This window comes from Streptantibioticus parmotrematis (assembly GCF_019890615.1).
Lineage (GTDB): Bacteria > Actinomycetota > Actinomycetes > Streptomycetales > Streptomycetaceae > Streptantibioticus_D > Streptantibioticus_D parmotrematis.
In genome coordinates this window covers 55,119-112,789 of record NZ_JAINVZ010000020.1, presented here as the reverse complement: position 1 = coordinate 112,789, position 57,671 = coordinate 55,119, and the positions used below count along the sequence as shown (strand labels likewise).

Annotated in this window: 35 protein-coding genes, 1 tRNA gene, 1 other RNA gene and 1 pseudogene (2 of these 38 cut by a window edge); 30 read left to right on the top strand and 8 right to left on the bottom strand. The window is 72.0% G+C overall.

Annotated features, from left to right (window positions below; translation table 11 throughout):
• Positions 1–3,476, top strand: partial view of an NAD-glutamate dehydrogenase gene (locus K7472_RS24720; protein WP_222980748.1) — the 3' portion only. It extends 1,495 nt beyond the left edge of the window; the window shows 3,476 of its 4,971 coding nt (coding positions 1,496–4,971); its start codon lies beyond the left edge, outside the window; its stop codon occupies positions 3,474–3,476.
• Positions 3,477–3,556: 80 nt separating this feature from the next.
• Here the strand turns inward: K7472_RS24720 and K7472_RS24715 are convergent, their stop codons facing one another.
• Positions 3,557–5,146 carry a hypothetical protein gene (locus K7472_RS24715; protein WP_252396169.1) on the bottom strand — a complete coding sequence of 530 codons (1,590 nt, stop codon included), beginning with the start codon at positions 5,144–5,146 and terminating at the stop codon, positions 3,557–3,559.
• Positions 5,147–5,395: 249 nt separating this feature from the next.
• On the opposite strand from K7472_RS24715, the gene K7472_RS24710 reads away from it, so the two are divergent.
• The gene (locus K7472_RS24710) at positions 5,396–6,484 is read left to right on the top strand and encodes an acyltransferase family protein (protein WP_222980747.1); all 1,089 of its coding nucleotides are present in this window, start codon (positions 5,396–5,398) and stop codon (positions 6,482–6,484) included.
• Between the two features lie 150 nt (positions 6,485–6,634).
• Here the strand turns inward: K7472_RS24710 and K7472_RS24705 are convergent, their stop codons facing one another.
• Complete coding sequence (locus K7472_RS24705; RefSeq protein ID WP_222980746.1) at positions 6,635–9,913, bottom strand: FtsK/SpoIIIE domain-containing protein; 3,279 nt, start codon at positions 9,911–9,913, stop codon at positions 6,635–6,637.
• Between the two features lie 572 nt (positions 9,914–10,485).
• Here K7472_RS24705 and K7472_RS24700 point away from each other — a divergent pair.
• The 5 genes and pseudogenes from K7472_RS24700 to K7472_RS24685 all read left to right on the top strand — a co-directional run bounded on the left by K7472_RS24700 (position 10,486) and on the right by K7472_RS24685 (position 17,326).
• Positions 10,486–12,249, top strand: coding sequence for a serine/threonine-protein kinase (locus tag K7472_RS24700; protein ID WP_222980745.1), 1,764 nt, complete (start codon positions 10,486–10,488; stop codon positions 12,247–12,249).
• A 310-nt stretch (positions 12,250–12,559) separates the two neighbouring features.
• A pseudogene (locus tag K7472_RS32945) lies at positions 12,560–13,843 on the top strand (serine/threonine-protein kinase); the annotation flags it as partial.
• Positions 13,844–13,891: 48 nt separating this feature from the next.
• Entirely contained in the window at positions 13,892–14,737 is an 846-nt protein-coding gene (locus K7472_RS33855; RefSeq protein ID WP_504740136.1) for a DUF8189 domain-containing protein, read from the top strand.
• 155 nt (positions 14,738–14,892) lie between these two features.
• A complete protein-coding gene (prfB, locus tag K7472_RS24690; RefSeq protein WP_222980743.1) occupies positions 14,893–15,999 on the top strand; it encodes a peptide chain release factor 2 in 1,107 nt (368 codons plus the stop codon).
• Positions 16,000–16,345: 346 nt separating this feature from the next.
• On the top strand, positions 16,346–17,326 hold the full coding sequence (locus tag K7472_RS24685; RefSeq protein ID WP_252396168.1) for a hypothetical protein: 981 nt from the start codon (positions 16,346–16,348) through the stop codon (positions 17,324–17,326).
• Between the two features lie 101 nt (positions 17,327–17,427).
• Here K7472_RS24685 and K7472_RS24680 read toward each other — a convergent pair whose 3' ends face one another.
• A complete protein-coding gene (locus tag K7472_RS24680; RefSeq protein WP_252396167.1) occupies positions 17,428–22,374 on the bottom strand; it encodes a LamG-like jellyroll fold domain-containing protein in 4,947 nt (1,648 codons plus the stop codon).
• Positions 22,375–22,799: 425 nt separating this feature from the next.
• On the opposite strand from K7472_RS24680, the gene K7472_RS33535 reads away from it, so the two are divergent.
• The 3 genes from K7472_RS33535 (at position 22,800) to K7472_RS24665 (ending at position 30,885) form a co-directional block, all read left to right on the top strand.
• A complete protein-coding gene (locus K7472_RS33535; protein ID WP_222980741.1) occupies positions 22,800–29,747 on the top strand; it encodes an RHS repeat-associated core domain-containing protein in 6,948 nt (2,315 codons plus the stop codon).
• On the top strand, positions 29,744–30,004 hold the full coding sequence (locus K7472_RS24670) for a DUF7660 family protein (RefSeq protein WP_222980740.1): 261 nt from the start codon (positions 29,744–29,746) through the stop codon (positions 30,002–30,004). Before K7472_RS33535 ends, K7472_RS24670 begins: the two co-directional genes overlap by 4 nt.
• A gap of 317 nt (positions 30,005–30,321) precedes the next feature.
• Positions 30,322–30,885 carry a Uma2 family endonuclease gene (locus tag K7472_RS24665; RefSeq protein WP_222980739.1) on the top strand — a complete coding sequence of 188 codons (564 nt, stop codon included), beginning with the start codon at positions 30,322–30,324 and terminating at the stop codon, positions 30,883–30,885.
• A gap of 172 nt (positions 30,886–31,057) precedes the next feature.
• Here K7472_RS24665 and K7472_RS24660 read toward each other — a convergent pair whose 3' ends face one another.
• On the bottom strand, positions 31,058–31,246 hold the full coding sequence (locus K7472_RS24660) for a hypothetical protein (RefSeq protein ID WP_222980738.1): 189 nt from the start codon (positions 31,244–31,246) through the stop codon (positions 31,058–31,060).
• A gap of 299 nt (positions 31,247–31,545) precedes the next feature.
• Here K7472_RS24660 and ftsE point away from each other — a divergent pair, with 299 nt between their 5' ends.
• The 5 genes from ftsE (at position 31,546) to ssrA (ending at position 35,637) form a co-directional block, all read left to right on the top strand.
• Positions 31,546–32,235 (top strand): cell division ATP-binding protein FtsE, encoded by a 690-nt coding sequence (ftsE, locus tag K7472_RS24655; protein WP_109446871.1) that lies wholly within the window; start codon positions 31,546–31,548, stop codon positions 32,233–32,235.
• Between the two features lie 143 nt (positions 32,236–32,378).
• On the top strand, positions 32,379–33,296 hold the full coding sequence (gene ftsX / locus K7472_RS24650) for a permease-like cell division protein FtsX (RefSeq protein ID WP_109446873.1): 918 nt from the start codon (positions 32,379–32,381) through the stop codon (positions 33,294–33,296).
• 57 nt (positions 33,297–33,353) lie between these two features.
• Positions 33,354–34,613, top strand: coding sequence for a S41 family peptidase (locus tag K7472_RS24645; RefSeq protein WP_222980737.1), 1,260 nt, complete (start codon positions 33,354–33,356; stop codon positions 34,611–34,613).
• An 18-nt stretch (positions 34,614–34,631) separates the two neighbouring features.
• Positions 34,632–35,111: an SsrA-binding protein SmpB gene (gene smpB / locus K7472_RS24640; RefSeq protein WP_222980736.1), complete on the top strand. Its 480-nt coding sequence runs from the start codon at positions 34,632–34,634 to the stop codon at positions 35,109–35,111.
• A 145-nt stretch (positions 35,112–35,256) separates the two neighbouring features.
• Positions 35,257–35,637: a transfer-messenger RNA gene (gene ssrA, locus K7472_RS24635) on the top strand.
• A gap of 222 nt (positions 35,638–35,859) precedes the next feature.
• Here ssrA and K7472_RS24630 read toward each other — a convergent pair.
• Positions 35,860–36,075, bottom strand: coding sequence for a KTSC domain-containing protein (locus tag K7472_RS24630; RefSeq protein WP_222980735.1), 216 nt, complete (start codon positions 36,073–36,075; stop codon positions 35,860–35,862).
• Positions 36,076–36,247: 172 nt separating this feature from the next.
• Here K7472_RS24630 and K7472_RS24625 point away from each other — a divergent pair, with 172 nt between their 5' ends.
• The 3 genes from K7472_RS24625 (at position 36,248) to K7472_RS24615 (ending at position 41,112) form a co-directional block, all read left to right on the top strand.
• Positions 36,248–38,554 (top strand): HelD family protein, encoded by a 2,307-nt coding sequence (locus K7472_RS24625; protein ID WP_222980734.1) that lies wholly within the window; start codon positions 36,248–36,250, stop codon positions 38,552–38,554.
• Between the two features lie 494 nt (positions 38,555–39,048).
• Complete coding sequence (locus K7472_RS24620) at positions 39,049–40,491, top strand: NAD-dependent malic enzyme (protein WP_222980733.1); 1,443 nt, start codon at positions 39,049–39,051, stop codon at positions 40,489–40,491.
• 339 nt (positions 40,492–40,830) lie between these two features.
• Positions 40,831–41,112 carry an HU family DNA-binding protein gene (locus K7472_RS24615; protein ID WP_109446887.1) on the top strand — a complete coding sequence of 94 codons (282 nt, stop codon included), beginning with the start codon at positions 40,831–40,833 and terminating at the stop codon, positions 41,110–41,112.
• A 120-nt stretch (positions 41,113–41,232) separates the two neighbouring features.
• On the opposite strand, the gene murA is transcribed toward K7472_RS24615, so the two are convergent.
• A complete protein-coding gene (gene murA / locus K7472_RS24610; RefSeq protein ID WP_222980732.1) occupies positions 41,233–42,573 on the bottom strand; it encodes a UDP-N-acetylglucosamine 1-carboxyvinyltransferase in 1,341 nt (446 codons plus the stop codon).
• Between the two features lie 375 nt (positions 42,574–42,948).
• Between murA and K7472_RS24605 the strand changes: the two genes are divergently transcribed.
• The 8 genes from K7472_RS24605 to K7472_RS24570 all read left to right on the top strand — a co-directional run bounded on the left by K7472_RS24605 (position 42,949) and on the right by K7472_RS24570 (position 52,783).
• Positions 42,949–43,527, top strand: coding sequence for a YqgE/AlgH family protein (locus K7472_RS24605; RefSeq protein WP_222980731.1), 579 nt, complete (start codon positions 42,949–42,951; stop codon positions 43,525–43,527).
• Between the two features lie 69 nt (positions 43,528–43,596).
• Positions 43,597–43,884 (top strand): DUF3039 domain-containing protein, encoded by a 288-nt coding sequence (locus K7472_RS24600; RefSeq protein WP_109446893.1) that lies wholly within the window; start codon positions 43,597–43,599, stop codon positions 43,882–43,884.
• 98 nt (positions 43,885–43,982) lie between these two features.
• Positions 43,983–45,614 carry a beta-N-acetylhexosaminidase gene (locus K7472_RS24595; RefSeq protein ID WP_222980730.1) on the top strand — a complete coding sequence of 544 codons (1,632 nt, stop codon included), beginning with the start codon at positions 43,983–43,985 and terminating at the stop codon, positions 45,612–45,614.
• A gap of 296 nt (positions 45,615–45,910) precedes the next feature.
• Positions 45,911–46,810, top strand: a complete 900-nt coding sequence (locus tag K7472_RS24590; protein WP_222980729.1) for an FAD binding domain-containing protein — start codon at positions 45,911–45,913, stop codon at positions 46,808–46,810.
• Positions 46,807–48,312 carry a 2Fe-2S iron-sulfur cluster-binding protein gene (locus K7472_RS24585; RefSeq protein WP_308014071.1) on the top strand — a complete coding sequence of 502 codons (1,506 nt, stop codon included), beginning with the start codon at positions 46,807–46,809 and terminating at the stop codon, positions 48,310–48,312. Before K7472_RS24590 ends, K7472_RS24585 begins: the two co-directional genes overlap by 4 nt.
• A 55-nt stretch (positions 48,313–48,367) precedes the next feature.
• The gene (locus tag K7472_RS24580; RefSeq protein WP_222980728.1) at positions 48,368–50,701 is read left to right on the top strand and encodes a xanthine dehydrogenase family protein molybdopterin-binding subunit; all 2,334 of its coding nucleotides are present in this window, start codon (positions 48,368–48,370) and stop codon (positions 50,699–50,701) included.
• 172 nt (positions 50,702–50,873) lie between these two features.
• Complete coding sequence (locus K7472_RS24575; RefSeq protein WP_222980727.1) at positions 50,874–51,368, top strand: DUF1269 domain-containing protein; 495 nt, start codon at positions 50,874–50,876, stop codon at positions 51,366–51,368.
• 617 nt (positions 51,369–51,985) lie between these two features.
• Complete coding sequence (locus K7472_RS24570) at positions 51,986–52,783, top strand: transglycosylase SLT domain-containing protein (RefSeq protein ID WP_222980726.1); 798 nt, start codon at positions 51,986–51,988, stop codon at positions 52,781–52,783.
• 113 nt (positions 52,784–52,896) lie between these two features.
• Here the strand turns inward: K7472_RS24570 and K7472_RS24565 are convergent.
• A tRNA-Cys gene (locus K7472_RS24565) sits at positions 52,897–52,968 on the bottom strand.
• A 265-nt stretch (positions 52,969–53,233) separates the two neighbouring features.
• Between K7472_RS24565 and K7472_RS24560 the strand changes: the two genes are divergently transcribed.
• The 3 genes from K7472_RS24560 to K7472_RS24550 all read left to right on the top strand — a co-directional run bounded on the left by K7472_RS24560 (position 53,234) and on the right by K7472_RS24550 (position 56,870).
• The gene (locus K7472_RS24560; RefSeq protein ID WP_222980725.1) at positions 53,234–55,015 is read left to right on the top strand and encodes a DEAD/DEAH box helicase; all 1,782 of its coding nucleotides are present in this window, start codon (positions 53,234–53,236) and stop codon (positions 55,013–55,015) included.
• Between the two features lie 322 nt (positions 55,016–55,337).
• The gene (locus tag K7472_RS24555; protein ID WP_222980724.1) at positions 55,338–56,027 is read left to right on the top strand and encodes an IclR family transcriptional regulator; all 690 of its coding nucleotides are present in this window, start codon (positions 55,338–55,340) and stop codon (positions 56,025–56,027) included.
• A gap of 60 nt (positions 56,028–56,087) precedes the next feature.
• On the top strand, positions 56,088–56,870 hold the full coding sequence (locus K7472_RS24550; RefSeq protein WP_222980723.1) for a S16 family serine protease: 783 nt from the start codon (positions 56,088–56,090) through the stop codon (positions 56,868–56,870).
• An 83-nt stretch (positions 56,871–56,953) separates the two neighbouring features.
• On the opposite strand, the gene K7472_RS24545 is transcribed toward K7472_RS24550, so the two are convergent.
• Complete coding sequence (locus tag K7472_RS24545; protein ID WP_222980722.1) at positions 56,954–57,427, bottom strand: Lrp/AsnC family transcriptional regulator; 474 nt, start codon at positions 57,425–57,427, stop codon at positions 56,954–56,956.
• A 121-nt stretch (positions 57,428–57,548) separates the two neighbouring features.
• Between K7472_RS24545 and hppD the strand changes: the two genes are divergently transcribed.
• Positions 57,549–57,671, top strand: the beginning of a protein-coding gene (gene hppD / locus K7472_RS24540; RefSeq protein ID WP_222980721.1) for a 4-hydroxyphenylpyruvate dioxygenase. Its footprint extends 990 nt past the window's final position; the window shows 123 of its 1,113 coding nt (coding positions 1–123); its start codon is at positions 57,549–57,551; its stop codon lies off the right edge, out of view.

Below are 57,671 nucleotides of genomic sequence, written 5' to 3'. Positions count from 1 at the left end.
TCGTCATCCGCGTCGCCCCCGGCACCCGCCTGCCGGAACTGACCGACAGCGAGATCGACCGCATCGAGGCCCGCCTGGTGGAGGCCGCCCGCTCCTGGCAGGACGGCTTCACCGAGGCGCTCGGCGCCGAGTGCGGCGAGGAGCGCGCCGCCGAACTCGCCCGCCGCTACACACACGCCTTCCCCGAGGGCTACAAGGCCGACTTCTCCGCCCGCACCGCGGTCGCCGACCTCCAGCACCTCGAACAGCTCGCCCCTGAGGGCGACTTCACCCTCAGCCTCTACGAGCCGGTCGGCGCCGGACCGGGCGAGCGCCGCTTCAAGATCTACCGCACCGGCGCCCCGGTCCTGCTCACCGAGGTACTGCCGGTCCTGGAGCGCCTCGGCGTCGAGGTCGTCGACGAGCGGCCGTACGAGCTCAAGCGCGCCGACCACTCCAAGGCGTGGATCTACGACTTCGGCCTGCGCCTGGACCGTTCGCTCGGCGACCTGGGCGACGACGCCCGCGAGCGCTTCCAGGAGGCGTTCTCCGCCACCTGGACCGGCGAGGCGGAGAACGACGGCTTCAACGCGCTGGTGCTGCGCGCCGGGCTGACCTGGCGCGAGGCGATGGTGCTGCGCGCGTACGCCAAGTACCTGCGGCAGGCCGGCGCCACCTTCAGCCAGGAGTACATGGAGGAGACCCTCCGCACCAACGTCCACACCACCCGGCTGCTGGTCAACCTCTTCCAGGCCCGCATGTCGCCCGACCACCAGCGGGCCGGTGCCGAGCTGACCGACGGGCTGCTGGAGGAGCTGGACGGCGCGCTGGACCAGGTCGCCTCGCTCGACGAGGACCGCATCCTGCGCGCGTTCCTCACCCTGATCAAGGCGACGCTGCGCACCAACTACTTCCAGCTGGACGGCGACGGCCACGCCCGCCCGTACCTGTCGATGAAGTTCGACCCGCAGGCCATCCCGGAGCTGCCCGCGCCGCGCCCGGCCTACGAGATCTGGGTCTACTCGCCGCGCGTCGAGGGCGTCCACCTGCGGTTCGGCAAGGTCGCCCGCGGTGGCCTGCGCTGGTCGGACCGCCGGGAGGACTTCCGCACCGAGGTCCTGGGCCTGGTCAAGGCGCAGATGGTCAAGAACACCGTCATCGTGCCGGTCGGCGCCAAGGGCGGCTTCGTCGGCAAGCGGCTGCCGGACCCGGCGGCCGACCGTGACGCGTGGCTGGCCGAGGGCATCGCCTCGTACAAGACGTTCATCTCGGGTCTGCTCGACATCACCGACAACCTGGTCGGCGGCGAGGTCGTGCCGCCCAAGGACGTCGTGCGGCACGACGGCGACGACACCTACCTGGTGGTCGCCGCCGACAAGGGCACCGCGGCCTTCTCCGACATCGCCAACGAGGTCGCGATCTCCTACGGCTTCTGGCTCGGCGACGCCTTCGCCTCCGGCGGCTCGGTCGGCTACGACCACAAGAAGATGGGCATCACCGCCAAGGGCGCCTGGGAGTCGGTCGAGCGGCACTTCCGCGAGATGGGCCACGACACCCAGGAAGAGGACTTCACGGTCGTCGGCGTCGGCGACATGTCCGGCGACGTGTTCGGCAACGGCATGCTGCTGAGCGAGCACATCCGCCTGGTCGCGGCCTTCGACCACCGGCACATCTTCCTCGACCCGGAGCCCGACGCGGCGTCCTCGTACGCCGAGCGGCGCCGGATGTTCGAACTGCCGCGCAGCAGCTGGGCCGATTACGACACCAAGCTGATCTCGGCCGGCGGCGGCGTGCACCCGCGCACCGCCAAGTCCATCGTGATCACCTCGCAGGTGCGCAGGGCGCTGGGCATCGAGTCCGGCGTCGCGAAGATGACGCCCGCGGAACTGATGAAGGCCATCCTCCAGGCCCCGGTGGACCTGCTGTGGAACGGCGGCATCGGCACGTACGTGAAGGCGTCCACCGAGTCGCACGCCGACGTCGGCGACAAGGCCAACGACGCGATCCGCGTCAACGGCGACGAGCTGCGCGTCAAGGTGGTCGGCGAGGGCGGCAACCTGGGCCTGACCCAGCTGGGCCGCATCGAGTTCGCCCGCAGCGGCGGCCCCGGCGGCAACGGCGGCCGGATCAACACCGACGCCATCGACAACAGCGCGGGCGTGGACGCCTCGGACCACGAGGTCAACATCAAGATCCTGCTCAACTCGGTCGTCGCGGACGGCGACATGACCGTCAAGCAGCGCAACTCGCTGCTGGCGGAGATGACCGACGAGGTCGGCTCGCTGGTGCTGCGCAACAACTACGCGCAGAACGTGGCGCTCGCCAACTCCATGGCCCAGGCGCACAGCCTGCTCCCCGCCCAGCAGCGCTTCATGCGCCGCCTGGTGCGCGACGGCCACCTGGACCGGGCGCTGGAGTTCCTGCCCACCGACCGCCAGATCCGCGAGCGGCTCAGCGCGGGGCAGGGGCTGACCGACCCCGAGACCAGCGTGCTGCTCGCCTACACCAAGATCACGGCGGCCGACGAGCTGATCGCCACCGACCTGCCGGACGACCCGTACCTGCGCTCGCTGCTGCACGCGTACTTCCCGCACGCGCTGCGTGAACGGTTCGCCACCCAGGTCGACGGGCACGCGCTGCACCGCGAGATCATCACCACGCTGCTGGTCAACGACACCGTCAACACCGGTGGCACGACGTTCCTGCACCGGCTGCGCGAGGAGACCGGCGCGTCCACCGAGGAGATCGTGCGGGCGCACACCGCCGCCCGGGCCATCTTCGACCTGGCCCGGATCTGGGACGACGTCGAGGCGCTGGACAACGTGGTGGCGGCCGACGCGCTGACCCGCATCCGGCTGCACTCGCGGCGGCTGGTCGAACGCGGCACCCGCTGGCTGCTCAACAACCGCCCGCAGCCGCTCCAGATCGCCGAGACCATCGAGTTCTTCGGCGAGCGCGTCGCGGCGGTCTGGGCGCAGCTGCCCAAGCTGATGCGCGGCGCCGACCTGGACTGGTACCAGGGCATCCACGACGAGCTGACCGGCGCCGGGGTCCCGGAGGAACTGGCGAATCGGGTCGCGGGCTTCTCCTCGATCTTCCCCGCGCTCGACATCGTCGCGGTCGCCGACCGGGTCGAGAAGGACGCGCTGGACGTCGCCGAGGTCTACTACGACCTGGCCGACCGGCTGTCCATCACGAAGCTGCTCGACCGCATCATCGAGCTGCCGCGGGCCGACCGCTGGCAGTCGATGGCGCGGGCGGCGATCCGCGAGGACCTGTTCGCGGCGCACGCGGCGCTGACCCAGGACGTGCTGTCGGCCGGCAACGACGCCTCCACGCCGGAGCAGCGCTTCGAGGAGTGGGAGCGCAAGAACGCGGCGCTGCTGGGCCGTGCCCGCACCACGCTGGAGGAGATCCAGGGCTCGGAGTCCTTCGACCTGGCGAACCTCTCGGTGGCGATGCGGACCATGCGCACCCTGCTGCGCACGCACAGCTGACCCGCTGAAGCAGCTGTCCCGCTGAAACGACGAGGGGCCCGCGGCACACGCCGCGGGCCCCTTCGCCGTCGCCGGGCGCCCTACGGCGTGAGGCTCACCAGCCGTTCGCCGGTGGCGTGATGGACCGCGACGACCCTGCCCCCGTACGGCACGGGCTGGCCGCGGTCGAGGAACGCCCAGCGCGCGTGGTAGCGGGTGGCGATCAGCCGCTGCACGGACGCGGTGGCGTGCGGCGAGAAGTAGACGCGCACGTCGTGGGCGCGGCGGTCGCGCACCTGGGGCGTGAGCGAGGGGTCCGGCCAGGTGTCGGAGACCAGGAACATCCCGTACGCGGGCAGCACGTGGGTGGCGTGGAAGTCGTCGGTGAGCACCGTGTCGCCCACCGGCACGCGGTCCGCCACCCACGCGTAGCTCGGCCACGTCACCAGGTGCGTCAGCCGCACCGGCCCGATCGGCGGCAGCCTCACGATCGCGGCGGTCTGCACCAGCAGCCCCAGGCACGCGGCGGCCGCCGCCACCGCGGCCAGCACCTTGCGCGCGACCGGCCACGGCCGGGCCCGGGTCAGCTCGACCGCCAGCGCGAACTGCGGCGGGAACAGCAGCAGTCCGAAGATCCGCCCGTAGGTGTAGTGCCCGCTGAACCAGCCGTACGCGGCGATGGCGATGTCGGCGAGCCACAGCAGCGGCAGCGGATCCATCCGGTGCCGCCGCCAGCGCATCACCAACGCCGGGATGCCGACGGCGCTCAGGCCGTACCAGGTGACCAACCGCCGCCCGTACAGCGCCTTGTGGAACTTGTCGACGGTGGTGTCGCCGGCCAGCCCGAAGACGTCGTAGTACGGCCACAGCACCGCGATCGCCACCGCGACGCCCACCGTCAGCAGCCAGCGCGCCACCACCCGGCGGTCCCAGCCGCGCTGCCAGCCCGCGACGATCGCCGCGATGCCGGCCGCCGCGCCGATCGAGGTGATCGGGTGGATCAGCAGGATCAGGCCCATGCTCACGCCCACCACCGCATGCGTCAGCGGCGAGCAGCGGCGGCGCGCGGCGCGGGCGGTCAGCGCCCAGGTGTGCAGGGTCAGTCCGATGGCGAACGCGGACGGGAAGGTCAGATTGCGCGTCATCGCGCTGACGTTGAGGAACCCGCTCCAGGCGGCCGGGCGGATCCCCCACAGCAGCATCATCGCGGCGAGCGCCAGCACCGGCACCCAGCGGTTGCGGCTGAGGGTGCGGGAGAACGCGGCGACGCCCGTCAGCAGCACCGCGAGGTTCACCGCGCCCCAGCCGCGCAGCACCTGCCAGCCCGCCAGCCCGGTCGCCTTGGCGATGACGCCCAACACCACGATCAGCGGCGAGTAGTAGGGGCTGTCGGTGCCCGGCAGGTCGACCAGCGGATTGGCCGGATGCAGCGGGTGCGCCTTGACACGTTCGACGGCGGAGGCGTGCTGGCCGAAGTCGGAGATGATGTTGTTGCGCCACGCCAGCACGTTCACCAGCACGAAGAAGACGCCCGCCACGACGACGTACGGGCTCGGCCGCCGCGGCCTCAAGTACCGCTCGCGCCAGCCCGGTTGGGGCCCGCGGTCGGCCGTGTCCGGGTCTCGCGCGTGGTCCGCGTCCCGCGCGTGGTCCGCGCCGATCGTGCGGGTGTCCGTCGTGGCGTCTGTCATGGGTCTCCCACCCTCTCGCCCAGCACCGAGAAGGATGACCGCGCCAGGGTTACGGGCAGGGGGCGCGCGGGCTGCGGGCGTCCGACGCCCGGCGGTATGTTTTGTGACGTGCGGGAAGCTTTGGGGCGCGGCCATGTGTCCGATTGGCGCTGGTTCGTGGGCTTCATCCTGTGAATCAGGTCACCCGTCGGGGTTGCGCGGCCCCTCGCACTTGCGTACCCCCGGTGGGTTCTGACTAGCGTCGAGCCGATGACTACAGCGGACACCTTGCGCAAGAGCGACCCCGTCGCGGGAGAACCACCGGCGGAAGCAGCGGTGCCGCCAAGACCTCGCCCCGCCCGTGACCCGTTCTTCGACAACGCGAAGTTCCTGCTGGTCGTCCTGGTCGTCATCGGCCACAACTGGTATCCGCTCATCGGCGAGTCACGCGCGGTCAAGGCCGCGTACATGGTCGTCTACGCGTTCCACATGCCCGCGTTCATCCTGCTCAGCGGCTACTTCTCCCGGAACTTCGAGGCCCGCCCCGACCAGGTGCGCAGGCTCGTCAAGTCCGTGCTCCTGCCCTACCTGATCTTCCAGGCCATCTACCTGGCCGTCATAGACCGGATCAACGGCACCCACTTCACGATGAACTGGAACTACCCCAGCTATCTGTGCTGGTTCCTGGTCGCGTTGTTCGCCTGGCGGCTGACCACGCCGCTGTGGAAGGCGCTGCCGCAGCCCATCGTGATCGCGGTGCTCGTCTCCATCGTCGCCGGTCTGATGAACGTAGGCGTGGACTTCGCCTCCGCCCGCATCCTGGAGTTCCTGCCCTGGTTCGTGGCCGGGCTGTCCATGAAGCCGGAACACTTCCAGTGGCTGCGGCGCTCGTCGGTGCGCCGCTGGAGCGCCGCCGCCGTGCTGGTCGCGCTGCCCGTCGCCTACCTGCTGGCCCCCGCCGCGAACGTCAAGTGGCTGGACAACGAGTGGGGCACCGAGACCCTCGGCGTCGGCGACGCGGAGTACGTCGGCATACGGCTCGCGCTGCTGCTGGCCAGCACGGTCATGGTGATCTCGGTGCTGGCGCTGGTCCCGCGCCGCAAGCTGTGGTTCACCGCGCTCGGCGCGGTCACCATGTACCCGTACCTGCTGCACGGGCTGGTGGTGCAGGCCGGCGAGTGGGCGGGCGTGCACAACGCGGTCGCCAAGGACGGGCCGCTCGCCATCGTCTCGCTGACCGCGGGCGCGGTACTGCTGGCACTGGTGCTGGCCTCCCCGCCGGTGCGGAAGCTGGCGCACTGGGCGGTCGAGCCGTCGGTGCCGCGCCCGCCGAGCCCCAGGGCGCTGCTGGGCCGCTGAGCCCTCGCGAGGGCCGCTGAGTCCGGAAGTCTCGAAGGGGCGCGGACGTCGATGACGTCCGCGCCCCTTCGCATTGCCGGGACCGTCCCCTTCGCGTTGCCGGGCCTTCGCGTTGCCGGGCCGCCTCGCGCGGCCGGTCGCTCCCGCGCGCTACGACGACTCCGCCGCGCGGACCAGCGCGCTCGCCAGCAGGGCCAGGTCGGTCGGGCCGTTGCCCAGCTCGCGCGGCGTCCTGCGGGTCGGCGGGTCGCCCATCCGCTCCCACTCCAGCGGCACGACCGTGGGCCGCAGCGTCGCCGTACGCGGGATGCGGCCGCTGACCCGGCCCGCCTGGAACGGCGTCACCCCGCCGTCCGGCCTGCGCAGATAGCCCCGCCCCGGGACCGCCTCGTCCAGCCCGGCCGGGTCCTCGACGTGCACCAGCAGCGCCGCCGACTCCGGGTCCTCGGTGCGCAGCGCGATCCGCAGCCGCGACAGCTCGTCCGCCTCGGTGCCCGCGGTGCGCTCCGGGCGCCCGGTGGACAGCACCAGGTGGACCCCGAGGCGGGCACCCGCCCGGGCCGCCGCCTCCACCGCGCGGACCACGGAACCCGCCGCGGGCCGCCCAGGACTGCCCAGCGCGGGCGCGGTCAGCGCGTCGAAGTCGTCGACCACGACCACCAGCCGGGGCAGCTCTTCACCCGTACGGGTGCGCAGCTTCAGCGACCCCTGCGCCGATCCCCGCGCCATCTCCAGCGCCGATTCCCGCGCCGATTCCCGCGTCGATCCCCGAGCCGATTCCCGCGCCGAGGGCGAGCGGCCCGCCTCCGGGGCCTGCGCGGAACGCTCGGCGGGTCCCGCGTCGGCCCGGGCGCGTGGGGCGGCCAGCTGCCCGGCGAGCGCCCGCTCGGCCTGCCAACGGTCGAAGGGCATGCCGTCCAGCACCTCCTCGCGCCGCTTCAGCTCAGCCGTCAGACCCTGCGCGAACTCCCGCATCCGGACCGGGTCACCGGCCGCCAGATGCGTGCCGACCTGCGGCAGGTCGGTACAGACCCGCAGGCCCTCGCCGCGCTCCGGCGCGCCGTCGACCAGCACCAGTTCCAGCCGTTCCGGGCGGGCGGAGGCGGCGAGCGCCGCTGCCACCGACCGCAGCAACTCCGTCTTGCCCGAGCCGGGCGCCCCGCCGACCAGCAGATGCGGGCCCTCGGCGGCCAGGTCCACGGTCACCGGACCCTCGGGCCCCGTGCCCAGCGCGGCCCGCGGCGCGTCCGCCCCGGCGCTCCAGCGCGCCGCGACCTTCGACGGCGTGGCCACCGCCAGATCGAGCGCGTCCAGCAACCGGGCCGACGTCGGCAACGCGGTACGCGACGCACGCCCCGCCCGGTCGGACTCCCGCAACGGCGCCAGCGCCCGCGCGAACCGCTCGGCCCAGGCGGGCGAGACCGCGTCCACCGTGACGTGCGACGGGCCGCCGGGCGACAGGCTCAGCGTGGTCGCCACCTCACCGTCCAGCCGGGCCGTCGCGCCGCACCGGGCGACCGGCTCCTGCGGCGCGGCGGCCAGGCACACCACGTGCACCCCGGCGGCGGGACCCGCCTGCGCCAGCCGCGCCACGCTCTCGCGCAGCGCCGCGGAACCCGGGTCGCCGTCCACCACGAGCAGGGTCGACGGGCCGCAGCGCCGGGCCGCGGCCTCGGCGACCGCGCTCTCGGCCGCCGTCGCCCAGCCCGGGCCCAGCGGTCCGTCCTCCAGCCGCCGGGCCAGCTCGGCGGTGCGCGCCTCGGCCTGGTCGCGGTCGAAGGCGAGCAGCAGACGGCAGTCCTGGCCGTGCGCCGGACGCAGGTGCGGCAGCCAGGTCAGCCACGACCACTCCTCGACGCGCTGCTCGGCCGGGCGCGCGCGGTCCGCGCTGAGCAGCACGACCTCCAGGGCGGCGGGGGAGTGCAGCGCGCACAGCTGCGCGACGACCGCGCGGGCCAGGCCGCTCAGCCTCGGGCGCGGGCCGGTCAGCGCCAGCGAACCGGTACGCCGCAGGTCGACGGTGACCGGGACGGCGGGCAGGGTGCCGAGCGCGGTGGGCAGGTCGGCGGTGCCCAGCCGCACGGTCAGGGCCGCCGGGTGGTCCGGGCCGCGCTCCCACAGGCGGGGGCCGGGGCCGATCGCGGTGACCAGGACGGTGGCCGGATCCGGCGACCGTTCGCGCAGCGCGGCGGCCTCGGCGGCGAGCCGGTCGGCGTCCTCGCGGCCCGACCCGGCGCGCCCGCCGCCCGGCCGCCCGGAGGTGATCCGCCGCGCCCAGGCGCCTATGGCACCGCCGCGGCCGGTGTCCTGGCCGGGGGAGGCGGCGTCGCGTCCTGTACCGGTCCGGCCCGGCGCGTCCCCGCGTCCGGCGAGCGTGACGGCGTCCCGGCTCGCCGACGGCAGCCGGTCCCGGGTGTCCGCCCGCCCGTCACCGCCGAACGCCCCGCCGGGAGCGGAGCCCGCGACACCGGGGCCGGGGCGGCGGGCATCCGCGTCGGAGAGGCGGGCGTCCGCGTCGGAGAGGCCCGGGCTCGCGTCAGAGGGGCCCGGGCCCGCGTCGGAGAGCGGCGTATCGCCGGACGTCGTGCGGGCCCCCGCGCCGCTCGCCGCGTCGGCCCCCGTACCGGACCCGGACGCGCGCCCGTCGCCGGACCATCGCGCGGTCGGGGCGCCGGGCCCGCCCTGGCCGCCCGACCCCAGCGGTCCGCGCGGCGCCGGGACCCGGCCCGCGCCTGAGCCCGGAGTCACCCGAAGGTGTCCCTCGGCGTCGGGCACCACGGGAGGCCCCGGAGGGAGCGGAGGCGTACCGCCGTCGTGCGCGGCCGCCGGCTCCAGCCGCAGCGTGGTCTCGCCCGTCCGCAGCAGCGCCCCCGGGGCCAGCGGCACCGGACGCGGTCCGACCGGGCGGCCGTCGAGGTACGTGCCGTTGGTCGAGCCCAGGTCGGCGACGGAGAAGCGGCCGTCCGCGTCGAGCGTGACCACGCAGTGCAGCCGGGAGACGTCCGGGTCGTCCAGCGGCACGTCGGCGTCGGCGGACCTGCCGATGCGCACCTGGCCGCCCTGGAGCAGATGGACGCCGCCCGCGTCGGGCCCGCCCACGACGAGCAGCCGGGCCGGGGCGGCGGGCGTCGGGTGCCCGGCGTGCAGCGGGCCCTCGTGACCCGGGTCGGCCGGGGCGTGCAGGGAGAGCACCGCGCCGTCCACCAGCGGCGGCACGCCCAGCACCGAGGCGTTGGGATCCAGGCGCCGGGTGCCCGCGTAGAGCACCACGGAGGAACCGGAACCGGACGAGCGCACCGGCTGTCCGGATCCGGCGCTCGTCGCGAGCGCGCCCGCCACCGCGCCGAGCGCCGTGCCCGCGGGGGCGGTCACCAGCACGTCACGGGCGCGAGCACCGCGCGGCCCCAGGACGGTCAGCCGGATCTGCATCGTCGTCCGCGTCCCTTCACCAGGAAGCCCGGCGGGGGCGCTGTCTCCCCCACCGCGTCGTACGGAAGGCATCCTCCCACCCGCCACTGACACCCCGCCCTCGGCATCCCCCGGAACGATCTTGTCCGGTCACGGGTGGATCACCAGTGGATCAAGGGTGGACCGCACACGGACCGTGAGCGGACGAATTCGGACGGAACGTGACGCGGTCCCGAAGCAGCCCGAAGCGGCGGCCGAGCGGCTCCCGAGGCCGTCCCGAGGCCGTCCCGAAGCGGCCCGAAGCGGCGCCCGCGTGGCCTCACGCGCCGTCCCGAAGCGGCGCCCCGAGCGGCCCCCGAGCGCCCCCGAACGGCCGAGGAAATCCGCCTCCTCGCCGCCGCCTCCGCCCGTCCGGGCAACCAACGCCGCCGCGATGACGTCCTCGATCCCAGCGGAGCCGACGCGGGAGCCGGTCGTGACGACCGCCGACCGTTCGCACGACCGGCCCCCGCGCAGCGTCCCGCACTACAGTGGGGCGGACGGGCCGACACCGGCCCCCGAACGATGACCACCACGATCTGGGAGCGCATGACGTGCGGCCGGTAGGCAGCAAGTACTTGCTGGAGGAGCCGCTCGGGCGAGGAGCCACGGGCACCGTCTGGCGGGCCCGGGTACGCGAGGCCGCGGAGCCGGTCGAAGGCGTCGAGTCGCGGCCCGGCGAGGTCGTGGCGATCAAGGTGCTCAAGGAGGAGCTGGCCGGCGACCCGGACGTGGTGATGCGCTTCCTGCGCGAGCGTTCCGTACTGCTGCGGCTCACCCACCCGAACATCGTGCGCACCCGCGACCTGGTGGTCGAGGGCGACCTGCTCGCGCTGGTGATGGACCTGGTCGACGGCCCGGATCTCCACCGCTATGTACGCGACAACGGCCCCTTCAGCCCGATGGGCGCCGCACTGCTGACCGCGGGCATCGCCGACGCCCTGGCCGCCAGCCACGCGGACGGCGTCGTGCACCGCGATCTGAAGCCCGCCAACGTGCTGCTGGCGACCAGCGCGGACGGCTCCGAGATGCACCCGATGCTCACCGACTTCGGCATCGCGCGCCTCGCGGACTCGCCCGGCGTCACCCGAACGCACGAATTCGTCGGCACGCCCGCGTACGTCGCCCCGGAGTCCGCCGAGGGCCGCCCCCAGACCTCCGCCGTCGACGTCTACGGCGCGGGTGTCCTGATGTACGAGCTGGTCACCGGCCAGCCGCCGTTCCGCGGCGAGAGCGCGCTCGAAGTGCTCCACCAGCACCTGAGCGCCGAACCGCGCCGCCCGTCCACCGTGCCCGAGCCGCTGTGGACGGTGATCGAGCGCTGCCTGCGCAAGAACCCCGGGGAGCGCCCCAGCGCGGTCAACCTGGCCCGCGCGCTGCGCGTCGTCGGCCACGGCGTCGGGGTGCACGCCACTCCCCAGCAGGCCGAGGCCGCCCTCGGCGTCGCCGCGCTGCTCGTCCCCGACCCCGATCCGGCCCGCGTGCCCGGCACCGGCACCGCCGGCGGCACCGGTCTCGGCGCGGGAGGCGGCTCCGGCGAGGCCGCCCCCACGCAGGTGCTGCCCGGCGGCAGCCGCGGCCCGCAGCCCGGCGGCTTCGGCCCCGGCGACCCGAACGCGGCCACCAGCGTGCTGCCCAGCACCGGCTCCGGTTCCGGCAACGCCAACGGCAACGGCGGCGGTGGCGACGCGGCGGGCACCCGGGTCATGCCGCCGATGCCGGACGGCGCCCCGCCGCAGCCGCAGGGCCCGCACCCGTGGGAGTCGCAGCTGAGCGCGGCCCGCAGCCGCAACGAGCAGACCGAGGTGCGCTACCTCGACCCCAGCGAGGACCCGCTGCGCCACCGCCCGCGCCGCAGGCCGGGACAGGGCCAGTTGCCCCCGGACCTCGCCCGCCCCCAACAGCCGTACGGCGGACAGCAGTACGGCGGCGGGCAGCAGCAGTACGCCGGTCGCCCCCAGCAGTACGCGGGCGCCCCGCAGTCCCAGCGGTACGCCGAACCGCAGCCGCAGCGCTACGCCGAGCCGCAGCGCCGCCCGGAGCGCGAGCCCGCGCCGCGCCGTGAGCCGAGGCCGCGCAGCCGCATGCGCGTCCCCGGCGCGGGCTGCCTCAAGGGCTGCCTGTTCATGGTCGCGATCATTGTGGTCATCGGCGTGCTGGTGTGGAACTTCACGCCGGTGCCGCAGTGGGTGGCCGACGGCCGCAGCTGGTGGCAGGCGAGCAGCGACTGGGTCCGCACGGCCTGGCACTGGGCCTCCAACCTCGGCAACTCCTCCAGCACGGTGCGCCAGAACGTGCCGACCAACTACGGCCAGTAGGACGCCCGGCCTACGGCCAGTAGGGTGCCCGGCCTACGGCCGGTAGGACGCCCGGCGCGTTCCGGCAGCGTTCACCGGCGTACTTCGGCGGGGGGCACCGGCGTGCTCCGGCGGGGGTTCAACTGCCCCGCCGGAGACGCTCACTGAGGTGATTTATCGACTTCCTGAGGGTGATTTCCCGCGCAGAAGCCGCACTCACCACCCTCCGGTGCCCCCAACACCCGCTCCTCCGCGTAGCTTTGTCGCCAACGCATTCGCCGCGGCGGACCGTCGTACGACATCCGCGGGCGTGGGACGAGTCGGAGCAGCCTTGGCACGGAAGATCGGCAGCCGGTACACCGCCCAGCAGGTCCTCGGGCGGGGATCCGCCGGAACGGTATGGCTGGGCGAGGGACCCGAAGGTCCGGTCGCCATCAAGCTGCTGCGCGAGGACCTCGCCTCCGACCAGGACCTGGTCGGCCGCTTCGTGCAGGAACGCACCGCGCTGCTCTCCCTCGACCACCCCCGCATCGTCGGCATCCGCGACCTGGTCGTCGACGGCACCGACCTCGCCCTGGTGATGGACTTGGTGCGCGGCTCCGACCTGCGCTCCCGGCTCGAACGCGACCGCCGCCTCGCCCCCGAGACCGCCGTCGCCGTCACCGCCGACGTCGCCGACGCGCTGGCCGCCGCGCACGCCGCCGGCGTCGTCCACCGCGACGTCAAACCGGAGAACGTGCTGCTGGACGCCGCCGCGCCCACCGGTCCCGGCGGCGCCCCGCCCGCGCTGCTCACCGACTTCGGCATCGCCCGCCTCGTGGACGCCCCGCGCCGCACCCGCGCCACCCGCATCATCGGCACACCCGATTACCTGGCCCCCGAGATCATCGAGGGCCTGCCGCCGCGCGCCAGCGTCGACATCTACGCGCTCGCCACCGTGCTGTACGAACTGCTGGCGGGCTTCACGCCGTTCGGCGGCGGCCACCCCGGAGCGGTGCTGCGGCGGCACGTCACCGAGACCGTCACCCCGCTGCCCGGTATCCCCGAGCCGCTGTGGCAGATCCTCGCCCAGTGCCTGGCCAAGGCGCCCGCCTCCCGGCTGACCGCGGGCGAACTCGGCGACCGCCTGCGCGGGACGCTGCCGCTGCTGGCCGGGGTGCCGCCGATCGAGGTCGCCGCGCCGGACGGCCGCGGTGACGAGAGCAGGGACGCGTACGACGACGGGGACGAGGCGGACGACGCGGCGTACGGCGACCGGCCCGAGGGCGCCCGGCGCGGTGCCGTACCGCTGGTGCGCGCCGCCGCCCCCGACTCCAGCCGCGACACCCACACCAGCATCAAGCTGCCGACCGCCGAGGAACTGGCCGCGGGCCCGCCCGGCGCCCGCCGCGACCCGTCCGACCGCGGCACCGGCCACGGCCACAAGCACCGGGCGGTGCCCGCGGCCGTGCGGCGCCGCAGGCTGAAGCTGGCCGCCGCGGCCGCCGCCACCGTGGTCGCGGCCGGGCTCGGCGGCTGGGCGCTGGCCTCCGGGGGCGACAGCGGCAAGCACCACTCGCGCCAGGACGACGCCCCCGGCTCCGGCGCCCCCGATCACGCGATCCCCACCGCTCCCACCGGCACCGCGGCCTCCCCGCAGGGCGGCACCGGCGCGCCGGTCGCGTTGCCGCGCTGGTCGGCGTTCCACGACCTGCCGCGAGCGGGCGTCTCCCTCACCGGCGGCCCCCGCGCGCTCGACCTGGCCGGGACCACGTACGTCTTCGCCCGTGGCACCGACCAGAACATCTGGTACGTGACCAGGGACGACGCGAGCGGCCGCTACGGCTTCTGGCAGCGGCTGACCGGCATACACGTCGCCGACGACCCGGCCGTGGTGTCGGCCTCCCCCGGCACGCTCGACCTGTTCGGGCTCGGCACCGACGGGCTGTTGTACCGCAGGACCCTGGGCACCACGGGCGGCGGCTGGAGCGAGTGGTTCCAGGTGGACGAGCGCACGAAGTTCGACGCGGCCCCCGCCGCCGCGTCCAGCGAACCCGGCCGCATCGACCTCGTCGGCCGCACCGGCGGCGACCTGGTCACCGCCTCCCTGGTGGACGGCCGCTGGAACGCCTGGGCGGTCGTCCCCACCCCCGGCCAGATCACCGGCGCCCCCGGCCTGGTCTCCCGCCGCGGCGGCACGCTGGAGGCGTTCGTGGTGCGCAAGGCGGACGGCGCCGTGCTGCGACTGCCGTACGCGGACGGGGCGTGGCGGCCCACGCAGGTCGTCCAGGGCATGCCCGCCTCCGGCCGGGTCGAGCCGGTCACCCTCGCCGGGCACACCTGCCTGCTGGCCCCGGCGCCGGGCGGTTCGCTGACGCAGGCGGTCAGTTCACCGGCGGGCGTGTGGGCCGTGCAGCCGCTGCGCGAGCCCGCCTCGTCGGGCGTGGCACTGACCGCCTCCGGCGGCACCGCGGACGTATGGGTGACCACCGCGGACGGCAGCCTGGCGTGGGCGTCGGGACGGCTGTAGGGCGCCTCGCGCGGGAGAACGGGGGCGGCCGGGCGGGGTACCTGGGACGGCCGGTCGGGGCGCGAGTGGCGGCCGGGACCGTGCAAGGCGGCGGCCGGGGCCGTTGATCGCCCGCCCGGGGCCGCCTTCCGGGGCGAACCGGTACCCTGAACCCCGTGGCAATCCTCGACGCATCCGAAGAGCTGAAGTCCCTCTCCTCCACCATGGAGTCCATCGAGGCCGTTCTCGACCTCGACAAGATGAGGGCCGACATCGCCGTGCTCGAGGAGCAGGCCGCGGCCCCCTCGCTGTGGGACGACCCCGAAAGCGCCCAGAAGATCACCAGCCGCCTGTCCTACCTCCAGGGCGAGCTGCGCAAGACCGAGGCGCTGCGCGGCCGGATCGACGACCTCGAGGTGCTGTTCGAGCTGGCCGAGGCGGAGGACGACGCCGACACCCGCGCCGAGGCCGAGACGGAGCTGACCGCCGTGCGCAAGGCGGTCGACGAGATGGAGGTCCGTACCCTCCTGTCCGGCGAGTACGACGCGCGCGAGGCGCTGGTCAACATCCGCGCCGAGGCGGGCGGCGTGGACGCCGCCGACTTCGCCGAGCAGCTTCAGCGGATGTACCTGCGCTGGGCCGAGCGCCACGGCTACCCGACCGAGGTCCTCGACACCTCGTACGCGGAAGAGGCCGGCATCAAGTCCACGACCTTCGCGGTCAAGGCCCCGTACTCCTACGGCACGCTCTCCGTCGAGCAGGGCACCCACCGCCTGGTGCGCATCTCGCCCTTCGACAACCAGGGCCGCCGCCAGACGTCGTTCGCGGGCGTCGAGGTGCTGCCGGTGGTGGAGCAGAGCGACCACGTCGAGATCGACGAGTCCGAGCTGCGCGTCGACGTCTACCGCTCCTCGGGCCCCGGCGGCCAGGGCGTCAACACCACGGACTCCGCGGTGCGCATCACCCACCTGCCGACCGGCATCGTGGTCTCCTGCCAGAACGAGCGCTCACAGATCCAGAACCGCGCCTCCGCGATGAACGTCCTGCAGGCCAAGCTGCTGGAGCGGCGCCGCCAGGAGGAGCAGGCCAAGATGGACGCCCTCAAGGGCGACGGCGGCAACTCCTGGGGCAACCAGATGCGTTCGTACGTGCTGCACCCGTACCAGATGGTCAAGGACCTGCGCACGGAGTTCGAGGTCGGCAACCCGCAGGCGGTGCTGGACGGCGAGATCGACGGCTTCCTGGAGGCGGGCATCCGCTGGCGCAAGCAGCAGGAGAAGTAGTCCCGCCTGCGGCTTTCGCCGAAAAGGCTTCCGCACGAACAACTCGTGCCGTTTGTGCGGAAGTTGGAGTTCTTTATCACAGCCCTATACCCAACTGCCCGGCAAACGTTGTCAATTCCGGGCATCACGCGCTGAACGACCTTGACGGTGCCATGGAAAATGGGAAGGCTGGCGCGCGGCAAGCGTATGGCGGGGCGCGGGCGAACGGGGGCGGGGGGACCGGAGGCGGTCCCCGGGGTTCGAAGCGCCCCGAGATGTCGCCGCTTCGGTCATAGCTGCCCCGTATTCGATGTGATCAGCTGCTGGGGGTAGTTGGCGAATGACCAATCGTAAGACTCGCGTGCGCATGGCACGCATAGCCGCCGGAACGGTCTTCCTGGCCGGCGCGTCCCTGACCGCGGTCGGCACGGCCCAGGCGGTCGGCATCGGCGTCGGCGTCGGCGGCACCCAGGTGGGCGTCCAACTGGGCGGCAACGACGACCAGGGCACTGTCGCCGGTGAGGCCCAGGGCCAGGACTCGGGTACGACCGCCGGGCAGAACGCGGGCTCGACGGACGGCCAGGACGCCGGTCCGACGGGTGGCGAGACCCAGGGTCAGGACTCCGGCACGTCCGCGGGCCAGACCGAGGGGACGAGCGTCGGGCAGACCGCCGGTGAGGCCCAGGGGCAGACCCAGGGCCAGGACTCGGGAACGTCCGCCGGGCAGAGCGCCGGTTCGACGGACGGCCAGAGCGCCGGCCCGACGGGTGGCGAGACGCAGGGCCAGACCTCCGGCACGTCCGCGGGCCAGACCGGGGGCTCGACCTCCGGCCAGAACGCGGGCCAGACGGGCGGCGAGACTGCCGGTTCCACCGCGGGCTCCACCGCCGGTTCCACCGAGGGCACGACGTCGGGTCAGACCGCCGGGTCCACCTCCGGCACGTCGGCCGGACAGACCGGCGGTTCGACCTCTGGTTCCTCGCAGGGGCAGACCGGCGGCGGTTCCTCCTCCGGCTCGAGCCAGGGCGGCACCTCCGGCGGTGGCTCGTCCAGCGGTGGCGGGTCCTCGTCCGCCGGCGGTGGCTCCTCCACCGGCGGCGGCTCGTCGTCCACCGGTGGCGACAGCACCTGCACGCTGTCCCAGGACAGCGTGACCTGCGGTGGCAACAACGCCAGCACCGACAACACCGCGACGTCCCAGGTCGCGCAGGGCCAGGCCAAGGAGCAGCTGGCCGAGACCGGCGCGGGTGACACCACGTTCCTGATCGTGGGCGCCGCGACGATGATCGCGGGCGGCATCGCCTTCCGCGTCATGCCCCGCCTGACCAGCCGCCGCACGGCGGCCTGAACGGCACGGCAACGGGACACGGGCTGAAGCCCTGGGGCCCGGGGCGCGCGGACTTCGCGCGCCCCGGGCCCCTTCTCATGAGGTCAGGTCCTCCTGACGTATCACTGCAACGCCGCCACCTGGTTGGGATCGAGTGCGTAGTCCCATGTCTGCACGGTGCTCACCATGCCCGGGAAGTAGAACGTGCCTCCCGCGTATTTGCCTTCGCCCACGGTGAGAGCGCCGGACGCGTTCCACGAGGTGACGTTGGACTGCGACGCGGCCAACTTCCCATTGATGTACAACTCGGCCGTCCTGGTCGCCGCGTTGTAGACACCGACCAGGTGGGTCCAGGTGTTCGCGGTGACTCCGGCTGCGTACGCGTCGGTCCAAGTCGCCGTCGATGAGTCCGCTGACGATACGGAGAAGGACCAGACCGACTTGTTGCACACCAGCACGAAGGCGCTCTGCTGTGCGTCGCCCTGCGCGGCGAGTGTGGCGTCACCCGTTGGCAGGGAGGACAGGTTCGCCCATGCCGAGATGGAATAGCTCTGCGACGTGTTGAGCAACGGTCCTGCGCTCGCGGCGTAACCGCTGGTGCCGTCGAGCGAGAGGACTTCGCCCCGCGTGGGGTCGTCGGTCCAGGTTGTCGTGCCGTTCAGGGTGAGCGGGTTGGTGCCCACCGTGGCGTCGTTGTCCGCGAACCCGGTGTCGTTGGGCGCCGTGTCGGAGACCGTCGTGTAGCCGGTGCCGTCGTCGAAGCCCCAGGTGTCGTGTGGCGGCAACAACGTGTTGGCTTCTGCGCCGAATCCGGCATTGGTGAGATTGACGTGGTCGCCGTTGTCGAAGCCCGGGCTCAGCTCTTCCGTGCCGTCGGACTGCTGGGTGGCGACGGCGCCGTCGAAGTCGGCGTTGTACGTGGGGTTCGTCGTCGCCCAGGGATTGCCTTGGCTGCCGAGCCAAGCGTTGACGTTGGTGCGGTACAGGTCCACCGAGTTGCCGGTGGTGCACTGGTCATTGAAGGCGGCGCCGTCGCCCGCATACTGCAGGCAGGGCGTCAGGGAGGCGAGGATCGGGGTGATGCCCCAGGATTCCAGCTGCTGGAGCAGGGCACTGTAGGCCCCTACCAGGTCACTGTCGCTCGTTCCGTTCAGGAGATCCTCGAGTCCCTCGTTGACGATGACGCTGCTGATTCCAGGATCATCCAGGATGTCGCGATCGATGCGTGACAGGGCCGCCGGGCCGCCGTACGTGCCGCCGTTGGGATTCGATTCGGGAAAGTCGGTCATCACCTCGTTGGCCTGCATGCCCTCGGCCACGCTGCCGTACGGCGTGGGAGTGGTCGGCTCGTCGTCGGTGAGGATCGCGGAGACGTAGTGGCCGTCGCCGACGGGCTTTGCGTGCGGCTGAAGGGGATCGACGAGCCCGTCCCCGAGGACCGCGTCGGTGGGTGTGCCGGACGAGGCGACGTCGAGGTTGGTCACCAGGTCGGTGAACCCGCCGCTGACACTGCCGGTCGCGGTGAACGGGGCTCCGGTCGTGTCGGCGGTGTGGTCCCCGGCGCCGATGGCCGTGACGTACTGGTAGGTGTCACCGTCCGCGAAGGGGTGCTGTACCAGATAGGGGACGGAGTTCGACAACTGGAACGAGACCAGGAGGTACTTGGTGGGGTCCACGGTGAACGGAATCGGGTCGCTGTAGACCATGCCGCCGGCCGGGACGGTCACGCTCTGGCTGCCTCCGAAGGTCAGCGTCGACGGCGCCGAGGCCGGTGAGGGCGAGGGCGATCCGGCATCCGGCGCGATGGTGGTATGGCCGATCACCAACTTGCTGTAGCCCAGAGCGTTGTCCAGCTTGATCCGCACCGTGTTGCCCGCGATCGAGGGTTTCATCGCGATCCGGAAGGTCTGGTTGCCGAAGCTCGTGCCTTCGAAGTTGTACTGGCCCTCATTGGGGCTCGCCCACGCCCCCGTCCAGCTCTGCCCGCTGGGCGGGGTCGCTATCGAGCCGTCCGCCTTCGGCGTTCCTGCGGTCGTGTCGCGCGTCGCCATTCCGAAGATGTGCAATGCCGGTGTGTTGTTGTCGGCCGACTGCGACACGTCCGGCAGGGTCACCGACGCGATGGTCTTCGACGGGTCGATGGGGACCGCGAAGGGATAGATCTTCGGCTGCTTGGTCGTGTCCGTCGACTGTCCCGAAGACGTGTTCCAGTGCGGGAGATAGGCGCCGGCCAGTGACACGGGTCCCGCGATCCAGTCCGGCACCGTCAAGTCGTATGAAGCCGTCGTCCCGTCCGTGTACGTGATCAATCCCGTGGCGGGGCATGCCTGGCCGGTGTCCGTGCCCGAGAAGCAGTACGACCCCGTCACCGCCGTGCCCTGGGGCACGTACGGCGCCGTCGCGTCGCCGCTGATCGCTCCCGGGTCCGCAGCCGTGGCGTGCGTCGACGTCGCCAGGAACATCAGCGCGTTGCCCGAACCGCTATAGGTGATGGTCTGGTTGGCGGCCAGGACGTTGTCCTTCTGGCCCGAACCGTACGCGGGCAGCGAGAACGTGGCGCCGTCGATGGTGACCTTGCCGCCGCTGTTCCACCCGGACGTCGTCAGGTCCCCGGCGGAGAAGCTGTTGGAGCCGTCCGCGTCTCCGGCCGAGGTGTTCGTGTCGGAGCTGATCGCGGTGTTGTCGAGGCAGGCCGCGAGGCTCGCGCAGGTCTTCGCGGCGTGGTTGGCCGCGACGAATCCGTAGCCGTACGCGCCGGACACGTCGATGTCGCCTGCCGCGTCCACGGAGTACACCCACAGCGTGTGCGGGCCGGGGGAGGGCGGGGCGATGGAGATCGTTGCCGTATTGCTGCTGGCGGCGGCCACTTCACTGGCCGGCGGGTTGCTGGTCGCCGGAGGAGTGTCCAGGCGGTAGACGAACTTCGACACGCTCGTTCCGCTGCCCGCGGTCAGGGTGAACTGCCCCGAGGTGCCGGCCGTGGCGCCCTTGGTGCCGTCCGCGCCGTTGTTGGTCTGTGGGTACAGGCCGTCCTTCGAGCTGACCCCGGGAGTGTCGGGTGCCGTGGGCTCCGCGGTGAAGTGGCAGACGGACGAGTAGGCGCTGGTGTCCTCGCCGTCGGTCACCTTGGCCTGCCAATCGACGACCTGCCCGCTGGTCAGCGAGGAGATGAAGCTCGCCGGCAGGCTGTACGCCGCGTAGCTGCCGCTGGCGAGGTTGTCACCGCTGACTCCGGTGGCCTTGGTGGACGAGCCGTCGACCCAGTACTGAAAGGTGGCCTGAAGCTTGTCGCCGTCCGGGTCGGAGACCTTGGCCTTCAGGACCGGCGGCGTGCTGGCGATCGTCTTGCCCATGTACGGGTAGGGGGCCGAGGTGTCGCAGGCCGCGTTGTCGGCGCCGGAGACCGCCGTCATGGTGGCGGGCGTGGGCGTCGTCGGGACGCGGTTGAACTGGATCTCCAGGGAAGGGTTGTGGGCGAAGCGGGAGAATCCGTCGTCGTCGTGGCGGGACTCCGCCGAGTCCTCGGACAGGGTGGCGGTGAACGACGACGAGTGGCCCGCCGCGTCGTCCTTGATCGGTGTCAGGACGTTGAAGCCCTCGCTGACGCTGCCGCTGTCGGGACAGAACTTCGGGTTGTACGCGCGACCGAAGTCCGCCGATGTCGAGTAACTGTTGTACCCGGGGCGGTTGTTCCAGTCCGTTCCGGATCCGATGCCCTTGGACCAGTGCAGGTTGACCGTGTACGAGCCCGCGGTGCACGACGCCGAGTAGACCTCGGTGGCCTTCACCGTGGCGCTGTTGACGTGCGCGCCCCACAGCAGTGACGGCAGGTTCCACTGGTAGAGGGCGTGTTCGTCGCCGGTGTCGCAGTCGCCCTCGATCCAGCCGTTGTACCCGACGCCCAGGTAACCGTCGTCCGCCACGTCGGAGGACTTGTCGTAGAACGACGTACTGGAGCAGCCCTGCTTGACCTCGTCGAAGGCGGGCGCCGCGGGGTCTTCCGGGTGCCAGTTGAACGTGGGGTCGATGTAGACGGGATACGCGGTGGAGCGCGCGGCCAGCAGGGAGCCGCTGGGCTTCAGCGACAGCGCGTTCCCCGACACCTCGGCGCCCACCGGTGCGACCCGAGCGGCGAGCCCGGGGTGGCCCGGGTCGGAGGCGTCGGCCGCGACGGCGCCCCGGGAGGCGCCCTTGGACGCCGTCAGCCGGGTGTTGGAGTCCCACATCAGGGGGCTCGCGGCGTCCAGCAGGTCCCGGCCCCGCTTGTCCACGACGCTGAGGGCGCCGTTGCCGGTGGAGTCGAGACGGCCGCCGGACACGTGCGTCGTCAGCCGCAGCTCGCGTACCGCCGGATTCGCCGCGGCCTTGGCGTCGTGGACGACCAGGGTGTCGGAGAAGCCGCCGCTGGCGGTCGCCGTCATCACGAGGTCCACCGAGGGCAGCACCGAACGGTACGTGGCGGTGGAGCCGTCGACCACCGGCTTCGGGAGCCTGCCGGGCCAGGAGAGCGCCAGCGTGGTGCCGCCGGAACGTGTGGTGACCAGGAGGCCGCTGCCGCCCGGCGAGAAGGAGACGGTTCCGTAGGCCGTCGCCGCCGGGGACCACGAGCCGTCCGCTCCCTGGCGGAGGGACAGGCTCACGGGTACCCAGGACCCGTGTTGGCGGGTGCGGACCGGCTCGGGACTGGACGTCAGCTCGAAGCCGCCGCGCGGGTCCGCGGTCACCTGCTGCACGGGGGTGGTCAGCGCGTCGACCACGGCCGTCTTGCCGCTGCCGGTCGCCCGCGCCGCCGCCGAGGCCATGGCCGAGTCCTGCGCGGCCGTCGCCCCGTAACCGTCGGACAACGGCAGCAGGTTGGACGTGTTCCCGCCGGAACGCGGCTCCGGTGCCGGCTGGCCGGACGCGTAGCGGGGGTGCTGTCCGGCGGGCGCGGTGACCGCGTGCGCGGCCGGCAGCCCCAGCGGGCCGATCAGGAGGGCCGCTGTCAGTCCGGCGGTGATCCTGCCGCGTTTGAGTCTTGGTCGCGTCCCGGGTCTCGGGGTCGTGTGCATCGTGGTGCCTGCTCCCATGCGGTGACTCGTCGGGCCGGCGGGCCCGGCCGCTCTCGAAGCTAGGAGCGGGCCGGTGCCCGTGTCAGCGCGCGTCCACTGCCCACATGGGGGGTTGATGTGCATTGTGCGGTAAGTGTGCCGGTTCTGTGGAGGTAAAAGTCTTTTCAAGAGCGTCAAGTGTCCGGTTGGCGACGTAAAGCGATCGACCGCCAACCGCCAAGCGACCCTTCCGTGGGCCTGTTGACAGGTGACTCACTCAACGACGATGGATTTACCGGTAGTTGTGGCTTATGGGTCGGCGTGAACCCGCCAACTTCACTGCTGTGAAAGCGCGCCGCCGGTAAAGAGTCTGTCCGTAGTTGGTTGCAAAAAGCTCCAGAAGGTGAGGGGTTGGTAGCTTCCGGTCGACCTTTGATCACGGGGCGGGCTGGGGGGAAAACACGGTGACGTCACGCGGGAGCACGCACAGACCCGGACTCTTCAGGGACCCGCGCCGGCCGGGAGGCGCCACACTCCTGTGGCGTTCGGCGGTCGCGCTGCTCGTCCTCGCCCTGCTGAGCTACCTGTCGCAGCTGACGGCACCGGCCGAGGCGGCGACGGCGCACCGCCGCCCGCCGGTCGCGGCCAAGGACAAGCCCGTTCCCGTCGCCCCGGTCACGTCGCACTACCAGCGGCCGAAGACGATGCCCGCCTACCACCCGTCCGCGGTGGCCTGGCCGACCGGCCGGGCGAAGGTCACGCTCGGGCAGAAGGACGCGGCGTCCCCCGACACGGACACCAGGAGCAGCGCGGCGCGTGGTGCCAGGGCGGGCGCCCTTCCCGTCTGGCTGGCCGCGCCCGTCCCCCGGGGCCACACCGCCGTTCCGTCCTCGGCCACCGCGGCGGCGGCCACCACGGCCGTCGACGTCGACGTCCTGCCCCGCGACCGGGCCACCGCGGTCGGTGCCGACGGCGTGCTGCTCACCCTGAACCGCGCGGACGCGGGCCGGACGGGGACGAACGTCGGAGTCACCTTCGACTACTCCTCGTTCACCTCGGCCTTCGGCGGCGACTGGGCATCGCGACTGCGCCTGGTCTCGCTGCCCTCCTGCGCCCTGGCCACGCCCACGCTTGCCTCCTGCCGCACCGAGACCCCGGTCGCCTCCTCGAACGACGCCTCCACGCACACCGTGACCGCCGACGTGACGCTGTCCGGCGCGGCGGGTGGGAGCGCGGTCACCCCGGCCACCGGTTCGCGCGCCTCCGCCGCGGTGCTGACCGGTGCCGACCAGTCGACCCGGGTGCTGGCCGCCACCTCCGCGCCGGGCGGTGGCGGCGGTGACTTCACCGCGACCTCGCTGACGCCCTCCAGTTCCTGGCAGGCGGGCGGCAGTTCGGACGCCTTCCAGTGGTCCTACCCGATCAGCGTCCCCGGCGTGCCCGGCGGACTCGCGCCGAAGATCGCGCTCGGCTACGACTCCCAGTCCCAGGACGGCCTCACCTCGTCCACCAACAACCAGGCCTCCTGGATCGGCGACGGCTTCGACTACAACCCCGGCTTCATCGAGCGCTCCTACCAGTCCTGCGAGCAGAACCCCTCGGGACCGACCAAGACCGCGGACAATTGCTGGTCCGACGAGAACACCATCACGCTCTCGCTCAACGGCACCTCGGCGACGCTCGTCAAGGACGACACCACCGGCACCTGGCACGCGGAACACGACGGCGACGAACGCGTCCAGTACAAGACCGGGGCGGTCAACGGCGCCCAGAACGGCGAGTACTGGGTGGTCACCACCGACGACGGCACCCAGTACTACTTCGGCCTCGACCAGCTGCCCGGCTACGCGTCGGGCGACACCGCCACCAACTCGGTCTGGACCGAGCCGGTGTACGCCACCGCGTCCGGCCAGCCCTGCTACAACGCGACCTTCGCCAACTCCTGGTGCCAGCAGGCCTACCGCTGGAACCTCGACTACGTCGTCGACCCGCACCAGGACGCCATCTCGTACTACTACACCACCGACACCGGCTACTACGCGCGGGACAACGGCACGACCGCCAACACCGCCTACACGCGCGACGGCTACCTGGACAAGATCCAGTACGGCCAGCGGGCGGGCCAGGTGTACGCCACTTCCCCGGCCGCCCAGGTCACGTTCAAGGTCAACGGCAGATGCGACACGTCGCAGAGCGGCTGTGCCACCTCGGGGCTCACCTCGTCCAGCGCCGCGCAGTGGCCCGACGTGCCCTACGACCTCAACTGCACCAACGGAAAGGCATGTTCGGTCACTTCTCCGACCTTCTGGTCGGAGAACGAACTGACCACCATCCAGACGCAGGCGCTGGTCGGCACCACCGAGACCGACGTGGACTCCTGGAGCCTGGCCCACACGTTCCCGGCGACCGGTGACTCGACCACGCCCTCCCTGTGGCTGTCCACCATCACCCGCACCGGTCAGGACACCTCCGGCGGCGGCTCCACCGCGTCCCTGACGATGCCGCCCGTCACGCTGACCGGCACCGCGCTGTCCAACCGTGTCGACGTCACCGACGGGTACCCGCCGATCACCCGGCACCGCCTCAACGGCATCACCACCGAGACCGGCGAGATCATCGACGTCGCCTACTCGACCGCCGCCTGCGGCTCGGGCACCCCCTCCGATGCCAGCCAGAACACCAGCCTGTGCTATCCGGCCTACTGGACCCCCGCCGGAGTCACCTCCCCCAAGGAAGACTGGTTCAACAAGTACATCGTCACCGGAGTCACCCAGCAGGACCCCACCGGCGGCGGTGTGAACGACACCATCACCACCCACTACCAGCCGGTGGGCACGCCCGCCTGGCACTACGACGACAACCCGCTCACCCCCACCGCCCAGCGCACCTGGAACCAGTGGCGCGGCTACCAGGGCATGAAGGTCACCACCGGCACGGCGCCCGACCCGGTGACCGAGACCGACTACACCTACTTCCGCGGCATGGACGGCGACACGCTGCCAGGCGGCGCCACCCGGTCGGCGACGATCACCGACTCGCGCAAGGACACCGCGGTCACCGACTCCGAGCAGTACGCCGGCACGACGTACGAGACCATCCAGTACGACGGCGCGGGCAGCGGCAAGGTCGTCACCGACACGATCACCGACCCGTGGTCGTCCGCGCCGACCGCCACCCACAAACCCGGCGGGTCCCTGCCGGACCAGGTCGCGTACATCACCGGCGAGGCCGAACAGCGCGTCTACACACCGCTGTCCAGCGGCTCGACCCGGGAGACCGAGGTCTCCTACACCCACGACAGCCACGGCCGGGTGACCCAGACCGACGACCTCGGCGACGCCGCCGTCTCCTCCGACGACCTGTGCACCACGGTCACCTACGACGACAACACCGACGCCTGGATCCTCGACACCCCCGACGAGACCGACACCGTCTCGGTGAAGTGCGGCGCCGCCGTGTCGTTGCCCGGGGACGCGGTCTCCGACGTCCGGCGGTTCTACGACGGCTCCACGACGTTCGGCTCACCGCCGACCGCGGGCGACGTGACCTCGCAGCAGAAGGCGACCTCCTACAACGGCTCCACGCCCGTCTACACCACGACCACCTCCAGCCAGGTCGACGAGTACGGACGCACGCTCGCCGCCACGGATGCGGACGGCCGCACCACCAAGACCGCATACACCCCCGCCACCGGCGCGGAACCCACCTCCGAGACGGTCACCGACCCGCTCACCCACGTCACGACCACCACGTACGATCCGCTGCGGGAGCTGACCACCCAGACCACCGACCCCGCGGGCTACGTCACCAAGGAGCAGTACGACGCCCTCGGCCGGGTCACCGCCGACTTCAAGCCGGGCATCACCGCCGCGTACGACAAGTACACCTACGCGGTGTCGAACAGCGCGCCGTCCGTCGTCACCACGCAGACCCTCGACGACGACCAGTCGTACCGCACCAGCGAGGTGCTCTACGACGCGATGCTGCGGCAGCGCGAGACGCAGAGCTCCACCATGGACGGCGGACGGCTCGTGTCCGACACCGTCTACGACACCGACGGCCTGGCCGCGAAGTCCACCAGCCCCTACTACGCGGGTGGCGCGCCCTCCGCCACGCTCGTGCAGGCGCAGGACGGCGACGTCCCGTCGGAGACCGGCTACCTCTACGACGGCGCGGGCCGCCGGACGGCCGCGGTCTCGTACGCCCTCGGCACCGAGACCTGGCGGACCACCACCTCCTACGGCGGCGACGTCACCACGACCGTCCCGCCCGCCGGCGGCACCGCGCAGAGCGTGTTCACCGACGCCCGCGGCAACACCACCGCGCAGTACCAATACCACCAGGGCGTGCCCGACGACCCGAGCGATCCGGCCGCCGACTACTCGGTCACCAAGTACGCCTACGACGCAGCGGGCCACCGCACGGGTGAGACCGACGCCGCCGGCAACTCCTGGTCCTGGTCCTACGACCTGCTCGGCGACGACACCTCGCAGGCCGACCCGGACACCGGCACCACCATGTCGACCTACGACAACGCCGGGCAGCTGCTCACCACCACGGATGCCCGGGGCAAGCAGACGACCTACCAGTACGACGCGGACGGCCGGAAGACCGCCGCCTACGACACCACCGGAGGCGCGACCCCCTCGGCATCCGACCAGATCGACGCGTGGACGTACGACACGCTCAAGAAGGGCCTGCCGACCGCCTCCACCTCGTACCAGGAGGGCACCTCCAGCCCCTCGGTCACCAGCACCGTCCTCGCGTACAACACCTTCGGCACCGCCGTCGCCCAGCGCGAGACCCTCGCCAACCTGCCGCCCTCGGAAGCCGTGCTGGAGCCGTCCGGCGGCTACGTCAGCAGCGACACCTTCACCGCGGGCACCGGACTGTTGGCGAGCCAGAGCTACGCGGCCGTCGGCGGGCTGCCCGGCGAGCAGGTCTACTACGGCCACGACACCTACGGCGATCCCACCAGCGCCGAGAGCAACAGCAGTACAGTCTCCGCCGACTACGTCAGTGCCCTGGGGTACGACGAGTTCGGCAAGCCGTCGCAGTACACCATGGGCACCTCGGGTGACTGGGTCGCGCTCGACCTCGGCTACGACCAGCAGACCCAGCGGCTCACCGACGCCCGCACCACCGACTCCGCCGCGTCCACCACCGTCGACGACACCCAGTACACGTACGGCGACGGCCAGGTGTCGGCGGGCTCCGGCCTGGTCACCTCGACGACGGACGCGCAGAACGGCGGTGCCGTCACCGACACCCAGTGCTTCCAGTACGACTACGCCACCCGTCTGACCGCCGCCTGGACCGCGACCGACAAGTGCGCCGCGACCCCCACCGCCGGCAGCAGCTCCACGGTCGGCGGGCCGCAGCCTTACTGGCAGAGCTGGACCTACGACGCCGCGGGCGACCGGCAGACCCAGACCGACCACGACACCGGCGGCGACACCGCCGACGACACGACGACCACGTACGCGTACCCGAACCAGGGCTCGTCCGGCGACCAGCCGCACACCCTGAGCAACACCACCGCCACCGGCCCTGGTGAGACGGCCGGGACGGCGAGCTACAAGTACGACGCGTCCGGCGACAACACCTCCATCACCACCGACAGCGGGACCCAGACGCTCTCCTGGAACGACCAGGGCAAGCTCGCCTCCCTCGCGGACACCGCCACCGGCGGCACGACCGGCTACCTCTACGACGCCGACGGCAACCTCGTCCTGCGCACCGACGCACACCAGGCGACGCTCTTCCTCGCCGACGACCAGCAGGTCACCGAAAACCTCTCCAACAGCGCGCTGTCCGGCACCCGTTACTACGAGATCGGCGGCGAGACGGTCGCCGAGCGCTCCAGCACCGGGGACGTCCAGTACCTGATCCCGGACCGGCAGGGGACCGACACCCTCGCGGTGGACTTCCCCTCGATGAGCGTCACCCGCCGCGCGTACCTGCCGTTCGGCCAGGCCCGGGGGACCGCACCCTCCTCCTGGCCCGGCGACGACGGCTACGTGGGCGGAACGCCCGACCCCGACACGGGCCTGGAGAACCTCGGGGCGCGCGAGTACGACCCGAACACCGGGCGCTTCCTGTCCGCCGACCCCGTCTTCGAGGCCTCCGATCCGACCCAGCTGGGCGGCTACGACTACGCGGGCAACGACCCGGTGACCGGCTCCGACCCCGACGGCACGATGCTCATCGGAGGCGACGGATACGTCGGCAGCGAGGCGTGGTTCCAGTCGAATCCGCAGGTCACCCACAGCGGCCCGCCGAGGGACCCGTCCTCGCCCTCCTACCAGTTCGACATGGAGGTCTACCACAACAGCGCGACCTTCGGTGATCCCGTCTATTACCACCCCGCCCCCAAGCCGAGCCACCCGTCCTTCTTCGACTACCTCAAGGACGCGGCCAGGATCGGCTACCACCTGTCGGGCGCCGACACGGTCGTCGGCTGCGTGACGAACCCGTCGGTCGGCGGCTGCGTGCAGGCGGCGACGATCGTCGGCGGGGCGCTGCTCACGGGCGGCGAGGACGAGCTGGAGATCGCGGCGGCACGGGAGGGGGAGGAACTCGCGGCCGACGAGGGAGCGTCACTCGGTGAGGACGCCGCGAGCTGCGCGGCGTCGGCCGTGCCGCACAGCTTCGTCGGCGCCACCAGGGTGCTGGAGGCGAACGGGCGCACCGCCCCGATCCAGAACGTGCACGTCGGCGACAAGGTCATGGCCACCGACCCGCTGACCGGCCGGAAGGCCGCGCACACGGTCCAGAACGTCATCAGGACGACCACGGACCGCCAGTTCACGGCCTTGACCATCGCGGCACCGGGAGCCAAGCCCGCCACTCTGACGACGACCTGGCACCACCCCTTCTGGGACGCCACGACGAAGACGTGGACCGACGCGTCGCACCTCACCCCCGGCACCCACCTGACCCAGCCCAACGGCAAGCCGGCGGTGGTCACCCGAATCCACAACTACGTCAGCAGAGCAGTCACCTACGACCTGACGATCGCGGACCTGCACTCGTACTATGTGCTGGCGGGCAGCACGCCGGTGCTGGTGCACAACTGCAACACAATTGATCCGAAGACTGTCAAGTTTTCGCAGCGTGGAGTGTCTGCCCGATTCAAGAATGGAAATACGATCGAAGATACGGCGGCCGGTATCAAGTCTGGCGAAATTGACCCGAATGACTTTCCACCGGTCCGCCTCGTAGAGCGTGATGGCGATTTTCACACGCTCGACAATCGCCGGCTGGTAACTTTCCAGAAGGCTGGACTCGAGCAAATCCCGTATGTGATGGCGACGCCCGAAGAGGCTGCCGGTGAGGCGTGGAAGTTCGACCCTGATGCTGCTGGGACGTCCATTAAGATTCGAGGTACTGGAGAGGTGTGGGCCCCATGACCAGCCCTATCGATGCGGCGCTGGCCGTGACTTCGCGCCAGGAACTGGTGGCGTATCTCGCTAATCTCGCAGAGAAGGCTCGGCGAGGGTTGGTTCTCGTCGAGAACCCAAGCACCCCTGACTTTGTCGAAGCGTCGAGTGCTTGGCTGGATGGTCTAGATTCATTCCTTCATCGTTACGCGGAAGGGGTTGATCCCGAAATTCCGAGCTGGTCGACCATTGCCATGATTTTCTCGGCGGGTCTCGTGTACGAATAAATGTAGCAGTGGAAATGTGAAACCCTGGGGGGGTGAATTCTAGTGGTCGTCGCAACACCTCAGCTCACGGGGACGATGCCAGGGCTGGTCGTACGCAACGAAGCTCCGTTGTGCAGGTGGACTTCCCAAGTCGCCCTCGCGTCAGCGCCCCGCACTGATCGTCCGGCGCGCTCAGCGTTGTGGCTGACGGGGGCGCCTTGGCCTGAACCCCCGCAGCGGAAGCTGGTGTCGGCAGGTGGCAGCGCCCGTATGCTGGCCGTGTACCGCTTGCTGAGGTGACACCGTGCCCTGCCGGGTGGACGAGGAGGTGAAAGGGAATGACCGTTGCCATCGACCACACGGGGCCCTGGACCGTCGCTGACGTCCTCGCCCTGCCCGAAGATCGCACTATTCGCTACGAGCTGCTGGGGGAATCCCTCGTAATGTCCCCCGCACCCGGAGTCCGCCACCAACGGGCCTCGTTCCGTCTCCATGTCGCCCTGGATGTGGCTGCCCGGGCCGCTGGCGCACCAGTGGAAGTCCTGGAAGGAGTCAACGTTGTCCTGCCGTCGGGCTTGGTCGTGCCCGACCTGGTTGTGGCCGATGCCGGCGCGACCGCCGACGATCCCGTCACCGTCGACGTCGAAGCGGTCCGGCTTGTCGTCGAACTCGTTTCCCCCGGCAACAGCACCATGGACCGCAAGGTCAAGCCCATGCTCTACGCCGAGGCCGCCATCCCGCACTTCTGGCGACTCGAGTTTGATCCCGCCCCTATGCTCGCCATCTACGAGCTGGAGAGTGGCCAGTACGTGCAGCGGACCACCGCACTCGCCGGCGCGACCACACACCTGGACACCCCGTTCCCCATCGCGATCGACCCGGCCGGACTCTCTCGGCAGTAGATGGCGTCCGGCGGCTGCGCTGACCGCAAGCGGGCCTTCCGGCTGCGGACACCAGCAGACTTCCGCGAACGTGCCAGATATGACGTCTCCGTCCAGCTACAGGCAGGTCGAGCAAGTTGCCGATCTGTCGCCGCGGACCATCGCCTCCGCGCCCTCAGGCCCCCGGCATCCCCTACGCCGCCTGGTGGATCACCAAAGCCACCGCTATCAGCGCCACCAGCAAAGCGACCAGCGTGGCCGGGGTCAGGTTGGCGAAGGGGGACTGCTGGTGCAGGCGGGCTCGGCTGGCCCGGCAGACCGGGCAGCGGCCCTCGGATACGGGGTTCGCGCAGTTCGCGCACACCAGTCGGTCGCATGTCATGCGATGTCCTCCTCACCCTTGACAACGCCGCCAGGCGTCCACGGGTTCCCGAGGCGACTGCGCCGTACCGCGGCGCCTCGTACACCGCTGAACTCCACTGTGCCAGTTTCCGGCCGATCCGGCGCGCCCCGCCGACGCCGTACGCGGCCGATGCGCCCTTTGTCCCCGATTAGCGGGTGAGGAAACCCACCCTCCCCGTACGCCGCCTGCGCCGTCATGGCCGCTTCGCGTAAGGTCTGGCCACCGGGAGAGCCGCGCTGACGGCTGTCCGTCCCCTCCAGACCCATCCTGGTGCAGCTGTGATCCGATTCGACAATGTCAGCAAGACCTACCCCAAACAGAACCGTCCCGCACTGCGGGACGTGTCGCTGGAGATCGAGAAGGGCGAGTTCGTCTTCCTGGTGGGTTCCTCCGGCTCCGGGAAGTCGACGTTCCTGCGCCTGATGCTCCGCGAGGAGCGCACCGACACCGGCGCGGTGCACGTCCTCGGCAAGGACCTGGGCCGGCTGTCCAACTGGAAGGTGCCGCAGATGCGCCGCCAAGTGGGCACCGTCTTCCAGGACTTCCGCCTGCTGCCCAACAAGACCGTCGCGCAGAACGTCGCGTTCGCGCTGGAGGTCATCGGCAAGCCGCGCGGCACCATCCGCAAGACCGTCCCCGAGGTCCTCGACCTGGTCGGCCTGGCCGGCAAGGAGGACCGCATGCCGGGCGAGCTGTCCGGCGGTGAGCAGCAGCGCGTCGCCATCGCCCGCGCGTTCGTCAACCGTCCGCTGCTGCTGATCGCGGACGAGCCGACCGGCAACCTCGACCCGCAGACCTCGGTCGGCATCATGAAGCTGCTGGACCGGATCAACCGGACCGGCACCACGGTCGTGATGGCCACCCACGACCAGCAGATCGTCGACCAGATGCGCAAGCGCGTCATCGAGTTGGAGCAGGGGCGTCTGGTGCGCGACCAGTCGCGCGGCGTGTACGGCTACCAGCACTGAGTGCGGCTCCCCGGGTCCGTCCGGGACCGTCCACCCGCGCCGAGCCCGCCCGCGCCTGAGCGCGTCCGCGGCCGCGCCTCCCGCGCCGCCCCCGGGCCCGTCGCACCCGTCCCGCCGCCCAGCAGAAAGGCCCCCACGTCACCATGCGCGCGCAGTTCGTCCTGTCGGAGATCGGCGTAGGCCTCCGGCGCAACCTCACCATGACCTTCGCGGTCATCGTCTCCGTCGCCCTGTCCCTCGCGCTCGCCGGCGGCTCCTGGCTCGGCCGGGAGCAGGTGAGCCACATGAAGGGCTACTGGTACGACAAGGTCGAGGTCTCGATCTTCCTGTGCAACAAGACCGACGGCACGGACACCGCCAACTGCTCCAAGGGCGCCGTCACCCCGCAGCAGATGGCGCAGATCCACTCCGACCTGGTCAAACTGCCGATCGTGGAGAAGGTCTACGAGGAGACCCCGCAGCAGGCCTACGTCCGCTACCAGCAGCAGTTCAAGGGGCAGGCGGGCATCGACCTGCTGACGCCGGACCAGATGCAGTACTCGTACCGCGTCAAGCTCAAGGACCCCAACCAGTACCAGGTGATCACCAGCGCCTTCGAGGGCCGTCCCGGCGTCCAGTCGGTGCAGGACCAGCGGCAGTTGCTGGAGAACCTCTTCGGTCTGCTCAACGGCATGACGTACGTGGCGCTCGCGGTGCTGGCGTTCATGCTCACCGTCGCCATGCTGCTGATCGTCAACACCGTGCGCGTCTCGGCGTTCAGCCGCAGGCGGGAAACCGGGATCATGCGGCTGGTGGGCGCGTCCAGCTTCTACATCCAGATGCCGTTCATCATGGAAGCCGCGCTCGCCGGTCTGATCGGCGGCGGCCTCGCCTGCGGCATGCTGCTGGCCGGACGGTACTTCCTGATCGAGGGCGGCCTCGCGCTCCAGGACAAGATCAAGCTCATCCAGTTCCTGGGCTGGGGCGACGTCGTCAAGGTGCTGCCGCTGGTGCTGGCGGTCGGCGTGCTGATGCCCGCGCTGGCAGCGTTCTTCACCCTGCGCAAGTACCTGAAGGTGTGACGAACGGCCCGTCACCGGCCGCCGTGCGCACCGCCCTTCTGGCCTAGACTCGCCAGCATGTCCGGCCCCACGACGTACGGTCCCGAGGTGTACCGGGGCCCGCAGCGGATCCGCCAGGGAGTGACGCTGACCCTGGTCTTCGGCGCCGTCCTGGCGACCGGCGCGGCCACCGGTTCGATCGGCGGCCACCGAGCGGCGTACGACGGCCGGCCCGGCGCGTACGGGAGGCGGGCCGCGGGCAGCCGCCCGGCCGCCGAGCCCGCGTCCGCGTCCGGCACCGGCCTCGACACCGCCGAGATCGCCCGCGCCATCGACGACGGCCGGGTCGGCCCGCAGGCCGCCGCCCAGCTGGTCAGCCGCAGCGGCGACCGCTGGTCCGCGTTCTACACCGCCCAGCAGTACGAGGGCTTCCAGCAGGAGCTGAACGGCACGTACACCGGCGTCGGCCTGTGGGTGCGGCGGGCGCCGGACGGCGTGGTGTCGGTCTCCCGCGTGCAGTCCGCGAGCCCCGCCGAGCGCGCCGGGCTGCGCGTCGGCGACCTGCTCACCGCGATCGACGGCCACCCGGTGACCGGCCTGCCGGTGACCGAGGTCGTGGCCCGGCTGCGCGGCGTCGACCCGGCGGACCCCGACGACCCGCAGGACGCGCCCGCGCCGCGCCCCGGCAGCACCGTGCGCCTCGCGCTGCAACGCGCCGGGCGGTCCTGGACGGTGAGCCTGCGCCGGGCCGTCCTGCCCGCCGACGCGGTCACCGTGACCCAGCCCGAAGCCGGGGTCACCGACATCGCCGTCGACTCCTTCGTGCACGGTGTCGGCGGGCAGGTGCGCGCCGCCCTCGACCACGGCGACCACCGCGACGGCGTCCTGCTCGACCTGCGCGGCAACTCCGGCGGCCTGGTCACCGAGGCGGTCGCCACCGCGTCCGCGTTCCTCGACGGAGGCCTGGTCGCCACCTACGACGTCCACGGCACCGAGCACTCCCTGTACGCGGCGCGCGGCCCGGCCGACACCATGACGCCGCTGGTCGTGCTGGTCGACGGCGGCACGATGAGCGCCGCCGAGCTGCTCACCGGCGCGCTGCAGGACCGGGGGCGGGCGGTGGTCGTCGGCTCGCGCACCTTCGGCAAGGGCTCCGTGCAGATGCCCTCCACCCTCCCGGACGGCTCCGCCGCCGAGCTGACGGTCGGCCACTACCGCACCCCGACCGGGCGGGCGGTGGACGGCGTGGGCATCCGCCCGGACGTGACGGTCGGCGGCGGGCAGGACGCCCGGGCCGAGGGCGAGGCGGTATTGAGTGGCCTCGACACCGGGCCGTAGTGCGAGAATGGCCACGCTATGGCTAAAGAGACGGGTCGCAAGCTGATCGCGCAGAACAAGAAGGCGCGGCACGACTACCACATCCTCGACACCTACGAGGCGGGCCTGGTGCTGACCGGCACCGAGGTCAAGTCGCTGCGCCAGGGGCGTGCCTCGCTGGTGGACGGCTTCGCGCAGCTCGACGGCGGCGAGGCGTGGCTGCACAACGTGCACATCCCCGAGTACAGCCAGGGGACGTGGACCAACCACTCCGCGCGCCGCAAGCGCAAGCTGCTGATGCACCGCGCCGAGATCGACAAGCTGGTCGGCAAGACCCAGGAGACCGGGCACACGCTCGTGCCGCTCCAGCTGTACTTCAAGGACGGCCGCGCCAAGGTCGAGATCGCGCTCGCCAAGGGCAAGAAGGACTACGACAAGCGGCAGACGCTGCGCGAGAAGCAGGACCGCCGCGAGGCGGACCGCGCGATCTCGTCGGCCCGCCGCAGGCAGCGCGCCTGACCCCGCGCGCCTGACCCCCGGCACCAGCCGCCCCGGACGGGTGGCCGGGCGCGGGAATGCGCTGGCCGTGCGGGGCGTTGTTCCCGTACGATGACAGTGCACCAGCGGGGCCCAGGTCCCGCTGCGCACCTTGAGAAGAGAACATGGGGATGATCGGTTTCGACTGCGGTTGTCGAGGCAGGGGAAGCGAGCCGAGGAACGCGGCAATGATCTCGTAAACCACGTGCCGCAAAACAATAATCGCCAACACCAAGCGCGATTCCTTCGCCCTCGCTGCCTGATCTAACAGACAGCGACTTCGCGAAGTGTCAGCCCGGGGCTGTTCCCGACCCGGATCCTGGCATCAGCTAGGGAACTCCACCACTAGGCCCGGCCACGGGGGCTAGTGGAAAACCACACAGTGGCTGGGCCCGTCGGCGGCTTGTCCGCGTGACTGCCGGGGCCGAGAAAAGCACAGCGGACTGCGCTCGGAGAAGCCCTGGTTCCGCACCGTAGGACGCGGGTTCGATTCCCGCCATCTCCACGAGGTCGAGGGCGAAGTGTGCTCGCAGAAAACGCGAGCCACTTCGCCCTCTTCTGTTTTGCGCGGCTTCGCCGCGCGTGGCGGGGGGCTTCGCCCACCCGCACCCCCCTCAGGGAGGCGGGGCGCCGCGGTCGGGGTGCTGTCGGAGCCGTGGTGTCGTACGAGCCGGGAGGCGGGGGCACCGCGGTCGGGGTGTTGCCGGAGCAGTGGGGCGCCGGCGGGGCTTCAGGGATCGTTGGTGATGCGCTGGTAGCGGTAGTGGGTCTTGACCTGGGCGTTGACATAGCGGCCCTTGCTCTGCGCCGTCATCAACGCGTCGTAGACCGGCCGGGGGACGTCCAGGTAGTCGTAGACCTGGCCCTGGACGTACTCGATCTCCAGGACGCGCTTCTCGTAGCCCACCGACCTCAGCGCCGACGACTCCACGGGTGTCCGGTGCACCTCCCCAGCGTGCGCGTGCGAACGCGCTTCCGCAGCCTCGGATCGTGCGCGGAGGCACGTGAGAGGGGCGCGTCACCATGGATTACGTGCATCGATGCCACCCGTTCGCGTACGGTTGCAGGTCGCTTGAGCGCACGGGGCGCACGCGGAAGCAAGAAGAGGGGGTCCTTGCGTGGCAGCGCAGGACGCAGTCCGGGAGGCACTCCGGGACCGTGAGGTCGCGGTGGAGCAGGCACACCTGGACCGGGTGTACCGCCGCCTGGAGGAGAAGATCCACGAGGCCGAGTTCCTGGTGGACGACGCCGAGAAGCGCGGTCAGGTCGGCACGCCCGGCGCGCTCGCGGAGCGCGACGCGCAGGTCTTCCAGGCCGGGGTCCATCTCAACCGGCTCAACTCGGAGTTCGAGGACTTCCTCTTCGGCCGCATCGACCTGCTGCGCGGCAAGGACGGCAAGCGCGGCCCGGACGGTGCCTTCACCGCCACCGAGGTCGCCGAGGACGCCATCGCCCCGGACGGCACCGCGGGCATCGCCGAGACGCTGCACATCGGCCGCCTCGGCGTGCTCGACGCGGACTACGCGCCGCTGGTCATCGACTGGCGCGCGCCGGCCGCCGCGCCGTTCTACCGCTCCACGCCCAAGGATCCGGGCCGGGTGGTGCGCCGCCGGGTGATCCGCAGCAGGGGGCGGCGGGTGCTGGGCGTCGAGGACGACCTGATGCGGCCTGAGGTCGAGGCCACCCTCGACGGCGAGGATCTGGCCGTGGTCGGCGACGGCGCTCTGATGGCGGCGCTCGGCCGGGCCCGCAGTCACTCCATGCGCGACATCGTCGCCTCCATCCAGGCCGAGCAGGACATGGTGATCCGCGCCCCCGCACCGGGGGTCACCGAGGTCACCGGCGGCCCCGGCACCGGCAAGACCGCGGTCGCCCTGCACCGTGCCGCCTACCTGCTCTACCAGGACCGGCGGCGCTACTCCGGCGGCATCCTCGTCGTCTCGCCGACGCCGCTGCTGGTGTCGTACACCGAGGGCGTGCTGCCGTCGCTGGGCGAGGAGGGGCAGGTCGCGATCCGCGCGGTCGGCTCGCTGGTCGAGGGCGCCGAGGCCACGACGTACGACGAACCGCAGGTGGCCCGGGTCAAGGGCTCCTCGCGGATGCTGCCGGTGCTGCGCCGGGCCGCCCGGGGCGCGCTGGAGCTGGGGGAACGCGTACCGACCTCGCTGCGGGTGGTCGCCTTCGGCGCCCGCCTGGAGCTGGACGGCGAGGAACTGGCCGCGATCCGCCACACCGCGCTGGGCGGCACCGCGCCGCTGAACCTGATGCGCCCGCGGGCCCGCAGGCTGCTGCTGGACGCCCTGTGGGAGAAGTCGGGCCGCGGCAGGCACCTGGTCGACCCGGAGCTGATCGCGGAGGCCAGGGCCGCGTTCGACGAGGACGTCTCCGGCGAGGACGCGTTCACCGGGTTCCTGCACCGGTGGTGGCCGGTGCTCACCCCGCGCGGGGTGCTCGCCACGATGGCCGAGGAACGGCGGCTCGGGCGCTGGGCGCGCCGGGTGCTGGCGCAGCGCGAGGTACGGCAGCTGGCCCGCTCGCTGCGGCGGCTGGACGCGGCCGGGCAGGGACCGCTGTCGGTGCACGACGTGGCGCTCCTGGACGAGCTGCGGATCCTGCTCGGCACGCCCCCGGAGCCGGTCCGGCCGCGTGAGGCCGACCCGCTGGACGAGCTGACCGGCCTGGAGGAGGTGACGACGTACGCGGACCGCATGTCCGCCGGGCGCCGCACCCGCGCCGAGCGCCGTGAGCAGGAACGCGCCGAGTACGCGCACGTCATCGTCGACGAGGCGCAGGACCTCACGCCCATGCAGTGGCGGATGGTCGCCCGGCGCGGTACCAGCGCGACGTGGACCGTGGTCGGCGACCCGGCGCAGAGCTCCTGGGCGGACGTGGACGAGGCGACCCGGGCCCGCGACGAGGCGCTGGGCGCACGCGTGCGGCGGCGTTTCGAACTGACCGTCAACTACCGCAACCCGGCGGAGATCGCGGAACTGGCGTCCAAGGTGCTGCGCCTCGCCATGCCCGGGACGCGGCCCCCGTCCGCCGTGCGGTCGACGGGGCTGGTGCCCCGGTTCGAGGTCGCGGGCGACGACCTGGGCGCGAGCGTGCGGGAGTGCGCGGCGCGGCTGCTGGACGAGGTCGAGGGGACCATCGGGGTGGTCGTCGCGATGGGACGGCGGGCGCAGGCGCGCGAATGGCTCACGGGGCTGGGGGAGCGGGTCGTGCCGCTCGGGAGCCTGGAGGCGAAGGGACTCGAGTACGACGCGACGGTCGTCGTCTCACCGGCGGAGATCGCGGACGAGTCGCCGGCGGGGTTGCGCGTGCTGTACGTGGCCCTGACGCGGGCCACGCAACGGCTCACCGTGGTGGCGGGGGTGCGGGACGAGCCGGATGGGGGCGGGGTGCCGGATCTTTTGCGGGAGTAGGCGGCTTCGCTTGGTTCGGGGTGGGCGTTTCGTCGCCGGGTGCGGGCCGGTGGGGCGGTGGTGCCCACCCGTCCCGCAGGGGGCAGCCCCGGCGTCGGCTGGGGGAGGAACGACTGCCCACAACGACGAAGGGGCCCTCGCGGGCCCCTTCGTCTTCGTCTGTGACACCGGCCCGCCATGCTCGCCTCGCGGCTAGCGGTCGCTCGTAGCGACAATGGTTGGGCCCGGGGGCTTGGATCGAGCCGGTGCCGTATCCAGACTAACAAACGACTCGCGATGTCCATTCCTGTCGCGGAAGTTGGGCGTCTTCCGGGCTCCGGCGGTCACCGGATCGGACCCCTGTCCACTCCGGATCTACCGCATGGTGGAATATTGTTTCCATAAAGATGGTGGCCCAGTTACCGCCTACTCACCGGTAGGTGGGACGATCGGATGTCTCGTGCCCGACCCATGGGCACGGGCGCGGACAACGCGGAACAGCGGAGGAAGTCGGCATGGCAACGGCGCCGAGCGTCTCGTACTCGATCACGGTCCGACTAGAGGTCCCGGCCAGCGGGACCGCGGTCGGTCAGCTCACCAACGCGGTGGAGGCGTCCGGCGGGTCGGTCACCGGCCTCGACGTCACCGCCTCGGGCCACGAGAAGCTCCGTATCGACGTCACCGTGGCCGCGACGTCCACCGCGCACGCCGACCAGATCGTCAGCAAGCTGCGCGACATCGAGGGCGTCGCGATCGGCAAGGTCTCCGACCGAACGTTCCTGATGCACCTCGGCGGCAAGATCGAGATGGCGTCCAAGCACCCCATCCGCAACCGTGACGACCTGTCCATGGTCTACACGCCCGGCGTCGCCCGGGTCTGCATGGCGATCGCCGAGAACCCCGACGACGCCCGCCGCCTGACCATCAAGCGCAACAGCGTCGCGGTCGTCACCGACGGCTCCGCGGTGCTGGGCCTGGGCAACATCGGCCCCAAGGCGGCGCTGCCGGTCATGGAGGGCAAGGCGGCCCTCTTCAAGCGTTTCGCGGGCATCGACGCCTGGCCGCTGTGCCTGGACACCCAGGACACCGACGCGATCGTGGAGATCGTCAAGGCGATCGCCCCCGGCTTCGCGGGCATCAACCTGGAGGACATCTCCGCCCCTCGCTGCTTCGAGATCGAGGCGCGGCTGCGCGAGGCGCTGGACATCCCGGTCTTCCACGACGACCAGCACGGCACCGCGATCGTGGTGCTCGCGGCGCTCACCAACGCGTTGCGCGTCGTCGGCAAGAAGATCGAGGACCTGCGGGTCGTCATGTCCGGCGCGGGCGCGGCCGGCACCGCCATCCTCAAGCTGCTGATCGCGGCGGGCGTCAAGCACGCGGTGGTCGCCGACATCCACGGCGTCGTGCACAGCGGGCGGACCGATCTGGTCGACGCCGACCCCGAGTCGCCGCTGCGCTGGATCGCCGACAACACCAACCCCGAGGACATCACCGGCACCCTCAAGCAGGCCGTGGTCGGCGCGGACGTGTTCATCGGCGTCTCCGCGCCCAACGTGCTGGACGGCGCGGACGTCGCCGCGATGGCGGACGGCGCGATCGTCTTCGCGCTGGCCAACCCCGACCCCGAGGTCGACCCCGCGATCGCCCGTGAGACGGCCGCGGTCGTGGCCACCGGCCGCAGCGACTTCCCCAACCAGATCAACAACGTGCTGGTCTTCCCGGGTGTCTTCCGCGGCCTGCTGGACGCCCAGTCGCGTACGGTGAACACCGAGATGATGCTCGCCGCCGCCCGGGCGCTGGCCGAGGTCGTGGCCGACGACGAGATCAACGCCAACTACATCATCCCCAGCGTCTTCAACGACAAGGTCGCCGGGGCGGTCGCCGGTGCCGTCCGGGACGCCGCCAAGGCGCAGGGCGTCACCGCACCCGACGCGGTGGCGACCGCCGTCCAGTAATCACGCGGCCCGCGCGTCGTGTGAAGGCCACGGCTGCCGGGGCCCTATGGTTGCGGCAGCCGTGGCCGGACAAACCATCCGCTGCGCTGTCAGGGGCGGACGGAGCGTCACCAAGCTGTCGCAGTGGCGCTTTTCGTGTGACTCTCACGGGTGCCGGATTGGCTTTCCCGCCGCTGATAAGGGCAGGATGCGTATTCGGGCGGGAGCTCGTGCCAAAGACCCGGGTGCGTGAAGTGTCCGGGGGCCCTGGCAGCATCGGCTTCGACGCGGCGGCCATCCTCAGGGGCGGCCGAGGATCGCAATACGCCTCAATGGCAAGAAGAACACGGGAGTACGAATATGAACCGCAGTGAGCTGGTGGCCGCTCTGTCCGAGCGCGCAGAGGTGACCCGCAAGGACGCCGACGCCGTTCTGGCCGCCCTCGCCGAGGTGACGGGCGAGGTTGTCGCCAAGGGCGACGAGAAGGTCACCATCCCCGGCTTCCTCACCTTCGAGCGCACCCACCGTGCCGCTCGCACCGCGCGCAACCCGCAGACCGGTGACCCGATCCAGATCCCCGCGGGCTACTCCGTGAAGGTCTCGGCGGGCTCCAAGCTCAAGGAAGCCGCGAAGGGCAAGTAAGGCGTCGTCCCGGCGTCCCACGGACGCCGGAACGCCCGAAGGGCGGCCACCGCGAGGTGGCCGCCCTTCGCGTTGCGCGTGCGCCGGCGCGCCGCTGGGCGTGCGTCGGCGCCTGCCGTCTTACGCGGTCGTTGTCGCCTGCGCGGGCAGTTCCACGTTGGCGCCCAGCGCCCTGAGCTTCTCCATGAAGTTCTCGTAACCCCTGTTGATCAGGTCGATGCCGTGGACGTGGGAGGTGCCCTCCGCGGCCAGGGCGGCGATCAGGTACGAGAAGCCGCCGCGCAGGTCGGGGATGACCAGGTCGGCGCCCTGGAGCTTGGTGGGGCCCGAGACGACCGCCGAGTGCAGGAAGTTGCGCTGGCCGAAGCGGCACGGCGTGCCGCCCAGGCATTCGCGGTAGAGCTGGATGTGGGCACCCATCTGGTTGAGCGCGGAGGTGAAACCGAGGCGCGACTCGTACACCGTCTCGTGGACGATGGACAGGCCCGACGCCTGCGTCAGCGCGACCACCAGCGGCTGCTGCCAGTCGGTCTGGAAGCCGGGGTGGACGTCGGTCTCCAGCGCGATCGCGCTCAGGTCGCCGCCGGGGTGCCAGAAGCGGATGCCCTGCTCGTCGATGTCGAACGCGCCGCCGACCTTGCGGTAGGTGTTGAGGAACGTCATCATCTCGCGCTGGCTGGCGCCGCGGACGTAGACGTTGCCCTTGGTGGCCAGGGCCGCGCTCGCCCAGGACGCCGACTCCAGGCGGTCGGGCAGGGCGCGGTGGTTGTAGCCGCCGAGCCGGTCCACACCGGTGATGCGGATCGTGCGGTCGGTGTCCATCGAGATGATCGCGCCCATCTTCTGCAGGACGCAGATCAGGTCCTCGATCTCCGGCTCGACGGCCGCGTTGGCGAGCTCGGTGACGCCCTCGGCGAGCACCGCCGTCAGCAGCACCTGCTCGGTCGCGCCGACCGAGGGGTACGGCAGCCGCACCTTGCAGCCGCGCAGCCGCTGCGGCGCCTCCAGGTACTGGCCCTCGGGGCGCTTCTCGATGACCGCGCCGAACTGCCGCAGGACCTCGAAGTGGAAGTCGATCGGCCGGCCGCCGATCTCGCAGCCGCCCAGGCCCGGGATGAACGCGTGGCCGAGGCGGTGCAGCAGCGGGCCGCAGAAGAGGATCGGGATGCGCGAGGAACCGGCGTGCGCGTCGATGTCGGCGACGTTGGCGCTCTCCACGTGCGACGGGTCGAGCACCAGCTCACCCGCCTCGTCACCCGGGCCCACCGTGACCCCGTGCAGTTGCAGCAGCCCGCGCACCACGCGCACGTCCCGGATGTCGGGCACGTTGCGCAGGCGGCTGGGGCCGCTGCCCAGCAGGGCGGCGACCATCGCCTTCGGCACGAGGTTCTTCGCACCGCGGACCCGGATCTCGCCCTCCAGCGGGGTGCCGCCGTGGACAAGCAGTACGTCGTCGGTCATGAGGCTCGCGTTCCTGGAGAAGGACAGAACGGGGAAGGCGTGACGCCTGGGTAAGTCTCGCAGCGGTACCTGTGTCCGCCGCGCCGGGCCGTGGTGACGGGGCGCGGGCTCGGTACCGGAAGAAATGGTAATGCGCTCGGCGGCCATACCCGTCAAGGCCGTACGCGACTGCGCCATACGGTCGTTACGACCGGCACGGCACGGTCACGCGGTATGCCACAGGTCATCACACGGCGGTCACACGTGGGGTGGACGGCGTGTCGCCGCGGCGCCCGTCCGCGTGGTCGCGCACGCGGTCGTGCGCGTCGTCGTGTCGCGGTCGTCACGTCGGGCGGGAGACGCCCGCGCGCCGCCCGGATGCGGGATCATGTGGGCATGACGGAGGCGTCCTCGCTCACCGGACGGCTGCTGGTCGCGACACCGGCCCTCGCCGACCCGAACTTCGAGCGGGCGGTGGTGCTGCTCCTCGACCACGACGAGGACGGCACCCTCGGCGTGGTCCTCAACCGGCCCACCCCGGTCGGCGTGGGCGACGTGCTCGAGCCGTGGGCGGGGCTCGCGGGGTCGCCGCAGGTGGTCTTCCAGGGCGGGCCGGTGGCGCTGGACTCGGCGCTCGCGCTGGCCGTGGTGCCGGGGGAGGCGCGGGGTGAGGGCGAGGGGGCGCCGCTGGGCTGGCGGCGGGTGCACGGCGCGATCGGCCTGGTCGACCTGGAGGCGCCGCCGGAACTGCTCGCCGCCGAGCTGGGGTCGTTGCGGATCTTCGCCGGGTACGCGGGCTGGGGGCCCGGCCAGCTGGAGGACGAGCTGGTGGACGGCGCGTGGTACGTGGTGGAGTCCGAGCCGGGGGACGTCTCCTCGCCGGATCCGGAGCGGCTGTGGCGTTCGGTGCTGCGGCGGCAGCGCAACGAGCTGGCGATGGTCGCCACCTACCCGGACGACCCGTCCCTCAACTGAGCGCCGGGCGGCACGGGTGCGCCCTTCGGTTGGACCACGGCGGGGTTCCGTCAATTAGGCTAGTTCGACATGAGCACTCTTGAGCCCGAGCGCGGGGCGGGTACCGGAACCCTGGTCGAGCCGACACCCCAGGTGTCGCACGGTGACGGGGACCACGAGCGCTTCGCCCACTACGTCCAGAAGGACAAGATCATGGAGAGCGCCCTCTCCGGATCCCCGGTGGTGGCGCTCTGCGGAAAGGTCTGGGTCCCGGGCCGCGACCCGAAGAAGTACCCGGTCTGTCCGATGTGCAAGGAGATCTTCGAGTCCATGGAAGCCGGCGGCGACGGCGACAAGGACAAGGGCGGCAAGAAGTAACCCCGAAGGCTCCCGCGCGTCCGGGCCCGGCCGGATCGCAGCCGGTTTTTGGTCCAGACCACTTGTGCTGAGTGGTCTGGACCGGTAGGCACGTCCGTATGGATCTCATCCCCGCGCCCCGGGTCGTCCGGACCGCGCTCTCCGGTGAAGACTTCGTCCTCGGCCCCGACACCCCGCTGCATGCCGGACCCGGAGCGGAGGGGGTCGCGCGGTGGCTGCGCGGGGTCCTCGGTGCCGCCTTCGGGATCGCGCTGCCTGACCGGGCGGACGCCTCCGGCGGGATCACGCTGCGGGTCGATCCGGGGCTGGACGCCGAGGCGTACCGGCTCCAGGTGGGTGCGGACGGCGTCGAGATCACCGGCGGCGACCCGGCGGGCGTCTTCTGGGGCGCGCAGACGCTGCGGCAGCTCGCCGGGGAACGCGCCTTCCGCAGGGCGCCGGTCGGCGGGCACGAGGCACGCCTGCCCGCCGTCGCGATCGAGGACGCGCCGCGCTTCGGCTGGCGCGGCTTCATGCTCGACGTGGCACGGCACTTCATGCCCAAGGACGTCGTGCTGCGCTACCTCGACCTGCTCGCCGCGCACAAGCTCAACGTGCTCCACCTGCACCTGACCGACGACCAGGGCTGGCGGATCGAGATCAAGCGCCACCCGCGGCTGACCGAGGTCGGATCGTGGCGGACCGGGACCAAGGTGGGCCTGCGCGAGTCGACCCGCTTCGACGACCGCCCGCACGGCGGCTACTACACGCAGGACGACATCCGCGAGATCGTCGCCTACGCCGCCGAGCGCCATATCCGCGTGGTCCCCGAGATCGACATCCCCGGGCACTCGCAGGCCGCCATCGCCGCGTACCCGGAACTGGGCAACACCGACGTCATCGACACCACCACCCTTCCCGTGCTGACCACTTGGGGCGTCAATTCCAACGTACTCGCCCCCACTGACACCACCCTGCGCTTCTACGAGGGCGTGCTCGAGGAGGTGCTGGACCTCTTCCCCGCCGACGTCTCGCCGTTCGTGCACATCGGCGGCGACGAGTGCCCCAAGGAGCAGTGGCGGGACTCCAAGACCGTGCAGGCGCGCATCGAGGAGCTGGGGCTGCGCGACGAGGACGCGTTGCAGAGCTGGTTCATCGGGCACTTCGACCGCTGGCTCGCCGACCGCGGGCGGCGGCTGATCGGCTGGGACGAGATCCTCGAAGGCGGCCTCGCGCCGGGCGCCGCCGTCTCCTCCTGGCGCGGTTACGCGGGCGGGATCGCCGCCGCGCGCGCCGGGCACGACGTGGTGATGTGCCCCGAGCAGCACGTCTACTTCGACCACCGGCAGGACGGCGGCCCCGACGAGCCGGTCCCCATCGGATGGGTGCGCGCCCAGGAGGACGTCTACCGCTTCGAACCGGTTCCCGCACAACTCGCCGAAGAGGGACCCCGGTTGACGTCGCGGGTGCTCGGCGCCCAGGCCAACCTGTGGACCGAGGTGCTCGACACCGTGCGGGCCGTCGACTATCAGACGTTCCCGCGCCTGGCCGCGTTCGCCGAGGTCGTCTGGTCCGACCTGCCCGCTCCCGCGCTGCGCGACCACGACGGCTTCGCCGCCCGGATGGCCGCGCACCGGGCCCGACTTGACGCCCTCGGCGTCGAGTACCGTCCGCCCGGCGGCCCGCACCCGTGGCAGCGCCGCCCCGGAGTGATCGGACGCCCGAAGGAGGGTCCGCCCCCGATCGTGTGAAGACAGGCCCGAACACGCCCCCGAACGCCCGCTGTTCCTGCGAGCATGGAAGGGTGGAAAACCGTACAACACGTCCGAAGGGCGGCAAACAGCGAGTAGTGGTGAGACGGTTGTCAAGCGGATGATCGTCCCTTCCGGGGACGGAACCACCCTTCACGGACCCACGGGTTGATCGGTCCGGAACATGTGCCAGAGTTGCCGTCACCGGTCTGTCAGCACGTACCGTACGGCGAACAGGGCCGGGCAGGCCGGCAAGGTCGGCGACGGCCGTCCGGCGCCGTGGAAGGGGCAGCTGCGTGAGCACGTACGCACGGCAGACGGGACGCACGGTGACGCTGCCCGCCTCCCTCGACGAGGCGGTGGCGGCGCTCGCCGCCATGCCCGCAGCCGTGCCGGTCGCCGGCGGCACCGATCTGATGGCCGCCGTCAACTCCGGCCTGCTGCGCCCCGCCGGGCTGGTCGGGCTCGGCCGGATCAGCGAGATCCGCGGCTGGTCCTACGCCGACGGCCACGCCCTGCTCGGCGCCGGACTGACCCACGCGCGCATGGGGCGCCCCGACTTCGCCGCGCTCATCCCGGCGCTGGCCGCCGCGGCCCGCGCCGCAGGGCCGCCGCAGATCCGCAACGCGGGCACCCTCGGCGGCAACATCGTCACCGCCGCGCCGACCGGCGACGCGCTGCCGGTGCTCGCCGCGCTGGAGGCGACCGTGGTGCTCGCCGGGCCCGACGGCAGCCGCGAGGTCCCGGTGAGCCACCTGCTGACCGGCATGGACCCGCTGCGCCCCGGCGAACTGCTGGCGTTCGTCCGCGCGCCGCTGCTGCACGCCCCGCAGACGTTCCTGAAGGCCACCGCCCGCACCGGGCCCGGCCGTGCCACCGCCTCCGTGGCGCTGGTGCTCGACCCGGCCCGGCGCGGCGTGCGGTGCGCGGTGGGCGCGGTCGCCCCGATGCCGCTGCGCCCGCTGGAGGCGGAGGCGTGGGTCGCCGGGCTGATCGACTGGGACGGCGACCGCACGCTGGAGGCCGAGGCCTGCACCGCGTTCGGCGAGTACGTGGCGATGGCGTGCATCCCGGACCCGGCCGACCACGCGGATCCGGCGAACCCCGCCGCGGGTGAACTGCCGCCCGCGGTGGCGCACCTGCGGCGTACCGTGGCCGCACTGGCCCGCCGCGCACTGGGGAGGGCGCTTTCGTGAGCGACGAGTTCGGCACCAACGACTACCCGGCCGACGGCACCGACGAGCACCGGGCCGACGACCGCGCGACCGGCCACGGCGGCGCTCCCGCCACCGGCGAGGGCGCCCACCCGGACGCCTTCGGTGCCGGGGACGGCGTGTGGTACCCGCTGCCGACCGGCGGTGAGTTCGACGGCGAGGCGACGATGCACGTCTCGTTCGCCGGCCAGCTCCCCGACGTCGTCGCCCTGCGCGCGGGCGCCGACCCGCTCGCCGCGCCCGGCCACGGCTACGTACCGCAGGAGCACCACCCGCAGGCCGCCGCGGCCCCGCAGCCGCAGGAGACCACCGGGCAGTGGGCGGTGCCGATAGAGGCCGTCGCGGTCGAGCCGGGACAGGGGCCCGCGTCGGTGCCCCCGGTCCCCGCGCCCACAGTCGACCCGGGCGCCACCCAGCAGTGGTCGATCCCGTTCGTGGCCGACGACCCGGCGGAGGAGTCGGGGGAGTACTCCCTCGGCGCGCTGATCGACCGCGGGCAGGGCGCGCCGCAGCCCCCGTACGCGCCCGAGCAGCCGCACCCGTACGCGTCGGAGCCGGACGCGCTCGCGCAGCCGCCGTACGAACCCGTCACGCACGAACCCGTCACGCACGAGCCGGTCACCCACGAGCCCGCCATCCACGAACCCCCGGGCTACGAGCCGCCACGGCACGGCCAGGGCGGCTACGACCCCGTGGACCCGGCCGCCGGGGACCCCGCCTTCGTGGGCGAGCACGCTCCCGCTCCCGTCGAGCACGCTCCCGTACCGGCGGAGGACATCCCCGAGCCGCACGCCTTCCAGCCCCCGGAGCACCCCGGTGCCCCCGAAGACGCGGGCGTGCCCGGCTTCCCCGAGCGGGCCGCCGCCCCCGACGCCCCCGTCGCCGAAGGTGATCCGCACACCGAACACCCGCTCGCCTCCTACGTGTTGCGGGTCAACGGCGCCGACCGCCCGGTCACCGACGCGTGGCTCGGGGAGTCCCTGCTGTACGTGCTGCGCGAGCGGCTCGGCCTCGCCGGGGCCAAGGACGGCTGCGAGCAGGGCGAGTGCGGGGCCTGCTCGGTGCAGGTCGACGGCCGTCTGGTGGCGTCCTGCCTGATGCCCGCGGCGACCGCGGCGGGCTGCGAGGTGCGCACCGTCGAGGGACTCGCGCAGGCCGGCCGTCCGTCCGACGTGCAGCGGGCGCTCGCCGAGTGCGGCGCGGTGCAGTGCGGCTTCTGCGTGCCGGGCATGGCGATGACCGTGCACGACCTGCTGGCCGGCAATCACCGCCCGACCGAGCTGGAGACCCGCCAGGCGCTGTGCGGCAACCTGTGCCGCTGCTCGGGCTACCAGGGCGTGCTGGACGCGGTGCGCCAGGTGGTCGCCGAACGCGAGGCCACCGCGGAGGCGGGCGAGGAGGGGGAGCCGGCCCAGGACGGCCTGCCCCGCATCCCGCACCAGGCCACCGGAGAGCAGAGCCAGGGCGGCGGAGCGCCCGCGTGACCGCCCCGACCGAACAGACCACCGTGACCACCGACCGGATCGGAGACAAGGCCGGATGACTGGACCCGACGCGGTGACCGCGACGCCCGCTGTGGTCGCGTCCGGAACCCCGGCGGCCGCCGGGGACGAGGAGAGCCCGCGCGGCCTGGGCGCGTCCGTCCCGCCCGCCGACGCGGAGGCCAAGGCCAGGGGCGTCTTCCCGTACGCCGCCGACCTGTGGGCCGAGGGCCTGCTGTGGGCCGCCGTCCTGCGCTCCCCGCACGCCTCCGCGCGCATCGTCTCCGTCGACACCACGGCCGCCGCCGCCATGCCGGGCGTGCGCGCGGTCGTCACCCACGCCGACGTCCCCGGCGCCGCCACGCACGGCCGCCGGGTCGCCGACCGCCCGGTCTTCGCGCACGACGTCGTACGCCACCACGGCGAGCCGATCGCCGCGATCGCCGCCGACCACCCGGACACCGCCCGCCTGGCCGCCGCCGCGATCGCGGTCGAGTACGAGGTGCTGGAGCCGGTCACCGACCCGGAGACGGCCTTCGAGGCGCCGCCGCTGCACCCCGACGGCAATCTGATCCGCCACATCCCGCTGCGCTGCGGCGACCCCGAGGCGGTCGGCGAGGTGATCGTCGAGGGCCTGTACCGGGTCGGCCGCCAGGACCCGGCCCCGGTCGGCGCCGAGGCGGGCCTCGCGGTGCCGCGCCCGGACGGCGGCGTGGAGCTGTACCTGGCCTCGACCGACCCGCATGCCGACCGCGACCTGGCCGCCGCCTGCTTCGCCCTGGAGCCGGACCGGGTCAAGGTCGTGGTGACCGGTGTGCCCGGGGCCATGGCGGACCGCGAGGACCCCGGCTTCCCGCTGCCGCTCGGCCTGCTGGCGCTGCGCACCGGCTGCCCGGTGAAGCTGGTGGCGACCCGCGAGGAGTCCTTCCTCGGCCACGCCCACCGGCACCCGGCGCTGCTGCGCTACCGCCACCACGCGGACGCCGAGGGCCGGCTCGTCAAGGTCGAGGCGCAGTTGCTGCTGGACGCGGGCGCCTACGCGGACGCCTCCTCCGAGGCGCTGGCCGCCGCGGTCGCCTTCGCCGCCGGGCCGTACGTCGTGCCCAACGTCTTCGTCGAGGGCTGGGCGGTGCGCACCAACAACCCGCCCTCGGGCCATGTGCGCGGCGAGGGCGCGATGCAGGTGTGCGCCGCGTACGAGGGCCAGATGGACAAGCTGGCGGCCCGCCTCGGGCTCGATCCGGCCGAGATCCGCATGCGCAACGTGCTGTCCACCGGCGACCTGCTGCCGACCGGGCAGGCGGTGACCTGCCCGGCGCCGGTCGCCGAACTGCTGACCGCGGTGCGCGACGCCGAGCTGCCGCCGCTGCCGGACGCCGAGGACGAGACGGAGTGGCTGCTGCCGGGCGGCCCGGAGGGCGCGGGCGAGCCGGGCGCGGTGCGGCGCGGCGTGGGCTACGGCATCGGCATGGTGCACATGCTCGGCGCCGAGGGCCACGACGAGGTGTCCACCGCCACCGTGAAGGTCGCCGACGGCGAGGCCACGGTGATCTGCGCGGCTGTCGAGACCGGGCAGGGCTTCGCCACGCTGGCCCGGCAGATCGTCCAGGAGGTGCTGGGCGTCGAGGAGGTCGCGGTGGTGGCCGCCGACACCGACCAGCCGCCCGCCGGGCCCTCCGCGCGCGGACGGCACACCTGGGTGTCGGGCGGGGCGGTGGAACGCGCCGCGAAGATGGTCCGCACCCAGCTGCTGCAACCGCTGGCGGCCCAGTTCGGGATGTCGGTGGAGCTGCTGGCCATCGCGGACGGCAAGATCACCTCGTACGACGGTGTGCTGAGCACCACGGTCGCCGAGGCGCTGGAGGGCAAGGAGCTGTGGGCGACCGCGCAGTGCCGCCCGCACCCCACCGAACACCTGGACGAATACGGTCACGGCGACGCCTTCGTGGGCCTGGCCTTCGCCGCCGTCCGCGCGGTGGTGGACGTCGACATCGAGCTGGGCACGGTCCGGGTGGTCGAGATGGCGGTCGCCCAGGACGTGGGCCGGGCGCTCAACCCGCGGCAGGTCGCCGCGCGCATCGAGGCCGGGGTCACCCAGGGCGTCGGCATGGCCCTGATGGAGGATCTGCGGGCACCCCGTGGCGTGGTCAAGCGCCCGACGCTCACCGGCTACCCGCTGCCGACCGCGTTGGACGCGCCGGTCGTGCGCATCGTGAAGCTGGTCGAGGAACGGGACGTCGTGGCGCCCTTCGGGGCCAAGGCGGTCAGCGCGGTGCCGGTCGTGGCGTCCCCGGCGGCGGTGGCCTCGGCGGTACGGGCGGCCACCGGGCGTCCGGTGGGCAGGCTGCCGATCCGCCCGCAGGCGGCGGTGGCGAAGCCGGCGGGGGCGTAGGCGCGGGCGCCTCCGGCGCGGCTTCGGGGCTGCGGCCGGGGGGAGTGGCGGCACCCCGGCGCGCGGGCATCCTTACGTGTTTCGTGCCGTAATGCTCCGAATGTCGCGTTCGTCACTCTCGCTCTACAGTGGTCCGTGGCCCGGCCCCTCCGCGTGGAACGAGGACCTTCGCATGAGCAACCTGTTCGTGATCGCCTACGACGACGTGCGGACCGCCACCGAGGTGCGCGACAAGCTCTTCCAGATGATGAAGGAGCACCTCATCCAGCTGGAGGACGCGGCCGTTGTCGAGCGGCGCGAGGACGGGAAGATCAAGCTGCACCAGGTCTCCAACCCCGTCGCGATGGGCGCCACCGGCGGCGCGCTGTGGGGGACGCTGATCGGGATGCTCTTCTTCGTGCCCTTCCTGGGCGCGGCGGTCGGGGCGGCGGCGGGCGCGGCGGGCGGCTCGGTGGTCGACACCGGGGTGAACGACGACTTCATGCGCGAGCTGGGGCGGAACCTGCGCCCGGGCGCGGCGGCCTTGTTCTTGCTGGTCCAGCAGGCCACCGAGGACCGGGTGGTCCCGGAGATCGCGCAGTACGGCGGCCAGCTGGTGAAGACGTCGCTGAGCGAGACGGACGAGCAGCACCTGCGCGAGGCGGTCAAGGCGGCCCGGGGGCAGTAGGGGCCCCTCCGGGGCCCGACCTGGGATGGGGGCGCTCGCCGACGGTTCTGCCGCCTCCGCCCCCGGCCCCGGCGGACCCCTGGACTCCGTCGCCGCAGGCTCCCGCTCCCGCCTTCGCCACAGGCCCCCCGCTCCCGCCTTCCCGCCCCCGGAGTCGCCCCCTCCCGTAGCCCGGCACCCCTTCATTCCACGAAATCCGAGGCCCCGGCATGCGCCGGGGCCTCGTTCGTGTCCGATTCATGCCCTCTCGCTCCGAAAACCGCAGCGATGACGCGTCCAGATCCGTGCCCGACCGACAACCCAGAGTGATAATCGGACCGGCCCCGTGTGACCCTCCGCATAGGGCGTGGATCACTTACGAAGATGTGTAGTGGGGTTATAAAGACCGGGTGAACGGGCGTACAAAGCCTCGGGCGCGCTATTCCGCGTGCCGCCGTTACGGAGATTCAACGAAGTCCGGTAGTACGTCACACCTTTGCCACGCGATTTTCCGGTCGCTAACAATTACCGAGCCGCAGGGCGCCGCGTATCTGACACGCGGCGCTTTTTGCCGGAGAGGCGACTGCGACTCGCTTCACCGACGACTGCGACTCCGACCGGAAGAGGACAACCACCCCATGCCCATTCCCGCCGCTTTCAACCGCCTGACCCGGACTTACCAGAACTCCACCGCGCGCATGACCCGGAAGCAGAAGCTCTCCGCGGCCGGTGTGGCCGTCGCCGGAGCCTCCGTCCTGGCCTTCACGGTCGTACCGGCGTCGGCTCACGCGGCCAACCCGAGCAACCCCGTGATGGGTGTCGCGATGGCGTGGAACGGGTCGGGGCACACCGGCGACGGCAAGCACATCCAGCCCAACGTCGCGGACGGCCTCGCCGTCACCGGCAAGCAGTCCGGCAACAACGACCTCCCGAAGTCCGGGGCCGCCCAGAAGAAGGCCGACGACGCCAAGGCCGCCGCGGACCAGGCTGCCCGGGACAAGGCCGCCAAGGCCGCCAAGGACCAGGCCGCCAAGGAGCGCAAGGACGACAAGCCGGCCGCCAACCGCTCCGAGCAGCGCAAGCCCGTCGCGGCCGCGCCGGCCGCCCCGCAGTACGCGAACAACCTCAACGGCTGGATCAACCACGCGCTGGCGATCATGCACCAGCACAACATCCCCGGCTCGTACGAGGGCATTCACCGCAACGTCATGCGGGAGTCCAGCGGTAACCCGAACGCGATCAACAACTGGGACATCAACGCGCAGAACGGCATTCCTTCCAAGGGCCTTCTCCAGGTGATCCAGCCCACGTTCGAGGAGTACCACATCTCCGGGACGGCGAACAATCTGTACGACCCGGTGGCGAACATCGTGGCCGCGTGCAATTACGCCGCCCACCGCTACGGCACGATCGACAACGTGAACTCGGCGTACTGATCGAATTCACGCGCGCCGATTCACCGGTGCCGAACGGCACTGTCAACGGCCGGGGCCCGCAATCCGTAAAGGGATTGCGGGCCCCGGCCGTTGGTGCGTCGGGACGCGATCGGAGGCCGTGGCGGGAATTGAACCCACGTAACTCGCTTTGCAGGCGAGCCCCTCAACCACTCGGGCACACGGCCGCGTTGGCGCCGCACGCACGAAGTCCGCTCAAGGGCGTCTTCGTGGTGCTTCGTCTTGCTTCGTCTTCTTCATCGGGTGTCCTCCGGATTGCTCCGGCTTCCTCCGACGCCTCCGACGATAGGCCCCGGGGCCCGGGCGGGGTCAACGGCCGCGCGGGGAACGCAACGTGACCGCCATACCGCGTTCACGTTCGGGCGGCGGCGGCCCGGGCCGGTAGGCTGTCACGGTTTTCGTACCCAACCGACGAGAGACGGACCGGAGAACGTGACCACGACCGCCTCCCACCACCTCTCACCCGCCTTCCCCGGCCGCGCCCCCTGGGGTACCGCGGGCAAACTGCGCGCCTGGCAGCAGGCCGCGCTCGACCGCTACCTCACCGAACAGCCCCGCGACTTCCTGGCGGTGGCGACCCCCGGGGCCGGCAAGACCACGTTCGCGCTGACCCTCGCCTCGTACCTGCTGCACCACCACGTCGTCCAGCAGGTCACCGTGGTCGCGCCGACCGAACACCTGAAGAAGCAGTGGGCCGAGGCGGCGGCCAGGATAGGCATCAAGCTCGACCCGGACTACAGCGCGGGGCCGGTCTCGAAGGAGTACCACGGCGTCGCCGTCACCTACGCGGGCGTCGGCGTGCGGCCGATGCTGCACCGCAACCGCTGCGAGCAGCGCAAGACCCTCGTCATCCTCGACGAGATCCACCACGCCGGCGACAGCAAGTCGTGGGGCGAGGCGTGCTTCGAGGCGTTCGAGCCCGCGGCCCGGCGGCTCGCGCTGACCGGCACCCCGTTCCGCTCCGACACCAACCCCATCCCGTTCGTCGCCTACGTCGAGGGCTCCGACGGCATCCGCCGCTCGTCCGCCGACTACACCTACGGCTACGGCAACGCGCTCGGGGACGGCGTGGTGCGCCCGGTCATCTTCCTCTCCTACAGCGGCAACATGCGCTGGCGGACCAAGGCGGGCGACGAGATCGCCGCGCGGCTCGGTGAGCCGATGACCAAGGACGCCATCGGCCAGGCCTGGCGCACCGCGCTGGCGCCGACCGGCGAGTGGATCCCCAACGTGCTGCGCGCCGCCGACCAGCGGCTGACCGAGGTGCGCAAGTCCATCCCCGACGCGGGCGGCCTGGTCATCGCCTCCGACCAGGACTCGGCGCGCGCGTACGCGAAGCTGATCCGCGAGATCACCGGCACCAGGGCGACCGTGGTGCTCTCCGACGACGCGGGCGCGTCCAAACGCATCGACGAGTTCAGCGACAACGAGGACCGCTGGATGGTCGCGGTCCGCATGGTCTCCGAGGGCGTCGACGTGCCGCGGCTGGCGGTCGGGGTGTACGCCACGACCATCTCCACCCCGCTGTTCTTCGCGCAGGCGGTGGGCCGCTTCGTCCGCTCCAGGCGGCGCGGCGAGACCGCCTCGGTCTTCCTGCCGACGATTCCCATGCTGCTGGGCTTCGCCAACGAGATGGAGGTCGAGCGCGACCACGTGCTCGACAAGCCGAAGAAGGACGGCGGCGAGGAGGACCCGTACGCGGAGGAGGACAAGCTCCTCGCCGAGGCGGAGAAGCAGCAGGACGAGGCCACCGAGGACCAACTGCCGTTCGAGGCGCTGGAGTCCGACGCGGTCTTCGACCGGGTGCTCTACGACGGCGCCGAGTTCGGCATGCAGGCCCACCCGGGCAGCGAGGAGGAGCAGGACTACCTGGGCATCCCCGGCCTGCTGGAGCCCGACCAGGTGCAGATGCTGCTCCAGCGGCGGCAGGCCCGGCAGATCGCGCACAGCCGCAAGAAGCCCGACGCGGAGGCCGACCTGATCGAGCTGCCCGCCGAGCGGCGCCCGATCGTCACCCATAAGGAACTGCTGGAGCTGCGCAAGCGGCTCAACACGATGGTGTCCGCCTACACCCACCAGAGCGGCAAGCCGCACGGCGTCATCCACAACGAGCTGCGCCGGGTGTGCGGCGGGCCGCCCTCGGCCGAGGCGACCGCGGGGCAGATTGAGGAGCGCATCAAGAAGGTCCAGGAGTGGGCGACCCGGATGCGCTGAGCGCGCCCCGCGCCCGTCCGGAACCGGAGATCGTCGTCCGCCCGCGCCGCCTCCGTGTCCACACCCCGCGACCTGCGCTGTCACCACGCTCGCGGGTGCCCTCCATGGGCCGTTAAAGCAGCGGCAAAGCTCTCCGCCCGGATTGTGGACCGGCTCTTCCGCTGAGCGGTACGCGTGGTTACTGTCCCGTCACGCACGCGCCGTGGCAACGTCGCCGCGGAGTGCGGCCGGGAACCACGCGACCGGCGGCCTTCGCGCGCGCTGCCGTCCGTGGCAGTCCACCGCCGAGCACGAGCCGCCACTCACGGATAGGGGGGCCGTCGTGACCGCGGAGACCTCACAGACGCTGGACCGGGGCCTGAAGGTCCTCAAACTGCTCGCCGACACCGACCACGGCCTGACCGTCACCGAACTGGCCGGCCGCCTCGGCGTCAACCGCACCGTCGTCTACCGCCTGCTGGCCACCCTGGAGCAGCACGCCCTGGTCCGCCGCGACCTCGGCGGCCGGGCCCGGGTCGGCCTGGGCGTGCTGCGCCTGGCCCATCAGGTGCATCCGCTGCTGCGGGAGGCCGCGCTGCCCGCGCTGCGCTCGCTCGCCGAGGACGTCGGGGCGACCGCCCACCTCACCCTGGTCGACGGCAACGACGCGCTCGCGGTGGCCGTCGTCGAGCCGAGCTGGACCGACTACCACGTCGCGTACCGCACCGGCTTCCGTCATCCGCTGGAACGCGGGGCCGCGGGCAAGGCGATCCTGCGGGCCCGCGAGCGCGCCGCCCAGCCGCTGGCCACCGTGCCCCCGCAGCCTCGCGACGGCGACCGCCCCGCGCCGCCGCCGTACGTCCTGACCCACGGCGAACTGGAGGCGGGCGCCAGCGGGGCCGCCGCGCCGCTGTCCGGGGTGACCGGCGTCGAGGGCAGCGTCGGCGTGGTCATGCTGGCGGACGCGGTGCCGGAACGGGTCGGGGCCCGGGTCGTGGAAGCCGCGCTGGAGGTGTCGGAAGCGTTGCGATGAGGCATCGGTGACCCCGGTGGACGCGGGCGACGCGAGGGGAGGGCCGGGCGGAATGCTGTAATGCCCTACGTGTCTTCTCGCGCCAGGATCCTCACCCTCTGCTCCGCCGTCGTCGTGGCACTGCTGTGCGTCGCGGCCTTCGCACCGCTCCCGGTCACCATCGCCTACCCGGGGATGACCGCGAACGTCCTGGGATCGAGCGGCGGCCAGAAGGTGATCACCATCACCGGCACGCCGACGCGGAAGACCAGCGGGCAGCTGCGCATGGTGACCATCGAGGCGACCGCGCCCAACGCGCCGGTGCACTTCCTGGACGTGGCGAAGGCGTGGTTCAGGACCGACGAGGCCGCGATGCCGCGCAGCGCCGTCTACCAGGGCTCGGCGAAGCAGGCGGACCAGGTCAACGCGCAGGAGATGCAGCAGTCGCAGGACGCGGCCACCTCGGCGGCCCTCGGCCACCTGGGCCTGTCCTCGAAGAAGGTCCACGTCGACCTGACGCTGGCAGGCGTCGGCGGGCCCAGCGCGGGCCTGATGTTCACCCTGGGGATCATCGACAGCATCGACGGCAACGGCCACGGCGGCGACCTGAGCGGCGGCCGGGTCATCGCCGGCACCGGCACCATCACCGCGAACGGAACGGTCGGCGCGGTCGGCGGCGTCCCGCTCAAGGAGCAGGCCGCCCGGCAGGACGGCGCCACCGTCTTCCTCACCCCCAAGGCCGAGTGCGCCGACGCCAAGGCGCTGCCCCCGGCGGGCCTGAAGGTGATCCCGGTGACCTCGCTGGACAACGCGCTGTCGGTGCTGGCCACGCTCAACTCCGGTGGGAAGGTGCCGAGTTGCTGACACGGCGCACGCGCTGAAGGCCCCGCACCGAGGGCCCCGCGCCGAACGCCCGCCCGCCGAACGCCCCCGCCCCCGGGACCCGGTCAGTCCGCGTCCCGGGACGCCTGCTCGACCAGCGGGATGATCCGTAGCGGCACCGGGTTCTCCATCACGATCGCCGTCGCGGCGCGCACGATGCCCTCGAAGCCGACCACGCGGTCGATGACCCGTTGCAGGTCCGCGTTGGAGCGGGCCACCAGGCGGCAGAGCATGTCGCCCTGGCCGGTGGTGGTGTGCAGCTCCAGCACCTCGGGGACGCCCGCCAGGTGCGCCCGTACGTCCGTGCCCTGGCCCTGCTTGATCTCCAGCGTCGCGAACGCGGTCACCGGATAGCCCAGCGCGGCCGGGTCGACCTGCGGCCCGAACCCGCGGATCACCCCCTTCTCCCGCATCCGGTCCAGCCGCGCCTGCACCGTGCCGCGGGCCACGCCGAGGCGCCGGGACGCCTCCAGCACGCCGATGCGCGGCTCCCGCTCCAGCAACCGGATCAGACGCCCGTCGAGCGCGTCGATGCTCATCCGCCACCTCCCGTGGTCACCCTGCACAGATTGACCGGTCGATCCTGCTCACCGCTGTACAGAATGTCTAGCGAATGCGCGAACTATTGCGCAGTATGGGGCATGGGGAGACCCTTTTGCCATGACTCAGACCCAGGACAACTTCCCCGTCAAGGGCATGGATGCCGTCGTCTTCGCGGTCGGCAACGCCAAGCAGGCCGCGCACTACTACTCGACCGCCTTCGGCATGAAGCTCGTCGCCTAC

What these genes read in the sequence shown, in the direction of transcription:
- K7472_RS24715 (WP_252396169.1), bottom strand. Translation starts at nt 5,146, where the DNA reads ATGACAGACGCCACGACGGACACCCGCACGATCGGCGCGGACCACGCG.
- K7472_RS24710 (WP_222980747.1), top strand. Translation starts at nt 5,396, where the DNA reads ATGACTACAGCGGACACCTTGCGCAAGAGCGACCCCGTCGCGGGAGAA.
- K7472_RS24705 (WP_222980746.1), bottom strand. Translation starts at nt 9,913, where the DNA reads ATGCAGATCCGGCTGACCGTCCTGGGGCCGCGCGGTGCTCGCGCCCGT.
- K7472_RS24685 (WP_252396168.1), top strand. Translation starts at nt 16,346, where the DNA reads ATGGCACGCATAGCCGCCGGAACGGTCTTCCTGGCCGGCGCGTCCCTG.
- K7472_RS24680 (WP_252396167.1), bottom strand. Translation starts at nt 22,374, where the DNA reads ATGGGAGCAGGCACCACGATGCACACGACCCCGAGACCCGGGACGCGA.
- K7472_RS24670 (WP_222980740.1), top strand. Translation starts at nt 29,744, where the DNA reads ATGACCAGCCCTATCGATGCGGCGCTGGCCGTGACTTCGCGCCAGGAA.
- K7472_RS24665 (WP_222980739.1), top strand. Translation starts at nt 30,322, where the DNA reads ATGACCGTTGCCATCGACCACACGGGGCCCTGGACCGTCGCTGACGTC.
- K7472_RS24660 (WP_222980738.1), bottom strand. Translation starts at nt 31,246, where the DNA reads ATGACATGCGACCGACTGGTGTGCGCGAACTGCGCGAACCCCGTATCC.
- ftsX (WP_109446873.1), top strand. Translation starts at nt 32,379, where the DNA reads ATGCGCGCGCAGTTCGTCCTGTCGGAGATCGGCGTAGGCCTCCGGCGC.
- K7472_RS24645 (WP_222980737.1), top strand. Translation starts at nt 33,354, where the DNA reads ATGTCCGGCCCCACGACGTACGGTCCCGAGGTGTACCGGGGCCCGCAG.
- smpB (WP_222980736.1), top strand. Translation starts at nt 34,632, where the DNA reads ATGGCTAAAGAGACGGGTCGCAAGCTGATCGCGCAGAACAAGAAGGCG.
- K7472_RS24620 (WP_222980733.1), top strand. Translation starts at nt 39,049, where the DNA reads ATGGCAACGGCGCCGAGCGTCTCGTACTCGATCACGGTCCGACTAGAG.
- K7472_RS24615 (WP_109446887.1), top strand. Translation starts at nt 40,831, where the DNA reads ATGAACCGCAGTGAGCTGGTGGCCGCTCTGTCCGAGCGCGCAGAGGTG.
- murA (WP_222980732.1), bottom strand. Translation starts at nt 42,573, where the DNA reads ATGACCGACGACGTACTGCTTGTCCACGGCGGCACCCCGCTGGAGGGC.
- K7472_RS24605 (WP_222980731.1), top strand. Translation starts at nt 42,949, where the DNA reads ATGACGGAGGCGTCCTCGCTCACCGGACGGCTGCTGGTCGCGACACCG.
- K7472_RS24600 (WP_109446893.1), top strand. Translation starts at nt 43,597, where the DNA reads ATGAGCACTCTTGAGCCCGAGCGCGGGGCGGGTACCGGAACCCTGGTC.
- K7472_RS24595 (WP_222980730.1), top strand. Translation starts at nt 43,983, where the DNA reads ATGGATCTCATCCCCGCGCCCCGGGTCGTCCGGACCGCGCTCTCCGGT.
- K7472_RS24580 (WP_222980728.1), top strand. Translation starts at nt 48,368, where the DNA reads ATGACTGGACCCGACGCGGTGACCGCGACGCCCGCTGTGGTCGCGTCC.
- K7472_RS24575 (WP_222980727.1), top strand. Translation starts at nt 50,874, where the DNA reads ATGAGCAACCTGTTCGTGATCGCCTACGACGACGTGCGGACCGCCACC.
- K7472_RS24570 (WP_222980726.1), top strand. Translation starts at nt 51,986, where the DNA reads ATGCCCATTCCCGCCGCTTTCAACCGCCTGACCCGGACTTACCAGAAC.
- K7472_RS24550 (WP_222980723.1), top strand. Translation starts at nt 56,088, where the DNA reads ATGCCCTACGTGTCTTCTCGCGCCAGGATCCTCACCCTCTGCTCCGCC.
- K7472_RS24545 (WP_222980722.1), bottom strand. Translation starts at nt 57,427, where the DNA reads ATGAGCATCGACGCGCTCGACGGGCGTCTGATCCGGTTGCTGGAGCGG.